This is a genomic window from Methylobacterium sp. P1-11, assembly GCF_008329595.1.
GTDB lineage: Bacteria > Pseudomonadota > Alphaproteobacteria > Rhizobiales > Beijerinckiaceae > Methylobacterium.
In genome coordinates this window covers 1-56,225 of sequence record NZ_NPKS01000023.1, presented here as the reverse complement: position 1 = coordinate 56,225, position 56,225 = coordinate 1, and the positions used below count along the sequence as shown (strand labels likewise).

Here is a 56,225-nt window from a genome sequence, read left to right as displayed (position 1 = left end):
AGGGCGTGTTGTAGCCCTTGCGGACCGCGGCCCAGTAGGACTCGCGCGTCAGGCCCGAACCGGTCAAGGCGGCGTCGATCATCGCCGTGGCATGCGCCGCGAAATCCGGCACATTCTCCGTGTTCAGCCAACTCTCGACAGGCATCCTGCGAACTCCGATCCACACGGCGAAGCTTGTAGCTGAGCGGACTTAGCCAGATGGTGAACGCGCGGGCGGGCCGAGGGTTGCAATGCACAATTTTGATGGGCGCTGTGGATGAGCGGGCGCCCGGCCTCCGGTCCGGGGAAAGCGCGCCGGGCCCGGAACCGGAATCGGCCCGACGGATCAGGCCGGGTTCCGAATTCGGCCGCCAGTCTCGGCCCCCGCGCTGTGAACCGACCAGGTCATGCCCCTACTCTGCCATCCGCCGGTCGCCGAGGGGGCGCGGCGGCTCAGCCCAGCCGCTCGATCCAGGCCTGCGCCTGCTGCCGGACATTGTCGGGCGCGGTGCCGCCGTAGCTGGTGCGGCTCGCCACCGAATTCCCGACGCCGAGCACCGCGTAGACCGCATCGGTGATCCGCGGCTCCGCTTCCTGCATCTCAGCGAGCGACAGCTCTTCCAGGCCCACCCCCTTGGCGGAGGCGGCGCCCACGAGCCGGCCGGTCACATGGTGGGCCTGCCGGAACGGCAGGCCGAGCTCGCGCACCAGCCAGTCGGCGAGGTCGGTGGCGGTGGCGTAGCCGGAGCCGGCGGCCCGGGCGAGCACCTCGGCGTTGGGCTCCAGATCCTGCACCATGCCGGTCATGGCGGCGAGGCACAGGGACAGGGCCTGGAGGGCGTCGAACGTGCCCTCCTTGTCCTCCTGCATGTCCTTCGAATAGGCGAGCGGGAGGCCCTTCATGACGATGAGCAGGCCGGTCAGCGCGCCGATAATCCGGCCGCTCTTGGCCCGCACCAGCTCGGCGGCGTCGGGGTTGCGCTTCTGCGGCATGATCGACGAGCCGGTGGTGAACCCGTCGGACAGGCGCACGAAATTGAACTGGGCCGAGGTCCAGACCACCAGCTCCTCGGCGAAGCGCGACAGGTGCACGGCGCAGATCGAGGCCGCCGCCAGCGCCTCCAGGGCGAAGTCGCGGTCAGCGACCGAATCAAGGGAGTTCGCGGTCGGCCGGTCGAAGCCGAGGGCCGCCGCAGTGGCGTGCCGGTCGATCGGGAAGGAGGTGCCGGCGAGCGCCGCGGCGCCGAGCGGGCACTCGTTGAGTCGCGCCCGGGCGTCGCGGAACCGGCCCCGGTCGCGAGCCAGCATCTCCACGTAGGCGAGGCAATGGTGGCCGAAGGTCACCGGCTGGGCCGATTGCAGATGGGTGAATCCCGGCATCACGGTGCCGGCGTGCTTGAGCGCCGTCCGGCTGAGCGCCCGCTGCAGGTCGGCGGCCTGCTGGTCGAGGGAATCGAGGGTGTCGCGCACCCAGAGCTTCATGTCGGTGGCGACCTGATCGTTGCGCGAGCGCGCCGTGTGCAGGCGCCCGGCGGCCGGGCCGACGATCTCGGTCAGCCGGCTCTCCACGGACATGTGGATGTCCTCGAGCTCGCGCTTGAACACGAAGGTGCCGGCCTCGATCTCGTCACGGACGGACTTGAGCCCAACCTCGATTGCGGCCACATCCTCCGCCGGCAGGATGCCGGCAGCGCCCAGCATCGCCACATGCGCCAGCGAGCCGCGGATATCCTGGGGCGCGAGGCGCTTGTCGAACCCGATGGAGGCGTTGATCTCCTCCATGATCTCCGCCGGGCCGCTCGCGAAGCGGCCGCCCCACATCCGGTTGCTCATGTCGATCCTTCCGCGCCCTGACCGTCCCGAGAGCCGAGCCTGATGCCCGGCCGCACGCCCATCCTGGCCGGCGCGGGCGTCGCCGCGCTCGCCGTCCTCGGCCTCGCCCTATACGGGAGCGGTCTCCTGCCCGGCAACACGGGCGGCGCCCTCCAGCCCTGCGCCGCCGCGAAGCCCGCGCTCGCCCGGGTCGACACCGCCGCGAGGGGCGAGGTCGCCGCCATGCAGGCCCTGCCGCAGGCCCGGCCCGCACCGGACATCCGGTTCAAGGGGCCGGACGGCGCCGAGACCGGCCTCGCCGACCTCAAGGGCCGGCTGCTCCTCGTGAATCTCTGGGCGACGTGGTGCGCGCCCTGCAAGGCCGAGATGCCGGCCCTAGACCGGCTCCAGGCGCAGCTCGGCGGGCCCGACTTCCAGGTCGTCGCCATCAACGTCGACACGCGCAATCTCGAGAAGCCGCCGGAATGGCTGAAGCAGGCGGGGATCCACGACCTCGCCTTCTATGCCGATCCCGGCGGCCGCGTGCTGCCGATCATCCAGCGCGACACCCAATCGCCCGGCCTGCCGACCACGATGCTGATCGACGCACAAGGCTGCACCATCGGGGTGATGAAGGGGCCAGCCGCGTGGTCCAGCCCGGACGGGCTGGCGCTGATCCGCGCGGCCCTGGGGCGGACGTCGTAACGGCGGCGACCCCGAGCTTGCACACGCCGCTGATGCGCGGCAAGGCCTGCCACGATGACGTCCCCCGCCCCCGACAGCGCTCCGCCGAGCGCGCGCGCGCGCCCCCTCTCGATCATCCGCACGCTGCTCGCCGGCGAGGCGGCAGGCGGGCTGATCCTGATGGCGGCGGCGGCCCTGGCGCTGGTCGTCGCCAACGGGCCGCTCGCCGAAACCTACGCGCACGGGCTCCACGCCGCCCTCGGGCCTATGAGCGTCCAGCACTGGATCAACGACGGCCTGATGGCCGGGTTCTTCCTGCTGGTCGGGCTCGAGATCAAGCGCGAGGCGCTCGACGGGCGGCTGCGCACCTGGCCCGACCGGGTTCTGCCCGGCTTCGCAGCGCTCGGCGGCATGGCGGTGCCGGCGCTGGTCTATGCTCTCGCCAATCTCGGCGCCGGCACCCTGCGCGGCTGGGCGATCCCGGCAGCCACCGACATCGCCTTCGCGCTGGGCGTCCTGGCGCTCCTCGGATCGCGCGTGCCGGTCTCGCTCAAGATCTTCCTCAGCGCCGTCGCCATCGTCGACGACCTCGGCGCCGTCGTGGTGATCGCCCTGTTCTACAGTTCCGGCCTCGACCTCACCATGCTGGGGCTTGCCGCCCTGGTGGTCGCCGGCCTCTACGGCCTCAACCGGGCGGGGATCGGGTGGCTTCCGGCCTACGGGCTCCTCGGAATCGTGCTCTGGGTCCTCGTGCTGCGCTCCGGGATCCACGCCACGATCGCGGGCGTGCTGCTCGCGCTCACCGTCCCGATCCGGGTGAGCCCCGGCCGGCCGGAGGACGCGCACTCGCCCCTGCACCGGCTGGAGCACGCCCTCGCGCCCTGGATCACCTACGGGGTGGTGCCGGTCTTCGGCTTCGCCAATGCGGGCGTGGATCTCTCCGGCTTCACCCCCGAGGCCCTGCTCCAGCCGGTGACGCTGGGCATCGCGGCCGGGCTGTTCCTGGGCAAGCAGGCCGGCGTGTTCGCGAGCCTGCGGCTGGCGGTGGTGCTGGGGCTGGCCAAGCGCCCCGCCGGGGCCGCCTGGGGGCAGGTCTACGGCGTCGCGGTGCTGTGCGGCATCGGCTTCACCATGAGCCTGTTCATCGGCGGCCTCGCCTTCCCGGATCCGGAGCACGAGACCGCCGTGAAGCTCGGCGTCCTCGCCGGCTCGGCCCTGTCGGGTCTCGCCGGCGCGGCGATCCTGCTGCTGGCCAAGCCGCGGATGGACAAGCCGCGGATGGACAAGCCGCGCGGGGTCAGGGCTTAGCGGCGCTTCTCGCACGTGCCGGGATCCGCTCGGCCCGAAAATGCGCTAGGCCGCGTCGGCATGCGCTTCTATCTCGGCCTCGCCACCACCTTCCACGACCCGGCCCTCGCCCTGGTCGGCCCCGACGGCACCCTGCTCTTCGCCGAGGCGGCGGAGCGCGCACTCCAGTACAAGCGCGCGCCGAACTGCGAGCCGGACGCCCCGGCCGTGATGGCGGCGCTGCTGAAGGACCATGTCCCGCCGGGCTCCGAACTCGTGATCGCCTCCACCTGGGGCCCGCAATTCACCGACTTCCTGCGGGGCCAAGCCGGCGCCGGCTCCTTCGACCTCCTGGCGCTTTCGGCCCACACCACGGCGCTCAACCGCTCCTTCGTGCCCGAGCAGGCCGAGCGGGTGTTCATTGCCGACCTCCACGGCGCGCAGGAGCGGGCCGGGCACGGCACCCTGCTGGCCCTGAACCAGGAGGCGCGGATCACCGGCGCGGCGCCCCGGGCGACGATCGCCGGGCAGCGGCGCTACCCGCACCACCTCTGCCACGCCGCCTACGGCCTCTGGGGCAGCCCCTTCGACACGGCCACCGCCCTGGTGGTCGACGGCATGGGCGAGACCGGCGCGGCGGCGATCTACCGCCTGGAGGGCGGCCGGATCACGGAGCTGCGTCGCCACCGCGGACGCGGCTCGCTGGGCTTCCTGTACGGGCTGATCACGGATCTCGCCGGCTTCGACCAGGTGAAGGGCGAGGAGTGGAAGATCATGGGGCTCGCCCCCTACGGCCAGCCCGATCCGGACCTCACCGCGCTGCTCGGCCGGCTCTGTACGGTGGAGGGTCACCGCCTGCGCTATGCGGATGCGGAGACGATCCGCGCGGTCGCCGCGGAGATCCGCGCGCGCCGTCCCGCCGACGCCCTGGAGAGCGGCTGGGCCGACCTCGCCCGCTGCGGCCAGGATCTTTTTGGGACCCTTATGGACGCACTGGTGGCCGAGGCCTACGCGCTGGCACCGTCCGAGAACCTCGTGATCGCCGGCGGCTGCGGGCTGAATTCCTCCTATAACGGCCGGGTGCTCGGCCGGTCCGGCTTCAGCCGGCTGCATGTTCCCTCCGCGCCGGCGGACGATGGCAACGCGGTCGGCGCCGCGTGGCTCGCCTACGCGGAGGATCATCCGGGCTGGACCGGGCCGCCGCCCGCGCAGCGCCCGCTGACGCCCTATCTGGGCTCCCGAGTCTCGACCGGCGCGATGGAGCGGCTCGCCGAGCAGGAACCCCGCGCCCGGCGCGTCGGCCACGCAGCGGCGACAAGCGCGGCGGCGCGGATCCTGGCCGAGGGCGGCCTCGTCGGCTGGGTGCAGGGCCGGGCGGAGTTCGGGCCGCGGGCGCTCGGCAACCGGTCGATCCTGGCCGATCCGCGGCCAGAGGGCGCCAAGGACGCCCTCAACGCCAAGGTGAAGTACCGGGAGGCGTTTCGGCCGTTCGCACCGTCGATCCTGGCGGAGGCCGGGCCGGACTGGTTCAGGGATTACGCCGACAGCCCCTACATGGAGCGCACCCTGGTCTGGCGCGAGGCGGTCCGCGCCCGCGTGCCGGCGGTGGTCCACGCGGATGGCACCGGCCGGCTCCAGAGCGTCACGGCTTCGCGCAACCCGGCCTACGCGGCCCTGATCGGCGCCTTCGCGGCGATCACCGGCGTGCCGATCCTGCTCAACACGAGCTTCAACGTGATGGGCAAGCCGATCCTCCACAGCGCGGAGGACGCGATCCTGATGTTCTACACCAGCGGCCTCGACGCCCTCGTGGTCGAGGATTGGCTGGTGGTGAAATGAGACGCGCCGCGCCCCAAAGGGGACGCGGCGCCGATCGCGCGGGCGCGACGGTGACGGAGCGGTGACTTACTCGCAGACCTCGACGCGGCGGTAGGTGAACTCGCCGTCGCCGAGCCACTCCTTGCGGCGCTCGTAGTGGCAGATCGGGCCGCGGCGCTCGCGCACCACGATGGTCTCGGGCTCCTCGACCACGACGCGGCGCGGGCGGTACTCCGGCGGCGGCGGGTTCGCACCGTTGACGAGGGCGCTGCCGACCATGCCGCCGACGACGCCGGCCGCGAGGCCGCCGACGATGGCACCGGTCTGGTCGCGGGCGGTAGCCGGGGCGACCGCCCCGAGCACCAGGGTCGCGGCGAGGGCTGCGGCCCCAGCGCGGATCGTCGTGAAGGAACCGTTCAAGGACACGCGCAACATCTCCCGTTCGTGTTGAGGATGATCCAACACCGGGAGGATTAAGAATCCCCGAAACGGGCCAATTGAATTGTGTGCCGGATATGGCGGCGCGAGATCGCCACGGGCTGCTGCAAGGCGCTCCCCGTCCTTGCGAACACCGACGCGGCGACCCGCGCGACGTCACTGGTCCTCGGATCGGGGAGGCTGAGCGGGCAGCCCGTCAGAGCAGCCCGTCGAGGGACTGGACCACCACGGTAGGCGCCAGATCCGTGTACTCGTCGGGCAGGCCCTTGCGGTTGACCCAGGCGGTCCGGAATCCGAAGGCCGCCGCCCCCGCCACGTCCCAGCGGTTGGACGAGCAGAACAGCACGCCCCCCTGCCCGACCGCCAGCCGGGTCAGGGCGATGCGGTAGGCGTCGGGATGGGTCTTGAACACCTGCGCGTCGTCCACCGAGAGGACCGCATCGAGGTGGTCGGCGAGCCCCGCCGAGGCCACCGCCCGGTCGACCATGGCGGCATTGCCGTTGGTGAGGACGGCGGTGCGGATCCCGCGCTTGCGCAGGGCCCCCAGCACGCCCGGGACCTCCGGATAGGCCTCGAGGTCGCGGTAGGCGTCGAGGAGCCGCTCGCGCAGGGCGGGATCGACGTTCGGGTGGACCGCCAAGGCGTAGTCGAGGGCCCGAACGGTGAGGTCCCAGAAGGCGGCATACCGGCCCATCAGCGACAGGGTCCAGCTGTATTCGAGCTGCTTGTTGCGCCAGACCTCGGAGAGGTGGGCGGCGTCCGGCCCCACCGCCTCGGCGTAGCGCTGGACCGCGGCGTTCACGTCGAACAGCGTGCCGTAGGCGTCGAACACCGCGGCCTTCACGCCCGCGAGGGGTCCTGGTGCGTCGGTCATGGCGTTCCTCACTGGGTGCTCTCGCCCGATCTGGGGCCGGACCCGCGCGGCGGCGAGCCCGGCCGGGTCATTCAGGCCCGGCGCAGGCGCAGGCCGAACAGGTGCAGCAGGCCCGCCAGCAGGCCGCCATAGACCAGCGCGCCGGCGAGCCCCAGCACCGCCAGGACGACGAGGTCGCGCCCGTGCGGGAGGGCCGGCACCAGCGCCTGGACGAGATCCTGGCCGTAGACGGCGACCGCCGCCAGCCCGAGGCAGGCCAGCGCCACCCCCGCGACAGTGAGCCCGAGGGTGCGCCCCGGCGCCGTCCAGTTCCGGCGCTTGGCCAGGACGACGAGCAGAAGCAGGTTGACCCACTGGGCGACCGCGGTGGCGAGCGCCAGGCCGGTGACGCCGTAGGGGCCGGTGAGCCACAGCTTCAGGGCGACGTTGACGCCGATCGCGGTCAGGGAGGCCCAGAGCGGCGTCTTCGTGTCCTGGCGGGCGTAGAAGCTCGCCACGGCGCTGCGCACCAGCACGACGGCCGGCAGCGCAAAGCCGTAGGCCGCCAGCACCGAGGCCGCCCGCGCCGTATCCTCGGCGCTGAAGGCGCCGCGCTGAAACAGGGCCGCCATGATCAGGCCCGGGATGGTCAGGAACGCCACGGTGAACGGCGCCGAGAGGGCCAGGGAGAAGCCCGCGGCCCGGTTCTGTGCCGTATGCGCACCGGCGACGTCCCCGGCGGCGATCCGGCGGCTCATTTCCGGCAGCAGCACGGTCCCGGCCGCGATCGCGATGACCCCGAAGGGGAGCTGGTAGAGCCGGTCGGCGTAATAGAGCGCCGAGACTGCCCCGGTGGGCAGCCAGCTCGCGATGATCGTGTCGGCGAAGGTGGCGATCTGGAAGCCGGCCGCGCCGATCACCGCGGGCCCGAGCACCGTGAAGAAGCGTTTCAGCGCCGGATCGAGGCGCGGGACGGCGAGGTCCGGCATCACGCGGGCCCGGCGGCAGCCCCACCACAGCAAGCCGAACTGAAGCACGCCCGAGACGGCGACGCCCCAGGCGGCGGCGTAGGCCGCGTTCGGGAACAGGAAGCTCAATCCTAAGGCCGCCAGCATGGCGAGGTTGAGCAGGACCGGGGCGCCCGCCGCCACGGCGAAGTGCCGGTGGGCGTTCAGGATGCCCGACAGCAGCGTCACCAGCGTCATGAACAGGAGGTACGGGAAGGTGATGCGGGTCAGCGCCACGGCGAGCTGGAAGCGCTCGCCGTCCTCGGCGAATCCCGGCGCCAGGGCGTGGACCACCCAGGGCATGGCCGGCAGGGCGAGGTTGAGCAGCACCAGCTGCACGATCAGCATCAGGGTGAAGACGCGGTCGGCGAAACGGTGCGCCTCGCCGGGGGAGCCGGCCTCCGCGAGCCCGGCATAGGCGGGCACGAAGGCCGTGTTGAACGCCCCCTCGCCGAAGATCGCGCGGAAATGGTTCGGCAGCCGGAAGGCGACCACGAAGGCGTCGGCCATGGGCCCGGCGCCCATGATTGCGGCCATCACCACGTCGCGGGCGAAGCCGGTGACGCGTGAGACCAGGGTCCAGCCGCCGACGGACAGGATGGAGCGGATCATGGGTGGGGCCGTTGACCGGAGGTCCGCTCCGGCCATTTCGGGCGCGCAGTTTCGGACAACGAGGCCGGCCGCCCGGATGCGAGACGGAGCGCGCGCCCCCGCTCCCGTGTGGGAGCGGGGGCGCGTCGCGCCTTGCACGGACTGAAGCGCGGAGGCGCCTGTCTCTGCGGAGATGGGCGTGCGGCGCGCGGTGTCGCGGTAGCGCAGTGAAACGAAATGGCCGGCCCCTTCTGCACCGGGTCATCCGGCGTCGGGCGCATCAAGAGCCGGTTTCGTGCGCCACCTCAAGGGTGCCGCGGACACAGGATCCGCGGCACCGGCGGAGAGGCCTCAGGCGGTCGCCTCGGCGTACATCTTCTCCACGTGCTCCCAGTTCACGAGGTTCTCGATGAATGCCTTGAGGTAGTCGGGCCGGCGGTTGCGATAGTCGATGTAGTAGGAGTGCTCCCACACGTCGACGCCGAGGATCGGCTTGGCGCCGTGGACCAGCGGGTTCTCGCCGTTGGGGGTCTTCATGATCGCGAGCTTGCCGTCCTTGACGGCGAGCCAGGCCCAGCCCGAGCCGAACTGGCCGACGCCCGCCTGGATGAAGTCCGCCTTGAACTTCTCGGCGCCGCCGAGATCCTCGTCGATCTTCTTGGCGAGCGCGCCCGGGATCGCACCGCCGCCATTCGGCTTCATCCACTGCCAGAAGTGGATGTGGTTGTAGTGCTGGCCGGCATTGTTGAAGAGCGGCTGATTGGTGTTGTAGGCGGCCTTGACGATCTCCTCGACGCTCTTGCCCTGGAGATCCGTGCCCTCAAGCAGCTTGTTGCCCGTATCGACATAGGCCTTGTGGTGCTTGTCGTGGTGGAATTCGAGGGTTTCCTTCGACATGTACGGCCCCAGCGCGTCGTAGGCGTAGGGCAGTTCCGGCAGGGTGAAGGTCATCGCGTCTATCTCCGCTTAGCAGGGGGCGGCCTCGTCCCCGGCGGGGGATCCCGAGTCGAGAGCCCGCTAGGTAAGTCGGTGGCCGCAAGACGGCAACGCCGTTCCGCCGCGGCGGCGCGGGAAGTTCCGGGATCGCGGACGTGCGGCGGCGGGCCAGCCGTCTCGGAGATAGCCGGGCGAGATCCGAACTATTCGGGTTTCCCGAACATCTCGCCACCGCGTTTTGCAATATGCCGGCTAGGCCTTACTGTGCGACACGCCTTGAGCGCCGGCCGTCAGCCGGCCCGTGTCAGAGAGAATCATGATCGCTGCGCTGTTCGCGCTCGCCGCCGCCATGATCATCGGGGGCTGCGCCGCCGTGATCCAGGGCTTCCCGTACGTGCGTCTGGAGAGCGGGCTCGCGATGGTGATCGCGGGGTCCGTCGCGGCCTCGTCGGGTGCGGTGCTCCTCGGCCTCGGCGTCGTAGCGCTCGGTTTCCGGCGGGTCGAGCGGGCGATCGGGCGTGTCCCGACGGCCGGCGAGCGGCATGCCGCTCCGGCCGCCGCTCCGGCTTCCGCCGACGCGGACCGGAGCCGGCTGCCGCCGCTCCTGCCGGCGGCGCCCGCCTTCATCGTCCCGTCGGTGGTCGAGCCCGCCTTCGATCCCGAGCGTCCCCGGATGGAGCCCAGCCTGGAGCTCCGGGCCGACGAGGCTCGCACGGCCGTTCCGGAGGCCGCTGCGGTCGAGGCCGCGAAGCCGGCCCCGGTCGAGCCCGAGCCGGTGCATGCGGTTCCGCCTGTCCTGGCGCCGGAGCCGAGCCTACGGCTCGAGACCGGAGCTCCGAAGGCCCAGAGCGCGATCGCTCCCGAGGACGATCTGTTCGCCGCGCCCGAGCCGCCTCCGGAACCCCGGGAAGAGGTTCGGGAAGAAGTTCGGGAAGAGGTTCTGGAAGAGATCCGAGCGGAGTCGCCATCCCTGCGCCCGAGCCTCGACACGGCCCCCGAGCCCGAGCCGGCCCCGAAGCTCGCCGCGCGGACCGTGGTCGGGCGCTACGCCTCGGGCGGCAACACCTACGTGATGTTCGAGGACGGCTCGATCGAGGCGGAGACGCCGCAGGGCCGCTTCACCTTCGCGTCGCTCGACGAGCTGAAGGCCTTCGTGGATGGCGGCGGCGAATCCGGGACCCGCGGCGCGGCCTGAGCCTCCGTCAGGGCGGAGACGGCGTCACACCAGCGGGTTGAGGCTGTCGTTGCGCGGCGGGATCGGAGCCCGCATGGTCAGGGAGAAGCCGCCGGGGGCGTAGTCGGTCGTCACTTCGGCCTGGACCTGGGTGATCAGGACGCGCTGCAGCAGGCGCGAGCCGAAGCCCTGGCGGCTCGGCGGGGCGACCGGAGGGCCACCGGTCTCGCGCCAGGAGAACCGCAGGATCCCTGCCGGCCCACCGGACTCCATGGACCATTCCACCGCCACCCGCCCGGTGCGGTTCGACAGCGCCCCATACTTCGCGGCGTTGGTGGTGAGTTCGTGGATCGCCATGCCGATCGGCACCGCGATTTCGGAGGGCAGATCGATCGCCGGCCCGTCCAGGCTGATGCGGCCCTCGGCGCCGCCATCCGGCGCCACCTCCGCATAGGGCTTGAGTTCGTTGCACAGGAGGTTGGCCAGAGACGCCGTCTGCCATGTGTCCTCGGTGAGGACCGAGTGCGTGTGCGCCAGGGATTTGATCCGTCCGACGAACGCCTCGTAGAAGCTCTCGATGTTCGACGCCGTCCGCGCGGTGGAGCCCACGATCGCCTGGACGGTGGCCAGGGTGTTCTTCACCCGGTGATGCAGCTCGCGGATCAGCAGGCTCTGGCGCTCCTCCGCGACCCGGCGGTCGGTCACGTCGGCGACGACGCCGATCAGGCGGCGCGGCAGGCGGCCGGGAGCATCGCGCTCGAACCGGCCGGCCATGTCGATCGTGCGCCACGCACCGTCGGACTTGCGCCGGATCCGGCCGCTGATGTGCAGATCTCCGTCCTCCCGCAGCGCGTTGGAGATCGCCCGTCGGACCGCGGGGCGGTCGTCGGGGTGGAGGATGTCGTTGAGAAACTCGGTCTTGCCGATCGTCCCGTCCTCGGGCGCGTGCCCGAAGATCTCGTACATGTGCTCGTTCTCCCAGATCGCCTGATCCTCGAGCATGTGCCACTCGAAGATGCCGAGCTTGGCGACCGTGGTTGCAACCCGCAGGCGCTGGTCCCGGGACAGGATCTCGTCCCGGGCCTCGACCCGCGTGGTGATGTCCTGGAGGACGCCGACCATGCCGGCCAGCGCGCCATCGGGGCCTGGCACGGCCTGCCCCCGCACCCGCAGGATCACGGTCCGGCCGGTCACCGTCGTGGCCGTGTCGAACTGATACGGCTCGCCGGTTCCGTCCGCCTCGGCGATCAGCGCACGCAGGCGCGCGAGTTCCGGCTGAGACAGGCCGGCCTTCAGCTCCTCCCACGAGACGGAGCGGCCCGGCGGCCGCCCGAGGATGCGCGCGGCCCGGCGCGACAGGGTGAGAAGGCCGGTCGCCCGGTCCCAGCGCCATTCCCCAAGCCCGGCGGCCGCCAGCGCCTCGCGATTCGCCTCGGAATGGGCCGCCGCGTCCACGTCGACCGACTCGATCACCAGGGTCCGGCCGGTGCGCCGGACCCGCACGTCGAGGGGGGTGCCGTCCGCTCGGCGCCAGAATTGGAGACCGTCCCGGAGCCCCTCCGGTCCCTCGTTCAGGAGGTCGGCGGACTTTCGCCCGGACAGGGTGCCCGCCGGCCATCCGAGCAGATCGTGCAGGGCCCGGTTGGCGGCAACGATTCCGACATCGTCCGAAGACAGCACAACGAGGCCGATCGCGGCCTCGTCGAAGCCGGTGCGAAACGGGTCCACCGCCGCCGGGTCCTGCCCCACCCTCTCATTCACTCGGAAGAATCCTCGAACGTGCCGTGGCACGCTCCCGCCGGAGATGGGCCCCCTCCCCCGCGATCCGGAACCGCGATGGGCCCTCAGGATGGCGATCGAGCGTGACTGTGGCAAGGCGTTCCGGTCAGCCTGCGGCGACCGGGCACCCGCCCGGTGCGATCGGGACCGGGTTCAGCGGGGGCGGCGGGCAAATTCCAGGTAGGTGGGCCGGCGGCCGGCCTCCAGCGCCTTGGCCTCGTAGCGCGTGCCGGGCCAGCCCCGAAAGGGCTGCGTCCAGTCCCGCTCGCCCTGTGCCGTCCAGGTCAGGAGAGGACAGCGCGCGGCCCGGACCAGCGTCCAGCCGGCATAATCGTCGATGTCGCTGGCAAACCGAAACAGGCCCCCATCCTTCAAGACGCGGCCGATCTCGGCGAGGGAGGCATCGGAGACGAACCGGCGCTTGCGCTGCCGCCGCTTGGGCCAGGGATCGGGGTAGAGCAGATAGACCCGATCGAGGCAGGCATCCGGCAGCCGCGCCAGGAGGGCGGTCACGTCCTCGTCGCGGATACGGACGTTGCGCAGCCCGTGCGCCTCGATCGCCGCCAGCAGCTTGACCACGCCGTTGACGAATGGCTCGGCGCCGATGAAGCCGACGGTCGGCTGCGCGGCCGCCTGGGCGGCGAGGTGCTCGCCGCCGCCGAAACCGATCTCCAGCCAGAGCGCCTCGGGCGGCGCCGGCATGGCCGGGAACAGCGTACGTGGATCGAGGGGCCGGTCGTCCGGCGGCAGGTCGACCCGCAGGGCCGGCAGCAGCTCGGTGAGCCGGCGCTCCTGCTCGCCGCGCAGGCGCTTGCCCTTGCGCCGTCCGAAGAAGGCGCGCTCCGGCTCCTCAGCCACGTGGGAGGAGCGTCCAGTTGGGTCGGTGTCCACCGGCTCAAATCTACCTTGGAGAGGGGACGCGACCCGTTCCCGGGCACCTCGGGCGTCAGCGGAAGGTGGTCCGGGACCGGGCGCCCGACACGCCGCGAAGCGGCACCCTTTGACCGCGCGGCAGCCGCGAGCAACCTTCTCCAAGCCGGGCGCTTCGCGTCGTCCTGTTCCGGGTCCCGGATCGCACTTCGCTGACGCTTCATGCGCCCGGGAAAGGGGCCGCGCTGAACGCACCGCCCATCCCTGTTCATCCCGCCCCGGTGTGGCGCCGGTTTTCGGCCTGCGCGGGGATGATGCAGCGTGGAGCTCGCCCTCAGGCCAGCGCCGACTTCAGCTTGCCGGCGAGATCGGTACGCTCCCAGGAGAAGCCGCCATCGGCCTCCGGGGCGCGGCCGAAATGGCCGTAGGCCGAGGTGCGCGCGTAGATCGGCTTGTTGAGGCTGAGCGCCGTGCGGATGCCGCGGGGCGACAGGTCCATGGCGTCCATCAGCACGGCTTCGAGTTTGGCCTCGTCCACGTTCCCCGTGCCGTGCAGGTCCACGTAGATCGAGAGCGGCTTCGAGACGCCGATCGCGTAGGCGAGCTGGATCGTCGCGCGGCTGGCGAGACCGGCTGCAACCACGTTCTTGGCGAGGTAGCGCGCCGCGTAGGCCGCCGAGCGATCGACCTTGGTCGGATCCTTGCCGGAGAACGCGCCGCCGCCATGCGGTGCCGCGCCGCCGTAGGTGTCGACGATGATCTTGCGGCCGGTGAGGCCGGCATCTCCGTCCGGGCCGCCGATCACGAACTTGCCGGTCGGGTTCACGTGCCAGGCCGTGCCCTCGTTGACCCAGCCCTGCGGCAGGGCCTTGAGGATGTAGGGCTCGACGATGGCGCGCACGTCCGCCGAGTCGAGGGACTCGTCGAGGTGCTGCGTCGACAGGACGATCTGGGTGACCTCGACCGGGCGACCGTTCTCGTAGCGGACCGTGACCTGGCTCTTGGCGTCGGGGCCGAGCTTGGCGGCATCGCCCTGACCGGCCTTCCGGGCGTCGGCGAGATCCTTGAGGATCCTGTGGGCGTAGAAGATCGGCGCCGGCATCAGCTCGGGCGTCTCGTCGGCGGCGTAGCCGAACATGATGCCCTGGTCGCCCGCGCCCTCATCCTTGTTGCCCGCGGCGTCCACGCCCTGGGCGATGTCGGCCGACTGGGCGTGCAGGTAGATGGCGACGTCGTTGTTCTTCCAGTGGAAACCCGACTGCTCGTAGCCGATATCCTTCACGGCCTCGCGGGTCAGGGCCTCGAGGTCCTTGAACGTGACCGAATCGGGGCCGCGCACCTCGCCGGCGATGACGATGCGGTTGGTCGTGGCGAGCGTCTCGACTCCGAGCCGCGCCTCGGGCATCGCCGCGAGATAGGCATCGACCACCGTATCCGAGATTCTGTCGCAGACCTTGTCGGGGTGTCCCTCGGACACGGACTCGCTGGTGAACAGGTAGTTGGAACGCGGCATCGGACGGCCTCAGTTTCAGAGGTACGCCGTCGCGATCGCGGCGTTGACCCTTCATGGGGCCGGGGTTCTCGCACCCGACCGGAGCCCGGTCAAGACGGAGGAACGAACGGATCCGCTATAACGGACAAAGCGACCGAAAAAACGACCGGCCTCGCGCGATAGGCCGGCGGCCTCAGCCGCCGAGCTTGCTCTCGAGGGCCCGGATGGCGTCGGCCACGTCGCGGCGCGCCTCCTCGGAGAAATTCTCGGTGATGTGGCGGCCCACGACTTCCGCCAACCCCTTCAGCCCCCCCTCCGACAGGGCGGATTGCTCGCGCTCGCCGAAGCCCGGTGCGATGAAGTCGTCGTTGCGGGGCATGCCCTTGAAGAAGTAATCCATCGGCACGCCGGTCATCCGCGAGAAGATGTCGAGATGTACGGCGCTGATCCGGTTGGTGCCCTTCTCGTACTTCTGGAGCTGAGCTGCAGACATACCGAAGCTCTGCGCGACGCGGCGCTGTGTGAGCGACGCCTTCCGGCGCTGCTCGGCGATGCGTTGCCCGACATAGACGTCGCGCTGATCGGTCTTCTGGCCCGCCATGAAGTGCTCGTCCACCCCCGCCATGAATCCTGGCGGCAAAGCTTAGCGCGGCCCTCGGTACTTGTCACCGGCGGGCAGCCGACGTGGTGGACAAATTGCGCCCGGCTCTGCGGCCGGAGAGATCTGCAAGACGAGAAAACTTGGTGTCCCCGGCAGGGCTCGAACCTGCGACCCCAGGTTTCATACCACTTCGGCTTTCGCCGCCGCGTCCCGAAGGTCCGCGTTCGTGGCCTGGACTATCCCTTCACCGTGGACTGGACTGCATCCAGCCGTTAGGTGCCGCCCGTCTAGTCTCTACACCTTCCCGCAGGACGCCGGGGCGCCGCGCGGGCTTGGCTCGGGATTGGCAGAGCATCGGACGCCTGAGCGCCGATGCCGGAAGCGTTCCCCGACTTTGAGCGGATCCGTCGCGTGGTTTCCCGGCGCGACGCCCAATTGAACCTCTTTAGGAAACCTGTGCTCTGTCCAGCTGAGCTACGGAGACAACCGCGGGCTCCATAGCATTCTCCCCAGCCGAGGCCAACCGCGCTCGGTGGAGGGGCGGCGGTGTCGGGGCCCGCGATCGCGGGGGTGTTCGATGGGCAGGATCGGGGGTTCGGGCGGGCGGCGGCGGGCGGCGGCCTCGCGGGCGGTGCTCGCAGCCATGCTCGCGGCCGCGCTCGCCACGATTTCGCCGAGCCCGACACGGGCCGCGCCGCGGACCGGCCTCTCCGATTGTGCCACCGGGCCGGCCCGTGAGGAGGTCGTGGCGGGGATCGCGCCCCGGGGCGAGATCCGCCTGGCGTCGGGCCTCCGCGTGGTGCCTGATTCGCTGCGGTGGCCGGACGCACCGGAGGCCGCATCCGCGGCCCAGGCGTGGCTCGAGGACCGGCGGGGCGCCCGGGTCACGGTGATTCCACGCGGGCAGCCCGATCGGTGGGATCGGCTGCGGGCCGATCTGCTGATCCCCGGGGATGAGGGGGATCTGGCGGCCCGCCTCATCGAGGCGGGGCTCGCATTCGCGGACCCGAACGAGGCCGAGGCGCTCTGTCGGACCGCCCTGCGCCTCGTCGAGGCCGCCGCCCGCGCGCGCGGGCTCGGCCTCTGGGCCGCGGCGCTCCCGGCGGCGCAGGACGGCCCGGCGCTCCGGGCGAAGGCCGGGCACTTCGTGGTCGTGGAAGGCCGCGTCCGCCATGTCGGCGAGCGCGGCGCGCGCACCTATCTGGATTTTGCGGCCCGCGGCAGGGACGGGCTCACGGTGACCGTATCGAAACGCACTTGGCGAATGATGCGCGCCCGTGGTTTGAGTGCGGCCTCGCTCGAAGGCCGGCGCGTGCGGGTGCGCGGTCTCCTGGAGGTCCGGCGCAGCCCGACCCTGGAGGTCGCGACCGACGGGATCGAGCCTCTGGACGAGGCGGACCGGCCGGAGGCCGGTTCGGACGAGGAACGGGGATTGCGGCGCTGATCGCCATGGGCGGGATCACGGGGCACATCATGTTGGGGCGGCTCCTCGGGTCGGGCCGCCTCCCGCTCGGTGCTGCGGCACTCGGCGGCTTGGCTCTGCTGCTCGGCGCGTGCGTCGCCGACCAGACCGAGGCGACCGTGCGGCAGGCCGTGGTGCGGGTGCCCGCGGAGGCGCCGCGCACCACCGGACGCGAGCGCGCCGCGGATGCCGACCACCTCAAGCTCGTGGCCTCCTTCGGGGGCGAGGCGCGGGCACCCAACGTCACGCGGATGCTCACCGAGGTGACCGACCGCCTCGTGAAGGCGAGCGACCGGCCCGACCAGGCCTATACGGTGACGCTCCTCGACTCGCCCGCGGTCAACGCCTTCGCTCTGCCGAACGGGCGGCTCTACGTGACCCGCGGCCTCGTCGCTCTGGCGAGCGATACCTCCGAGGTTGCGGCCGTGCTGGCGCACGAGATGGCCCACGTGACTCTCAACCACGCCACGGCCCGCAGCGAACTCGAGTTGCGCTCGGCGCTCGTCAGCCGCGTCGTGGCCGACGTTCTGAACGATCCCGATACCGGGGCGCAGCTGCAGCACCAGTCGCGCTTCGCGCTGGCCCGGTTCTCCCGCGAGCAGGAACTGGAGGCGGACGCCACCGGTGTGCGCACCCTCGCGAAGGCCGGCTACGATCCGTTCGCGGCCGGGCGCTTCCTCACCGCGCTCAACCGCTCGACGGGGTTGAAGGCCGGCAGCGCCACGCAACCCGACATGCTGGCGACTCATCCGGGCACCGCCGAACGCATCACCCAGGTCACCCGGGCGGCCCGCCGCATCGGCGCGCCGGGCATCGGCACCGACGACCGCGCCGGCTACCTCGCGGCGGTGGATGGCCTCGCCTATGGCGACAATCCGCGCGACGGCGCGGTGCGCGGGCACCGCTTCATCCATCCCGGCCTCGGCATCGCCTTCGAGGTGCCGGAGGGCTTCACGCTGGAGAATACCCGTGCGGCGGTGCTCGGGACGACCCAGGACGGTAGCCGGCGCCTGCTGTTCGACCAGATCGAGGCCAAGGACGGCCAGCCCCTCGACGCGGTGCTGAAGGCGAGCTGGAACGACGCCTTCGACCCGGCCGGCTTCGAGACCCGGGAGGTTGCCGGCCACCCGGCGGCCTTCGCGCTGTCGCGGGGGAAGGAGTGGACCTTCCGCCTCGCGGCGATCCGGATCGGCGATTCGACCTACCGGATGATCATGGCCGCCAAGGGCGCCATCGATCCCGATCCGGCTTTCCGCCGCTGGATCGCGACCCTCGTGCCGGCATCGCCGGACGAGACGGTCCTGCATTCCCTGCGGCTGCAGGTGGTTCAGGCGACCTCGACCAATGCCGAGGATCTCGCCCACCGCATGGCGGTGCCCGACCGGGCGCTCGACCGGTTCCTCCTCCTCAACGGGCTGGAACGGGGGGCGCAGCTGGTCCCGGGCCGCAGCTACAAGATCGTGGCGGAATAGCCGCCCTGCGCGGCTGCGCCTTGTGCCGATCGCGGCCCCGGGGATCCTTCCGGGGTCGTTCAGGGAGAGCGCCGTGATTCGGTTTTTCTACAATCTCAGCCCCAACCCCATGAAGGTCGCCCTCTGCCTCGAGGAGATGGGGCTGCCCTACGAGCCGGTACCGGTCGATACCCGCAAGGGCGCGCAGTTCGATCCCGCTTACACGGCGGTCAATCCGAACGGGAAGGTGCCGGCAATCGTCGACGGCGACGTGACCGTGTTCGATTCGAACGCGATCCTGCTGTATCTGGCGGGCAAGACCGGCCAGTTCCTGCCGGAGGGCGAGCCCGTCCGCGGCGAGATGCTGTCCTGGCTGATGTTCGTGGCCACCGGCATCGGGCCGTTTTCGGGCCAGTGCGTGCATTTCCGCCACTTCGCGCAGGACGGCGGCGCCTATGCCACCGAGCGCTACACCTTCGAGGCGCGCCGGCACTGGGGCATCCTCGACCAGCGCCTCGCCGACCGCGCCTACGTGCTCGGCGACACCTACACGATCGTCGATATGGCGGTCTGGGGCTGGGCGCGGATGGTGCCCTTCATCCTCGGCGAGGGCGCCTTCGCGGACCTGCCCAACGTCAAGCGCCACCTCGACGCGCTCAACGCCCGGCCGGCCGCGCAGGCCGCCGAGGCGCTGAAGGGCCGCCACGCCTTCAAGGCGGAGATGGATGAAGAGGCGCGGCGCTTCATGTTCCGCGCCGTCCAGAGCGCCGCCTGACGGGCCGCCGGATCGGACCGCTCCCTTGCCTCAGGGCGCGGGGGCGGTCACCGTGAGCATCGGCAGGGTGACGGAGAGCGTGCCGGCCGGCGGGCGCTCGGTGCCGAGCGTCAGGCAGGCGCCGAGTCCGAGACAGAGAGCGAGACCGAGAAGCGAGGTCTCGAAGCCGCGATAAACCCATTCCATGTCGGTCCCCTTTCGCGAGGCAACCGCAGGATGCACGCGTCGCGTTAAGGGATCGGTGCGCCAGCGCGCATGCCCTCACCAGCCGGACGCGACGAGGGCGGCCCCGGCGGCGATCAGGCCGACACCGATCCAGGCGGCGAGGCTGAGGGTCTCGCCGAGGAAGGTGGCGCCGAGGATCGCCACCAGCACGACGCTGAGCTTGTCGATCGGCGCGACCCGGGCGGCCTCACCCAGCGACAGCGCCCGGAAGTAGCAGAGCCACGATGCCCCGGTGGCGAGCCCCGACAGGATGAGGAAGACGAGGCTGCGGCCGGAGATCTGCGCGAGGCCGCCCGACTGACCGGAGCCGACGACGATCGCCCCGGCGAAGATCAGGATCACGGCGGTCCGCACCAGGGTCGCGACATCCGACTGGACGCCGGAGACGCCGACCTTCGCGAGAATCGCGGTGAGCGCCGCGAAGCCCGCGGCAGCGAACGCCCAGAAGCGCCAGGATTGCAGCAGGTGGCTCACCGGGACCTCGTGCTGTTACTGTTCCGGGCGCACGCTCGTCTTTGCGAGCGGAGCGAAGCAATCCACGAGCGCCCTACCGGCCGAAGGCGCGCTTCCCCGGGTCGCTTCGCTCCGCTCGCGATGACGGAGACGCACACGGCGAAGCCGCCGGGCCTTGGGCGTGGCGGCTCGCGGGGCGCGAAGTCAGAGCAGCTTGTCGGGGGTGATCGGCAGGTGGCGCACCCGCTTGCCGGTGGCGTGGAACACGGCATTCGTGATCGCCGCCGCGACGCCGACGATGCCGATCTCGCCAAGCCCCTTCACGCCCAGCGGGTTCGCCTTGTCCTCCTCGTCCACGAAGATCACGTCGATGTCGTAGATGTCGGCGTTCACCGGCACGTGGTACTCGCCGAGATTGTGGTTCATGAACCGGCCGATGCGGTGGTCGAGCATCGACTCCTCCTCCAGGGCCGAGCCGATCCCCATCACCACGCCGCCTAGGATCTGGCTGCGCGCGGTCTTCGGGTTCAGCACCTTGCCGGCCGCGATCGCCGAGACGACCCGGGTCACCCGGACTTGACCCAGCTCCTCGTCGACCTTCACCTCCGCGAATATCGCCGAGTGCGTGTAGGCCTCGTATTTCTGATTGAAGTCCTTGTCGGGCCCGGCCTCCTCGACCGCCTCGATCTTGTCGACGCCGGCCGCCTGCAGGACATCGACCATCGCGACGCTGCGGCCCGGGTCGCCCGCCACCGCGATGCGCCCGTCCGCGAACACCGCCCGGTCGAAATCGACATTGGCGAGCGGCGAGTTCTCCATGGCGCGGGCGAGCTTGAACACCTGCGCGCCGACGTTGCGGCAGGCCTTCATCACCGCGGTCCCCGAGGAGGCCGCGGTCCAGGACCCGCCCGCGACCGGAGCCTCGGGAAGGCGGGTGTCGCCGAGCTTGGTCGTCACCGCGTCCATCGGCAGGCCGAGGGTGTCGGCGGCGATCTGGGTGAGGATCGTGTAGGTACCGGTGCCGATATCGCCGGTGGAATTGCCCACCGTGAGGCGGCCGTCCGGCGTCAGGGTCGCGATGGCGCTCGACTGCATCATCATCGATTCCCAGATGCCGGTGGCCACGCCCCAGCCGACCAGCTCCCGTCCCTCGCGGGTGGAGCGGGGCTCGGGGTTGCGCGTCGACCAGCCGAAGCGCTCGGCGCCGAGCTCGAAGCAGCGCCGCAGCTCCTTCGAGCCGAAGGGCTTGCCCTCGGCGGTGGCGTCGGATTCGGCGTAGTTCTTCAGCCGCAGGGCGATCGGGTCGAGCTTGGTCGCGTAGGCGAGCTCGTCCATGGCGGTCTCGATGGCGAAGACGCCGGTGACCGCGCCGGGGGCACGCATGTCGCCCGGGGTCGGCGTGTCGAGCTTCACCAGCCGGTAGCCCAGGGCGACGTTGTCGCAACGGTAGAGGACGCCCGACCAGTTGACGACGACCTCTTGGTAATCCTCGTACTGCGAGGTCCCCTGGACAGCGTCGTGCCGCAGAGCCGTCAGGGTCCCGTCCGGCGCGGCGCCCAGCGCGATCGTCTGCAGCGCCTCGGACCGGTAGGTGAAGCTCCACATCTGGTCGCGGGCCAGGGTCACCCGCACCGAGCGCTTCAGCTCCTGCGCGGCCAGCATCGCCAGGAACAGCTGGTATTGCGGGCGCAGGCCCGAGCCGAAGCCGCCGCCGAGATAGGGGTTGAGCACCCGCACCTGATCGGGCTTCAGGCCGAACACGTTGGTCAGATACTGATGGCTGTTCGAGACGCCCTGGATCTTGTCGTAGACCGTGTAGGTCCCGTCCTCCTCCACCACCACCGTGGAGGCGTGCGGCTCCATCGGATTGTGGTGCTCGTCGGCGAGGCTGTATTCGCCCTGCACGCGGATTGCCGCGCCGCCGAAGGCCGCGTCGGCGTCGCCCCAGGGCTCCGGCGGCGGCTTGATGCCCTGGCGGTTGTAGGGCGGGTCGTAGGCAGTGCCGCGCAAGGCCCTCAGATCGGTGCCCGGCTCCTGGGTCTCGTAGCTGACCCGGACCAGGGAGGCAGCGTAGCGCGCGGTCTCGAAATCCGCCGCCACCACCAGGGCAACCGGCTGGCCGCTGAACACGATCAGGTCGTCGTAGAGGGCGCGGAACGGCGAGCCGGGGGGCGCCACCTGATCCTGGAAGTTCTTGTCCCGCCACGCAGTGCGCGGCCGGTTCTCGTGGGTGAGCACCTTCAGGACTCCCGGCACCGCCTCGGCCTCGGCGGAGTCGATGGCGGTGATCCGGCCCTTGGCGATCGAACTCGACACGACATAGCCGTAGGCGAGATCGGGGGCGGCGAACTCGCCCGCGTATTTGGCGAGGCCGGTGACCTTGGCGGGTCCGTCGATGCGGCTGCGCGGGGTGCCGACAAAGGTGTCGCGGCCGGTGGAGCTGAAGGTCTGGGTCATGGCAGGACCTACTGGATGCGCTTGTCGCTGAGCGACTGGGGCGTGCCGGCGGCGGCCTGTTCGAGGCCGCGCACGATGGCCCGCCGGGCGAGATCGATCTTGAAGCCGTTCGTCGCCTGGGGCTTCGCCTCGGCGACGATGAGGTCGGCCGCCGCCTGGAAGGTTTCGCGAGCCGCGGGCTTGCCCTCCAGAAGGGCCTCGGCCTCGCGGTTGCGCCAGGGCTTGTGGGCGACGCCGCCGAGCGCGAGACGGGCGGTCTTCACCGTGTCGCCGTCGAGTTCGAGGGCCGCCGCCACCGAGACCAGCGCGAAGGCGTAGGACAGCCGGTCGCGCAGCTTCAGGTAGGTGAAGTGCTGCGGGAAGCGGCTCTCCGGCAGGTCGACCGAGACGATGATCTCGCCGGGGGCGAGGTTGGTATCCTGCTCCGGCGTGTCGCCCGGCAGGCGGTGGAACTCCGAGAACGGGATCGAGCGGTCGCCCTGCGGCCCGCTCACCTGCACTTTCGCCTCCAGGGCGGCGAGCGCGATGCACATGTCGGAGGGGTGGGTGGCGATGCAATGCTCGCTCGTGCCGAAGATCGCGTGGATGCGGGTCATCCCGCCGATCGCCGAGCATCCGGAGCCGGGCTCCCGCTTGTTGCAGGGCGTGGCCACGTCGTAGAAATAGTAGCAGCGGGTCCGCTGCAGCAGGTTGCCGCCCGTGGAGGCCGCGTTGCGCAGCTGCGCCGAGGCGCCGGCCAGGATGGCGTTGCGCAGCAGCGGGTAGCGCGCCGCGACCCGGTCGTCGTAGGCAACCTTGGCGTTGGTGGCGAGCGCGCCGATCCGCAGGCCGTCGGCATGGTCCTCGATCTGGTCGAGGGGCAACCGGGTGATGTCGATCAGCCGGCCGGGCTTCTCGACCTCGTACTTCATCAGGTCGATCAGGTTGGTGCCGCCGGCGATGAAGCGCGCCCCGGCCCTGAAGGCCTGCACCGCCTCCGCCACCGTGCCGGCGCGGACGTAATCAAAGCGGTTCATCGGGCGCCTCCCTGCATGACGTCCTCGATGGCGTCGACGATGTTGGTGTAGGCGCCGCAGCGGCAGATGTTGCCGCTCATCGCCTCGCGGATCTCATCGCGGGTGTGGGCGTGGCCCTCGTTCATCAGACCGACTGAGGAGCAGAGCTGGCCCGGCGTGCAGTAGCCGCACTGGAAGGCGTCGTGCTCGATGAAGGCCGCCTGGATCGGGTGGAGGGCGTTGCTACCGGTCCGGTCGCCGAGGCCGGCGAGGCCCTCGACCGTGGTGATCTCGGCCCCGTCCTTCATCACCGCGAGCGTCAGGCAGGAATTGACCCGGGTCCCGTTCACCAGGACCGTGCAGGCGCCGCACTGGCCGTGGTCGCAGCCCTTCTTGGTGCCGGTGAGGTCGAGCCGCTCGCGCAGCAGGTCGAGCAGCGTGGTCCACGGGGCGACCTGGAGTTCGCGCTGCTGCCCGTTGATCGTGAGCGTGATGCCGATGGGCGTGTCCGCCGAAACCGGCGGCTGTGTCTCGAGGCGCATGGTGTCGTCCACGGTCTGGGCCGGCCGGGGCCGGACGGGAAGCAGAGGGAGCGGCGACGGGGGCGGCGCGCGGGTGCCGGCCGGCCATTCGGTCGATAACAATTCCAATCTGTCCCTGTTCCGCTTGGGGCCTCCCGCAGCCCTCCGGCACCCCGGCGCCGCAGATCGGACATTGCCGCGCCGGCCGCGCCTCGGGTAACGCTCGTCCCCGCAGAGTCCACGCCGCACCCCGGAGCCCCCGATGGCCGCGCTCGACGCGATCCTCAACGACATCGACACGGATCTGGAGAACGCCCTGGAGCGGCTGTTCGCCTTCCTGCGGATCCCGTCGATCTCCACCGATCCGGCCTATGCCAGGCATTGCCGCGAGGCCGCCGCCTGGCTCGCCCAGGACCTGACCGCTCTGGGCTTCGAGACCTCCGTGGAGGAGACCTCGCTCCACCCGGTCGTGCTGGCCCACCGGCCGAAGCCCGGGGCGCCGCACGTCCTGTTCTACGGCCATTACGACGTGCAGCCGGTCGATCCGCTCGACCTGTGGAAGACGCCACCGTTCGAGCCGCACATCGCCGACGACGGGCAAGGTGGCAAGAAGATCGTCGGGCGCGGCGCCTCCGACGACAAGGGTCAGGTGATGACCTTCGTGGAGGCCTGCCGGGCCTATATCGCCATGCACGGCGAGCTGCCCTGCGGCGTCACGATCCTGATCGAGGGCGCCGAGGAGAGCGGCTCGCAGGGCCTGCCCGAATGGGTCGCGGCCAACCGCGACCGGCTCGGCTGCGACGTGGTGCTGGTCTGCGACACCGGCATGTGGGACCGGAAGACCCCGGCCATCACCTCGTCGCTGCGCGGCCTCGCCTATTTCGAGGTGAAAGTCACCTGCGCCGACCGCGATCTGCATTCGGGCTTCTTCGGCGGCGCCGCCCGCAACCCGATCCACGTCCTGTCGAAGATCATCGCCGACCTGCACGACGCCGACGGGCGGGTGACGATCCCGGGCTTCTACGAGGGCGTGCACGAGCGCCCGCCCGAGGTTCTGGAGCAGTGGCGCGGCCTCGGCCTGACGCCCGAGACGCTGCTGGGCCCGATCGGTCTCAAGGAGCCCGCGGGCGAGCGCGGCCGGATGCCGATCGAGCTGGTGCAGTCGCGCCCCTCCTGCGACGCCAACGGCATCATCGGCGGCTACACCGGCGAGGGCACCAAGACGGTGATCGCCTCCACCGCCTCCGCCAAGGTCTCGTTCCGCCTCGTGGACGACCAGGATCCGAAGCTCCTGGCCGAGCGGTTCGAGGCCTTCGTGCGGGCGCGCGTGCCGGCGGATTGCACGGTCGAGGTCATCACCTACAAGGGCTCGCGGGCGATCAGCCTGCCCTTCGACATGCCCCAGCTCGGGGCCGCCAAGGCGGCGCTGCAGGACGAGTGGGGCGTGCCGGCGGTGACCGTCGGGGCGGGCGGCTCGATCCCGATCGTCGGCGATTTCAAGCGGATCCTGGGGCGCGACACCCTGCTGATCGGCTTCGGCCTCGACGACGACCGCATCCACTCGCCCAACGAGAAGTACGACCTGACGAGCTTCCACAAGGGCACGCGCTCCTGGGCGCGGATCCTGGCGGCCCTCGGCCAAGGCTGATCTCGGCCAAGGCTGATCTCGGTCAGGGCTGATTTCGGCGGGCGGGGGCCGCCCGCATCTTCCCGTCGATCCAGGCCCAGAGTGACCGGACTTCCTCGGCAGCCTGGCTGCCGGGGGCGAATTCAGTGACGCCCAGGCCAGTTGCCAGGGCATCCTGGTGGTCGACCCGGTGGATGATGCCGGGCTCGGCCAGGACGCCCAGGGCCCGCAATTGCGCCGCGTAGGCGCTGGTGCGCGGCGAGGGCGGCGGCGGGCATTGGTTCAGCACCAGGGCCAGCCGCTCCCGCAGGCCGAGGCCGACGAGGGCCTGGAGCGTCGGCCGGGCAGCCACGATGTCGAGCCGGGAGGGACGGACCGGCATCAGGACGAAATCGGCATCCTTCAGGGCGGGCGCGAGGCCGGACGCGCTGCCGGCGGTGTCGAGGACGGCGAGCGTCGTGCCCTGATCGGCGAGGATGCCGAGGATCTCCGAGAGCTGGCCCATCTCCCAGGGCTGGACCCGGTCGACCGCCACCGATTCGCTGGTTCGCAGGGCGCCCCAGCCGGCCAGGGAGCCCTGCGGGTCGAGATCGAGCGCCGTCACGTGCTCGCCGGCCTCCGCGGCGGCGACAGCCAGGGAGGCCGCCAGGGTGGTCTTGCCCGTCCCGCCCTTCTGCACCGCCAGGGCGAGGACCCGCAGCGGCCCGGCGTTCCGAAGCGCGGTCTCCGGCACCGTTTCGGATCCTTCGGGATCCATGAATGTCTCACCTCTCCATAGCGCGAGCCCGGGGAGCGGCCCGTGCGGCGCCGAATCGAAGCCCTGCACGCCCGTGCTTAGCGTGATGCTGCGGGCCGGGGCCAGCGCTGCGCGCCCAGGCCTGTGGACCGCCCATAGGCGGCTTCCGATCGACGGACGCGCCAGATACGGGCCGCGACCCCGCAATGCGGGATCGTGCGTCGGACCTGCGCGTTGGGCCGGCATCCCCACAGGTTGAGCGGCGCGCCCAGGCTCGCGCCCCGACGATCGCCGCGACAGGATCCCCATGCGCCTCGACCGCCGCCGCCTGCTCGGAACGGGTCTCGTGGCCCTCGCCGCCCCCGCGGCGCGCGCCGCGACGCCGCCGCCGCCAACGAGCCGTCCGGTGGGGACGCTGGAACTGGCGATCGGCGCGGACGCGCCCTCGACCCCCACGGGCCTCGCCATCGCGCGGGGCGGGCGGATCTTCGTGATGATGCCGCGCTTCACCGGCGCGGAGGCGATTACCCTCGGCGAGGTGCTGCCCGACGGATCGGTGAAGCCCTACCCGGACGCGACGACCAACCGCCCGGATCCGCAGGCGCCGCAGACATCGCTGTTCCACGTCCCCAACGGCGTCTTCGACCGCGACGACACCCTCTGGGTGCTGGATGCCGGGCTGCCGGAGGGCAAGGGCCGGCCGGTGCCGGGCGGCGCCAAGATCCTGGCGATCGATATCGGCCGGAACAGCATCCGCCGGGCGATTCCTCTGGATGCGGGCGTGGTGCCGGATTCCTCGCTGAACGACCTGCGGGTCGATGTGCGTGACGGGCGGGCGCTGGCCTACGTCACCGACCAGGGCCAGGCGGGCGCGGGTGCGATCCTGGTGGTCGACCTCGACACCGGGCAGGTGCTGCGGCGCCTCGCGGACCATGCCAGCACGCGGTCGGAGGAGGGCTTGGTCAAGTTCGTGGAGCGGCGCCCCGTAATGGAGCGGAAGGGCGACGCGCCGGAGAAGAGCCCCAAGGGCGGCGCCAACGGCATCGCGATCAGCCCGGACGGCAGCCGCCTGTACTACGCGCCGCTGATGAGCCGGCGCCTCTACGCGGTCGAGACCGCGGCCCTGCGCGACCCGGACGTCCCGGACGCGGCCGTGGCGGCCGCGGTCCGGGACCTCGGCGAGAAGGGCATGACCGGCGGGCTGACCACCGATTCCAGGGACCGGATCTACCTCAGCTTGCAGGAGCACAACGCGGTCGGCCGGCGCCTGCCCGATGGCACCGTGGAGGTGCTGGCGGCGGATGATCGACTGGTCTGGGCCGACACCTTCTGGATCACCCCGGACAGATGGCTCTATATCTCGGCCGCCCAGGTCAACCGGCGGCCGGAATTCAACCGCGGCCGGGACCTGCAGCAGCCGCCCTACGCGATCCTGCGCATGCGCATCGACGCGGACCCAGTCCTGTAGCGGATCATGACGAATCTCTCGCACGACCCGGACTTCTTCGCCCTGCTCACCGGCAGCTACGCGCGGCGGCTCGGCGAAGCGCTGGTGCCGGCCGCTGCGGATGCGGACTGGCTCTACGCACAGGCCCCCTTCGCGGTCCTCGCCCATGACGGCGGCGCGGATCCGCGCTTCGTCTACGCCAACCGGACCGCCCAGGCCTGCTTCGGCTACGCGTGGGACGAACTCGTCGGCTTGCCTTCGCGGCTCTCGGCTGAAGCGCCCGAGCGGGCCGAACGACAGCGGCTCCTCGACGCGGTCACCCGGGACGGATTCAGCCGCGGCTATCGCGGCCTGCGGATCGCCAAGGACGGACGGCGGTTCTGGATCGATCAGGCGGTGGTCTGGCAGCTCGACCGGCACGGCACGACGGTGGGACAGGCCGCGACCTTCTCGGAGTGGCGGGACGCGTGAGCGATCAACCCCTCGCGTGGGGCCGATGACACGTACGGCCGTCCGCCCGTGAACCTCGGCGATCACGGACCATGGCGGGCTCCGCGACTGAAATCGTTGCAGGACATCACTCGCCTGCGGTTGATGTTTTTCCAAAAAAACGACTTGAGGTAGAATTAAGAGATCTGGTCGACGCTGCGATCACATTAGCTCGACATTTGACGCTGATATGGAAATTCGCTGCCATGCTCGACTGAACTTTAATCATCATGGCCCATCTCGGGGCAAAGTCCGATATATCCGCATGGACGCCGCTGGCGCTTGCGGGCTCGGAAGCCACCGCCCCGAGAGGCCACCCGACCACGATGACCATCAAACTGAGGCTGCTCGCACTCCTGGCCGTCATGGGCCTGCTCCTGCTCGGCTGCGCGACCATGGGCAATCTCGCGCTTCATTGGAGCCATCAGAGCTTCAAGACCGTGTTCGACGATCGCGTGATCTGTCTCCGGCAGTTCAGCATCATTCGCGACGCCTATGACGACCTGATCGACGTCTCGCGCCTGCTGCGCAGCAAGCAGATCGAACCGGTTCGGGCCAAGGAGAAGATCGAGCGGGATCTGTCGAACCTGCACGCGGAATGGTCGGCCTATCTGGCGACCTACCTGACCCCGGAGGAAGAAATCCTCGCCAAGGACCTAAAGGGGCGGATCGACCGGAATGACGCGATCGCCGCCGAGATCCTCAAGCGTCTCGCCGCCGGTGCCGCTTCGGATTTCGAGACGCCGCATGCGGATCTGCTGAAGAACATGCAGGCCACAACCGCGACGCTGAGCAACCTGACCACGTTGCAGGTCCGTGAAGCCGAGACGGAGTTCCATCGCTCCGAGACGACCGCGGGCTGGTCGCGTCTCGCGCTGCTCGCCGCCCTCGTCCTCGCGGCGCTCAGCATCGCCTACGGCGTCTACACGATCGTCGTGCAGGTCATCCGGCCGCTGGGCGGCATGACGGCGACGATGAGCCGCCTCGCCACCGGCGAGCTCGAGGCGCCCGTCACGGGGGCGGCGCGCGGGGACGAGATCGGCGGGATGGCCCGGGCCGTCGAGGTCTTCAAGGCAGCGATGATCGCCAAGCGGGACGCGGATGCCGCAGCCGCGATCGAGAATGCCGCGAAGATGCGGCGTGCCCAGGTACTGGACGATGCGACGCGCGCCTTCCAGACCCAGGTCACGCAGCTCACGCACAGCCTGTCCTCGGCGGCCACCGAGATGGAGGCGACCGCCCAGACGATGAGCCGCACGGCCGATCAGACGGCGGGGCAGTCCATGAACGTCGCCTCGGCCGCCGAGCAGACCTCCGCCAACGTCCAGACCGTGGCGGCGGCGAGCGAGGAGATGGCAGCCTCCATCGGCGAGATCGCCCAGCAGGTCGCCCGCTCCACCGCGATGGCCGAGCGGGCCGCCGCGGATGCCGCCCAGTCGAGCACGATCGTGCGCGGGCTGGCCGAGGGCGCCGAGAAGATCGGCGCGGTGGTCGGCCTGATTTCCGGGATCGCCGCGCAGACGAACCTGCTGGCCCTCAACGCCACGATCGAGGCCGCCCGCGCGGGCGAGGCGGGGCGCGGCTTCGCCGTCGTCGCCGGCGAGGTCAAGGAACTGGCCTCGCAGACGGCGCGGGCAACGGAAACCATCTCGGCTCAGGTCACCGCCATCCAGGGCGAGACACGCGAGGCCGTCGCGGCCATCCAGTCGATCGGCGCGACCATCACCGAACTGCGCGAGATCGCCGCCAGCGTCGCCGCCGCCATGGAGGAACAGGGCGCGGCGACCCAGGAGATCGTCCGCAACGTCACGCAGGCTGCCCAGGGCACCCAATCGGTCACCGCCAGCATCGGCGGCGTCACGCGGGCCGCCAGCGAGACCGGTGCCGCCTCGTCGCAGGTCCTCACCGCCGCCTCCGAGCTGTCGCGCCAGTCGGAGCAGCTCGGTTCCGAGGTGTCCGGCTTCCTCGCCACGGTCCGGGCGGCCTGACGTCCCTCCGGGAGACCGGGACGGACCGTTCGTCCCCGTCAGGCGGGATCGCCGCGCCCGGAGGATTGTCCGGGTGCAGGCCTGGTCAGGCTCGCCCCTCCTCGACGGCGTGGCAGGCGACGCCGTCGAGGAGGGGCGGCACCTCGGTCCGGCACCGGTCGTTGGCCAGCGGACAGCGCGGATTGAAGGTGCAGCCGGGCGGCGGGTCGATCGGGTTCGGGATCTCGCCGGAGACCGGCACCCGGGCGCGGCCGACATGGGCGAGGTCGGGCACCGCGTCGAGGAGCATCCGCGTGTAGGGGTGGCGGGGTGCGGCGAACAGGTCCCGCGCGGACGCGACCTCCACGAGGCGGCCGAGATACATCACTCCCACCCGGGTCGCCATGTGCCGGACCACGGCGAGGTTGTGGGAGATGAACAGGTAGGTGAGCCCCAGCCGGTCCTGCAGGTCGCGCATCAGGTTGAGGATCTGCGCCTGCACCGAGACATCCAGCGCCGAGGTCGGCTCGTCGCCGACCAGGAACTCGGCCTGGCTCGCCAGCGCCCGGGCGATCGCCACCCGCTGGCGCTGCCCGCCGGAGAATTCGTGCGGGTACTTTTTGGCGTCATCCGCGTGAAGGCCGACCAAGCCGAGCAGCTCGGCCACCCGGGCGCGGATCGCCGCCTCCCCCTGGATCAGGTTGAAGGCCCGGATCGGCTCGGCGATGATCTTGCCCACCCGCCAGCGCGGGTTCATCGAGGCGTAAGGGTCCTGGAAGATCATCTGGATGCGCGCTCGCAGGCGGCGGCGTGCCGCGGCCTGGCGCGGATCAGTCATCGAGACGCCGGTGATCGTCACCTCGCCGGCCGAGGGCGGCAGCAGGCCGACCACCATCCGGGCCACGGTCGATTTGCCGGAGCCGGACTCGCCGACGATCGCGAAGGTTTCGCCCTTCTCGATCGTGAAGCCGACCCGATCCACCGCCGTGAGGAATTTGCGCGGCTCGCGCTCGATCACCCGGTTGAGCCAGGGTTTCGAGACGTCGAACCGGCGGCGCAGGTCGGTGACTTCGACGTAGGCGCTCACGCTGCGCGCTCCGCTGCATCGTACAGGTGACAGGCGACCCGGCTCGCATCGACCGGGACCGGCTCCGGCCGCTCGACGCGGCAGCGGGCAAACACCTTCGGGCAGCGCGGGTTGAAGGCGCAGCCCTTCGGGATGGCGGTGAGCCGCGGCATCGATCCGGGGATCTGGCTGAGCCGGTCGGCCTCCTGCGACAGGGTCGGGATCGCCCCCATCAGGCCGACCGCGTAGGGGTGGTGGGGCTTGGCGATCACCGAGGCGACCGGGCCGATCTCGGCCACCCGCCCGGCATACATTACCGCGACCCGGTCGGCGGCCTCGGCGATCACGCCCATATCGTGGGTCACCAGCATCACCGCGGTACCGTGCTCGCGGCACAGGCGCTTCAGCAGCGTGATGATCTGGGCCTGGACCGAGACGTCGAGCGCCGTGGTCGGCTCGTCCGCGATGATCAGCTCGGGCTCGGCGGCGAGCGCGAGCGCGATCACCACCCGCTGGCGCATGCCGCCGGAGAATTCGTGCGGGTAGCCGTCGATGCGCCGCTCGGGTGCCGGGATGCCGACCTCGGCCAAGAGGTCGATGGCGCGGCTGCGGGCGGCCCGGCCCGACAGGTCGGTGTGGGTCCGCAGGGTCTCGACGATCTGGTCGCCGACCCGGAACAGCGGGTCGAGCGAGGTCAGCGGATCCTGGAAGATCATGCCGATGCGCTTGCCGCGCACCCGCCGCATCGCCTCGGGGGAGAGGTTGTCGATGCGCTCGCCGCGCAGGCGGATCTCGCCGCCGGCGATGCGGCCGGGCCGGTCGATCAGCCCGATCACCGCCGAGCCGGTCACCGACTTGCCGGCCCCGGACTCGCCGACGACTCCCAGGATCTCGCCGCGGCCGATGTCGAAGGAGACGCGGTCGATGGCGGTGAGCGGCCCGCGGCGGGTGTCGAAGGCGACCGTGAGGTCGCGCACGGAGAGGATGGTTTCGGTCATTGCAGCTTCGGATTGAGCGCGTCGCGCAGCCAATCCCCCAGGAGGTTGATGGCGATCACGAGCCCGGCGAGCGCCAGTCCGGGGAAGGCGACGATCCACCACTCGCCGGAGAACAGGAAGCGGTTGCCGGTGCGGATCAGCGTGCCGAGCGATGGCATGGTCTCGGGCAGGCCGGTGCCGAGGAACGACAGGGTCGCCTCGGTGATGATGGCGAGCGCCAGGTTGATCGTCGCGATGACGAAGACCGGGCCGGTGACGTTCGGCAGGACGTGGCGGACCAGGATCACCGGCGGCGACAGGCCGATCAGCCGCGCCGCCTGGACGTAGTCCTTGCCCTTCTCGACCATCACGGAGGAGCGCACGGTCCGGGCGTACTGCACCCAGAAGGACAGGCCGATCGAGACCACGATCAGCCCGATCAGCGGCCCGACATCGAGGGCGCTGCCGAAGCTCGCCTTGGCGACGCCGTCCACCACAAGGGCGATCAGGATCGCCGGGAAGGTCAGCTGCACGTCGGCGACCCGCATGATGAGCGTGTCGAGGAACCCGCCCGCGTAGCCGGCGATCAGGCCGAGCGCGATGCCGAGGATGCCGGAGGTCAGCACCCCGAGCACGCCGACGATCAGCGACAGGCGCAGGCCGTAGAGCACAGCCGAGAGCACGTCCCGGCCCTGGTCGTCGGTGCCGAGATAGTAGGGCGCCTGACCGTCGGCCTGCCAGATCGGCGGCAGGTTGGAGTTGATCAGGTCGAGCTGGGCCGGGTCGTACGGGTTCTGCGGGGCGACCAGGGGGGCCGCGAAGGCGAGTGCGACCATCAGGACCGTGGCGATCAGCGCCGCCACAGCGGTTTTCGAGCGCAAAAAGTTCGCCAGCAGGTCGGAGTCCCGCCAGCGCGCGAGCCGTGAGGGCTTCGCCTCCGGCAGCGGCACCGGCGGGGCATCGCCCGCGTCGAGATCGTATCCGCTCATCGCCGCGCCCTCACGCCGCCCGCCCGGTCGAGAGCCGCAGGCGCGGATCGACCACCGTGTAGAGGATGTCGACCACGAGATTGATGGTCACGAAGATCAGCGCGACGAGCAGCAGGTACGCGGACATGATCGGGATATCGACGTTCTGCACGGCCTGGACGAAGAGCAGGCCCATGCCGGGCCACTGGAACACCGTCTCGGTGATGATCGAGAAGGCGATGACCGAGCCGAGCTGCAGCCCCGCGATGGTGATCACCGGCACGAGGGTGTTCTTCAGGGCGTGCCGCAGGTGGACGGCGCGGGTGGTGAGCCCCCGCGCCCGGGCGAAGCGGATGTAGTCGGTGCGCAGCACCTCCAGCATCTCGGCGCGCACCAGGCGCATGATCAGCGTCATCTGGAACAGGCCCAGCGTCACCGAGGGCAGGATCAGCGCCTTGAGCCCGGAGGCGGTGAGGAAGCCGGTGGTCCACCAGCCGAGCCGCACCGTGTCGCCGCGCCCGTAGGAGGGCAGCCAGCCCAGCGTCACCGAGAACAGGTAGATCAGCAGGATGCCGATCAGGAAGGTCGGCAGGCTGATCCCGATCAGAGAGACCGCCTGGAACAGGCCGGCGATCCAGGAATCCCGCCGAAGCGCGCAGTACACGCCCATCAGGATCCCCACCACCAGGGCGAAGACCGTGGCGCAGAAGGCGAGTTCCAGCGTCGCCGGCATGCGCTCGGCGAGCAGCTGCGAGACCGGCTGCCGGAACTGGTACGAGATGCCGAACTGGCCCCGCACCACGTTGCCGGCATAGCGGGCGAACTGGACCAGGACCGGGTCGTCGAGACCGAGGTTCTTCCGGATCTCGGCCCGCTCGGCCACGGTGGTGTCGGGCCCGACGATCTGGTTCACGGGATCGCCCGCGAACCGGAACATCGCGAAGGCGATAAGCCCGACGACCGCGAGGACCGCGGCCGCCTGGATCACCCGGCGCAGCAGGAAGGCGAGCACGCCCGGCCCCTACTGCGGATCCTTCGACACCCAGTAGAGCAGGAGCAGGTTGTCGGCGCGCTGGGTCAGGTGGACCTTCTTGGAGACGCCCCAGGCCAAAGCCTGCTGGTGCAGCGGGATGTAGCCCCAGTCGGCGTTGAGGACGTCGAAGCCGTCCTTGATCAGGGCGTCGCGCTTGGTCTTGTCGGTCTCGGATTCGACCTTGTCGGCGATCTCGTCGATCTTCGGATCGCAGTAGCCCGCGAGGTTCCAACCGCCACGGCCCGACTTGTCGCCGGGCTTCCGGCAGCCGACGATCTCGTAGAGGATGTTGTGGCTGTCGAGCGAGGACGGGGTCCAGCCGAGCAGGTAGAACGAGGTGTCGTAGGCCGGCGCCAGAACCTTGGCGAAGTATTTGGCCTTCGGCTGGGCGTTCAGGTTCACCTTGACGTTGATGCGGGCCAGCATCGAGACCACCGCCTGACAGATCGCCTCGTCGTTGACGTAGCGGTCGTTGGGGCAATCCATGGTGAGCGAGAACCCGTCCGGGTAGCCGGCCTGGGCCATCAGCTCCTTGGCCTTCTTCAGGTCGGTGGCCGGGCGCTTGAACTCGGCGCCGCGGTCGTAGAGGGCCGGGGCGATCATGAGCGCGGAGGGCACCGCCTGCCCGCGCATGACGCGCTTGGCGATCGTGTCCTCGTCGATGGCGAGGTAGAAGGCCTCGCGCACCTTGATGTCCTTGAACGGGTTCTTGCCCTTGACGCTCGAATCCTTCAGCTCGTCCCGGTCCTGGTCCATGCCGAGGAAGATCGTGCGGAGTTCAGGGCCGGCCATCACGGTGGCGGTGCCGCTGGCATTGACCCGCTGCTGGTCCTGCAGCGGCACGGGGTCGATCCAGTCGACCTCGCCGGAGAGGAGCGCGGCGACGCGGGTCGCCGGATTGGCGATGGTGGTGAGCACCGCCTCGTCGAGGTTCGACTCGACCTTGCCCCAGTAGCCGTCGAACTTCTTGAAGACGGTCTTCACGCCGGGCTGGTGCTCGGCGATCACGAACGGGCCGGTGCCGTTCTCGTGCAGGGTGGCGTAGCTCGGGCTGGTGGCGCTGGGCGGCGTCGGCTGGACGACGCCGTTCTTCTCGGACCACGCCTTCGACATGATCACCCAGGTCGGGAACTGGGCGATGGCGATGGGGTTCGGCTTCTTCAGCACCATGTCGACGGTGTAGTCGTCGACCTTCACGAACTCGGCGTCGGCGGGCACGTTGGTGGTGAAGTTCGAGCCCGGGGCGCGGACCCGCTGGGCGGAGAAGATCACGTCGTCGGCCGTGAACGGCGTGCCGTCGTGGAACTTGACGTTCTTGCGCAGGTGGAAGCGCCAGCGGGTCGGCTCCGGCGTCTCCCAGGATTCGGCGAGCGCGGGCGCGAATTTCAGGTTCTTGTCGAGGGTGACGAGGGGCTCGTAGGCCGCCTCCTGCATCCCTTCCGTGAAGCTCTCCTTGAGGGAGTACGGATCGAGGGATTTCAGGTCACCCTGGAAGGCGAAGCGGAACACGTTGGCGGCCTGCGCGGGCAGCGCGGCGAACGCGAACGTCGCGACCGCGACCGCGGACACGCCGCGGGCGAGAATCTTCAGGGCTGAACGGGACAAGCGGATCTCCGGGACCGTGAATGCGCCACCGGCCGGCAGCCCCGGCGGTGTCCACCGCGGCGTCAGCAAGCTTCGGACCATCTGTATACAAGACGATGGCTGAGCCTGTCGCGGGTGAGTGACATGACGCGTGTTCCAAAACGCGTTTTCCCCGGCTCATCCCCGTTTCCGGTCGATGGCTTCGAGAGCTCCGGCCCAGGGGCCATGACAGCGATGCGGTCTTCCCAAAGCGAGGCGCGGGTCCCCTCTCCCGCACGGGAGAGGGTTGCGTCGGGCCTCGCAGGAACCGAAGCGCAAACGCTTCTGTTCACTCCGCCGCCACCCGCGCCGGCTCGTGCCGCGTCTCCGCCTCCGCCGCCTCGCCCTCCGCCACCGCCTTGCGCCGGAACAGGCGCATCACGACGACGAAGAAGACCGGCACGAAGAACACCGCCAGCACGGTCGCGGTGATCATCCCGCCCATCACGCCCGTGCCGATCGCCTGCTGGCTCTTCGAGGCGGCGCCGGTGGCGATGGCCAACGGCACCACGCCGAAGATGAAGGCGAGCGAGGTCATCACGATCGGCCGGAACCGGAGCGTGGCGGCCTCCACGGCCGCCCGCACCACGGAGGTGCCGGGCTTCCAGAGATCCTTGGCGAATTCGACGATCAGGATGGCGTTCTTGGCCGAGAGCCCGATGATCGTGATCAACCCGATCTTGAAGTAGACGTCGTTGGGCATGCCGCGCAGGTACACGGCCGCCACCGCGCCGATGACGCCGAGCGGGATCACCAGCATCACCGAGACCGGGATCGCCCAACTCTCGTAGAGCGCCGCGAGGCACAGGAACACGATCAGCACCGACAGCGCCAGCAGCAGGCTCGCCTGGCTGCCCGCCTGCTTCTCCTGATAGGACTGACCGGTCCAAGCGTAGCCGAAGCCCTTGGGCAGCTGGAGCATCAGCCGCTCCATCTCACTGATCGCGTCGCCCGACGTGTAGCCGGGGTTCGGCTCGCCGGTGAAGCGCACCGACTGGTAGCCGTTGAAGCCGACGATCTGGCTCGGCCCCATGCTCCATTTCAGCTCCGCGAAGGACGACATCGGCACCATGGTGTTGGTGGCGTTCTTCACCGCGTAGTTGAGGATGTCCGACGCGTTCATGCGCTGGAGCTGCTCGGCCTGGACGTAGACCCGCTGCATCTTGCCCCGGTTGGGGAAGTCGTTCGGGTAGACCGAGCCGAGGTTGAGCTGGATCGTGGCGTTGATGTCCTCGAACTTCACGCCGAGCGCTGCCGCCTTCTCGCGGTCGATGATCAGCTCCGCCTGCGGGGTCGGCGGCAGGCCCTCGATCTTCACCTTCTGGAGGATCGGGCTCTGCGAAGCGAGCTTCAGGAGCTGCTCCTGGGCCGAGAGCAGGGCCGCGTAGCCGCGATTGGCCCGGTCCTGCAGGCGGAACGAGAAGCCCGCCGCGTTGCCGAGATTGTCGACCGGCGGCGGCTCCTGGGCGTCCACGGTGGCGTCGCGGTAGGTGCTGAGCGCCGCGTTCGTGTTGGCGACGAGGGCGGCAGCCGAGTTCTTGGCATCGCGCTCGCTCCAGGGCTTCAGGGTCACGAAGGCCTGGCTGGTGCTCGGGGCCTGGCCGGAGAACGAGAAGCCGTTGAGCATGGTCACGGTGGCGACGCCTGCTTGAGCCAGCAGGTGCTCCTCGACCTTGCGGACCGCCTCCTGCGTGCGGTTGTAGGAGGCCCCCGGCGGCGTCTGGATGTCGACCGTGAAGAAGCCCTGGTCCTCCACCGGGAGGAAGCCTTCCGGCAGGTTGACGAAGGCGTAGGCCGTGCCGGCCACGAGCGCGACGTAGACCAGCATCACCCGGCCGGATTTCCGGATGAACGCCGCGGTGCCGCGGCCGTAGCGGGCGGTCTCCCGGTCGACGAACCGGTTGAACAGCCCGAACACGCCGCCCTTGGCGTGGCCGTGCCCCTTCTCGATCGGCTTCAGGAAGGTCGCGCAGAGCGCCGGCGTCAGCGACAGGGCGAGCAGCGCCGAGAAGGCGATGGAGGTCACCATCGCGATCGAGAACTGCCGGTAGATGATGCCCACCGAGCCGGGGAAGAACGCCATCGGGATGAACACGGCGATCAGCACCAGGGTGATGCCGATGATCGCCCCGGTGATCTGCCCCATGGCCTTCTTGGTGGCCTCCTTCGGCGGCAGCCCCTCCTCGTTCATGATCCGCTCGACGTTCTCCACCACCACGATGGCGTCGTCGACCAGGATGCCGATGGCCAGCACCATGCCGAACATGGTGAGCACATTCACCGAGAAGCCCGAGATCCACATCACCGTGACGGTGCCCATGAGGGCGATCGGCACCACGATGGTGGGGATCAGGGTGTAGCGGATGTTCTGCAGGAACAGGAACATCACGAGGAAGACCAGCACCACCGCCTCGACGAGCGTGTGCAGCACCTTCTCGATCGAGGCCTCCACCGCCGGGGTGATGTCGTAGGGGATGTCCCACTTCAGGTCCGGCGGGAAGAACTGGGACAGCTCCACCATCTTGGCGCGGATCGCGCGTGCCGTCTCGAGCGCGTTGCCGTCGGGGGCGAGCGTCACCGAGATGCCGGCGGCCGGGCCGCCGTTGAGGCGCGTGGAGAACTGGTAGGCGTCGCCGCCGAGCTCGATCCGGGCGACGTCGCGCAGGCGCACGTTCGAGCCGTCGGGATTGGCCCGCAGCACGATGGCGCCGAACTCCTCGATCGTGCCGAGCTGGCCCTTCACGATGATCGGCACGGTGAGCGACTGCCGGGTCGGGCTCGGCTGCGCGCCGACCGAGCCGGAGGCGACCTGGACGTTCTGGTTGCGGATCGCGTCGGTCACGTCCGAGGCGCTGAGCGAGAGGCCGCGCAGCTTGTCGGGATCGACCCAGACGCGCAGCGACCGCTCCGTGGAGTAGAGCGTCGCGCGCCCGACGCCGGGGATGCGGCGGATCTCGTTGATGACGTTGCGGATCAGGAAGTCGCCGAGGCCGACCTCGTCCATCGACCCGTCCTTGGAGACGAGGGTGATGATGTTGAGGGTCGCGGCCGAAGCCTCCTCCACGAGGATGCCCTGCTGGCGGACCTCCGCGGGCAGGCGCGCCTCGACGCGCTTCAACCGGTTCTGCACCTCGACCGAGGCGAGCGACGGGTCGGTGCCCGGCTGGAAGGTGGCGGTGATGTTGACCGAGCCGAACGAGTCGGTGGTCGACTCGAAGCTCATGATGTTGGCCGCACCATTCAGCTCATCCTCGATGAGCCGGGTCGTGCCGATGTAGAGGCTCTCCACCGAGGCTCCCGGATAAGCCGTGGACAGGGCGATGGAGGGCGGGGCGATCACCGGGTACTGCGCCACCGGCAGGTTCGGGATGGCGAGCGCACCGCCGAGGCAGATGAACAACGCCACCACCCAGGCGAAGACCGGGCGGTCGATGAAGAAGCGGGCCATTGTCGCGCTCTCCCCGGCTCAGCGGCGGTGCTGGACGGCGGCGGCCCGCGGCGCGGCCTCCGTCTTGTCGCCCGAAGCCTTGTCGCCCGAAGCCTTGTCGCCGGAAGTCTTGTCGCCGGAAGTCTGATCGCCTGCCGCGTCGGGGGCCTCGTCGGCATCGTGCTTCGGACCGGTCTCGCCATGGACCGGACTCTGGTCGAGGGGCTTCACCTTGGCGCCCACGGTGATCTTCTGGAAGCCGTCGGTCACGACGCGCTCGCCGGCCTTGAGGCCCGAGCGGATCAGCCAGTTCTGCCCGACCACCGGGCCGACCTCGACGGGCTGGCGCATGACGGTCTCGTCGGCGCGCACCACCCAGACCTCGGCGCGGCCGTCGTCGGTGCGCTGGATCGCCTGCTGCGGCACCGCGATCGCGTCGGAATCGATGCCCTGCTTGATCCGCGCCCGCACGTACATGCCGGGGAACAGCTCGTCGTGCGGATTCGGGAACTGCACCCGCAGCGTCACCTGGCCGGTGCTCGGATCGGCGGTGACGTCCGAGAAGAGCAGCCGGCCGGCCAGCGGGTAGAGGGAGCCGTCGTCCATGATCAGGTGGACGTTGGCGGTGTTGTCCTCCAGCCGCGCCAGCTCGCCGCTGGCGAGGTCCCGGCGCAGGCGGTTCAGCTCGCCCACCGACTGGGTGATGTCGACGTAGATCGGGTCGAGCTGCTGGATCGTGGCGAGCGCCCCCATGGCGCCGGGTTCGATCAGGGTGCCCTCCGTGAGCAGCGCCCGGCCGATGCGGCCGGTGATCGGCGCGCGCACGTCGGTCCAGTCGAGGTTGAGCTGCGCCTTCTGGCGGCTCGCCTTGGCGCCGGCCACCTCGGCCTCGGCCTGCTTCTTGGCCGCGAAGGCCGCGTCGTACTGGGCCTGGCTCGCCGTGGCGCGGGAGAGCAGCTGTTCCAGCCGGTCGGCCTGCTGGCGGGCGAGCACCAGGGCCGCCTCCTGGCGGGCCAGCGACGCCTCGGCGCTGGCGAGCTCGACCTCGTAGGGCGCCGGGTCGATCTTGTAGAGGATGTCGCCTTCCTTGACCTGGCTGCCCTGCTCGAAGAGCCGCTTCACCACGAGCCCGGAGACGCGGGAGCGGACCTCGGCGATGCGCATCGGCGCGACGCGGCCCGGCAGGTCGCGCAGGTAGGGGATCGCCTGCGGCTCCACCTTGACGAAGCCGACCTCGGGCACAGGCGGCGTCGGTGCGGCGACCTGCTTCGGGTTGCAGGCCGCGACACCGAGCAGGAGCAGGGAAGCGGGCAGGAGGGCGGTCGCCCGGGCCGAGGCGCGGAACGAGGACAGGGTTCTGGCGGACAGAGTGCGGGTCACGATTACCGACGCTCCTGAAAGCATGCGTCTGCTGAGGCTGGCGCGGAACAGGAGCCCGCGCATCGTCGAGGCAGATCTCGGGACCGGGTACGAAGCCGGTCGGGCGAAGATCAAAACAGGCGCGCTCGCGCCGGCCAGAGGGCCGGGGCGCGCGTCAGGCCAAGCGTGGAGGCCGGAGCGGCGAACCGTCCGGGGCGGACGCCGGAACGCTGTCGGACCTGTAATCGAACGATGCGGAGACCGTATGGCGGGGCCGCGGCGTCTCGACGGCCGGGCGCGGCAGCCCCAATTCGGTGAGGATCTCGCAATCGGCGGCGCAGAGATCGGTGCGGCCGAAGACGGACCGCTTGGCCTCGGGCTGCGCGTCCGGCGTTCCCGACAGTACCGACAGGCGCGGGCTCGCGACGGCGCAGGCCGGCCCCTCCGCCCGCACGGCCTCGGCCCGCGTGGGCGCGGCGACCAGCGCGGCCGCCCCCAGGACGAACAGCGCCAGCACGACGAGGCCCCGGGCGAGGCGGTCCGGCAGGCCCGCGACGCGGCGGGCCAGAGAGGCGGCGGATCGGATCACGGCTCTGAGATAAGCATGGCCGTCGCCAGGCGCAATCACCCACGGCGTCGCGCCGCCGGCAGGGTGTTGCGCACAGCACACAGCCACGCCTGGAAGTGCGCAGCCTGACGGACCGGCCTCAACCTTGCCGCGAAGTCCGGGCCGGCTCGCCCGACGCGCGCAGGGCCACCGCGAAGGCCCGCGCCACGACGGACGGAGGATGGAGACCATGTCGAGACGGATCGCGCTATTCGGGCTCGCGGCCCTGCTGCTCGGGAGCGCCCCGGCGGCGGCCGCCAACCCGCTGGACAGGGGTCCGATCGCGGATTTCCTCAACATCTTCCGCAGCCAGGCGATCCCGCGCGAGACCGTGGCGTGGTCCGGCAAGGAGAAGCCCGGGACCATCGTGGTCTCGACCCGCCAGCGCCGGCTCTACTACGTGCTCGGCGGCGGCGCGGCGGTCCGCTACGGCGTGGGCGTCGGGCGGCAGGGCTTCTCGTGGTCCGGTACCAAGACGGTCACCATGAAGAAGGAATGGCCGGATTGGCGCCCGCCGCAGCAGATGCTGGCCCGCCGCCCCGACCTGCCGCGCTACATGGCCGGCGGCCAGGACAACCCGCTGGGCGCCCGCGCCCTCTATCTCGGCTCGTCGCTCTACCGCATCCACGGCTCGAACGAGCCGGAGACGATGGGCGCGGCGGTCTCCTCCGGCTGCATCCGCATGACCAACAAGGACGTGGTCGACCTCTACGACCGGGTCCGCGTCGGCACCAAGGTCGTCGTGCACGACTGACCGGGCGGATGGCGGCGGTTCGTGCCGCCGCCATCGTCCCTGCGCCGCCGAGCGGCCTCAGGCGGCGAGCTGCCCGACCGCGTCGCGCGCCGACGCCAGGGCCTGCGCCTTGTTGTGCTCGCCGGCCGCCAGCCCCTCGGCCAGCACCAGCTCGGGCACGATGCCCATGAAGCCGAACACCGTGCGCAGGTAGTGTTCGGCGTGCTCCGCCGAGACGGACGCCGTGCCGGGCCCGTAGAAGCCGCCGCGGGCAAGGGCCAGGATCACGCGCTTGCCGCCCATCAGCCCTTCCGGACCGCCGGCGCCGTAGCGGAAGGTCGTGCCCGGCACGAGCAGGCGGTCGATCCAGGCCTTGAGCTGCGACGGGATCGTGAAATTGTACATCGGCACGCCGATGACGACCATGTCGGCGGCGACGAACTCCGCCAGCATCCGGTCGCTGGCGTCCCGGAGGGCCTGCCCGGCAGCGTCGAGGGTTCCGGCCATGGCCGAGGCCGGGTGGGCGCTCGGCAGGGTCGCAGGGGTCAGGTGCGGCGGATCCTCGGCGACGAGGTCCCGGTAGGTCACGGCGGCCGGCGCGTCCCCGGTGAGGCGCCCGACGATCAGCGCGGACAGATCCCGCGAGACCGAGCCGGTGCCCAGGATGCTGGCGTCGAGATGCAGGAGTTTCATAGCGTAACCCGGTTCCTCTTTGTGACCGGATCAGGATACGGTCGGGTCTCGACCGCGCAAGAACGCACAGCGTTGATACCGAGGTTACATGGATGTGACTGAGCCGGGTGCCGGGCACAGACCCGAATGCGAGAAGGTCTCGCGCGTCCTGTCGCGCATCGGCGACAAGTGGAGCGTCCTCGTCATCATGCTCCTGCGCGAGCGCGCGCAGCGATTCAACGAACTGAAGCGCGGTATCGGCAACATCTCGCAGCGGATGCTGACGCTGACCTTGCGGAACCTGGAGCGCGACGGGCTGGTGACCCGGACCGTGACGCCCTCGATCCCGCCACGGGTCGACTATGCGCTGACGGAACTCGGCCACTCGCTGGCGGAACCGGTTCAGGCGCTGGGCGCCTGGGCCTTCCGGCACCTGGACCACATCGACGCGGCGCAGCACCGCTACGACACCCGTGCCGACCCATGAGGCACCGCGCGGTGGACGCGCCCGCGTCGACAGGCGCGGCGAGCCGGTGATAGGAGCCGCGCCGTCGGGCAGAGCCGGATCGCCCGACCGCCACGAGGGACAGCATGAACGAGCGCATCATCCTGCGGGCCGGGGAGGCCCTGGTTGCGGGCGGGCCGCCCAACACCGCCTCCGAGCCCGAGGTCATCATCGGCGAACTCGACGGGCCGGTCGGCACCGCCCTGGCCACGCTGACCGGCGATCAGGTCGTCGGCCACAGCCGCGTCTTCGCCCTGCTCAACACCGACATCATGGTCCGCCCGGTCACGCTGTGCGTCTCCAAGGTCAGCGTGACCGAGAGCAAGTACACGTCGATCCTGATGGGCACGGTGCAGTTCGCCATCGCCAACGGCGTGCTCGACGCCGTGCGAGCGGGCTACATCCCCAAGCACAAGGCCAACGACCTCGGCATCATCTGCTCGGTCTGGCTCAGCCCCGGCGTCATCGAGGCCCAGCACGTCGACCACAAGGCGCTGTTCGATATCCAGCGCAAGGGCATGACCGAAGCCATCCGCAAGGCCATGACCAACGAGCCCTCGATCGACTGGCTCCTTGAGAACCAGGACAAGATCACACACAAATACTACCAGATGGGCCTCGACGGAAAAATCTGAGCCCCCGTCGGCGACGGGCCGCGGGGCGGGCGCGACGCACGATCCCGCGGGTGGCCACGGCCAAGCCTGTCGCGGTCCGATGCCTTCGGCTAGGATGGCGGCATGAGCAGACGCGCTGATTCCCGTCCGTTCCGCCGCCTCGCGGCCGGTCTCGTGCTCGGGACCTGCTGCCTCCCGGCAGGCCCCGCCGCCGCCCAGGCGCTGGTCTGGCCATCCATCGGCTTCGCGCCGCTGCCCTCCTTCGCCTGGCCGCAGATGCCCGAGGACGCGTATGGCCGCTGGACCGGCTCCTACGCCCGCCTCTCGACCGGCTACGCGGTCAGCACGTCCCGGCATTTCGGTAGCTATTCGGGGCCGACCATCGGGTTCGAGGGCGGCCGGATGTGGCAGGAGGGCCCGATCCTCTACGGCATCAGCGGCGGGTTCGATTATCTGGCCGGGCTCGGCGGCAACCTCACGCCGGGCTACGGGCGCCTCGCCTATACCAACGACTTCGCCGGGTCCCTGGAGGTGAAGGTCGGCACCCTCGTCGCGCCGGACGTGCTGGTCTACGCCAAGACCGGCGCCCTGGCCCTGCACCAGACGCTGCGCGTCGGGCCGACCCCGGGATCGCTGCCGTTCACGCGCCAGGACATTGCGGTCCGGCCGGTCGCGGGCGTGGGCGTCGAATGGGCGGTCACGGACCGCCTGTCGCTCGCGGTCGAGGCGGGCGTGGTCGGCGGCGGGATCCGCTGAGACGCGCCCCCGCCGACTTCGCCGCGCGGCGGGGCCGGCGGGCCGGGGCACGGCCGCCTATTTCGGCACGAACGCCCAATAGTCGAGGTCGAGGATCACCGCCGGGTCGTATCCGTCGCCGGCGCGGTCCGGGAAGGCGCCGCAGGGCTGGTTCTTGGTGGCGACCGTCCGCAGGCGCAGGAGCCCGACATCGGCGCGGCCGACATCGGCGGTCGCCAGCACCTCGCTCCAGGCATAGACCGTGTCGCCGGAAAACAGCGGCGCCACGTGGCGGCCGGCATTGATGCCCGCGAGGGCGAAGGCGTTGCCGAGCCCGTTGAAGCTCAGCGCCCGGGCGAGCGAGATCACGTGGCCGCCGTAGATCAGGCGCCGGCCGAAGCGGGTGTCCTTGGCGGCCAGCCCGTCGAAATGCACCTTGGCGGTGTTCTGGAACAGGCGCGTGGCGATCTGGTGCTCGGCCTCCTCGACGGTCATGCCGTCGACGTGGTCGATCTTCTCAGCCACCGCGTAATCCGCGAAGCGGTGCGGGCTGCCGGCGAGGTCGGTGTCGTAGGCGGCGGCCGAGAGCGTCGGCAGCGCGCCCGCGAGGTCCTGCGGGTCGACCACCTTGGCGAGGCTCGGCACGTGCTCCTCAGCGATGGCGGCCTCGGGGTCGCGCTTGCGCACGAGCACCCAGCGGCAATAGCTCAGCACGGTCTCGCCGTGCTCGTCGGAGCCGACCGAGCGGACATAGACCACGCCGGTCTGCCGGTTCGAACTCTCCTTGAGGCCGATCACCTCCGACACCGTGGAGACCGTCTCGCCCGGATAGACCGGCCGCCGGAACCCGCCCTCGGCGTAGCCGAGATTGGCCAGCGCGTTGAGGGAGACGTCCGGCACGGTCTTGCCGAACACCATGTGGAAGGTGAGCAGGTCGTCGAGCGGGCTCTTCGGGTAGCCGATCGCCCGGGCGAAGGCGTCCGACGACTGCACGGCGAAGCGCGGCCCGTAGAGGCCCGTGTAGAGCGCCACGTCGCCCACCGTCACGGTGCGCGGGGTGGCGTGGCGAATGGTCTCGCCGAGGCGGAAATCCTCGAAGAAGCGGCCGGGATTCGTCTTCACGGGCGGTCGGTCCTACTGCGCGTAAACGTAGGTGGCGGGCACGGCGTACTCGTGCAGCAGGCGGCTGATGAACAGCAGCAGCAGGATCAGGATGATCGGCGAGATGTCGACGCCGCCGAGATTGGGCAGCAGGTTGCGGATCGGCCGCAGCACCGGCTCGGTCAGCCGGTAGAGCACCTCGCCGATCTGCGCGACGATCGGATTGCGCACGTTCACCACGTTGAACGCCACCAGCCAGCTGAGAACCGCGCTTGCGATGAGGACATAGATGAAAAGCTGGACGACCGTGTCGAAGAGCCAGATCAGGGCGTTCATGCGGGTTCGCGCGCTATCCTCGGGGCGCCCGCAACCCAGCGCCGGAGCGGCGCGCGGCGGGCGACGTTGAAACAGGAATTGACAGGCTGAGCCGCCCGCGCCTACAAGGCCGGCGCCTCGACGGGGCTGTAGCTCAGATGGGAGAGCGCCGCAATCGCACTGCGGAGGTCAGGGGTTCGAATCCCCTCAGCTCCACCACTTATTTTTCGCGTCAGGAAAGTAAGTGGTGGCAATGGGTTACGAGAAAGCGTCCCAGTTTTTCTCCCCATGCCTCCCCATCCAGGGGACGTTCTTCTCCCCATACCGAAGCACGCAGCGCTAGTCCGTTCCTTCGTTCGGCTCCTTCTTCGACGTGACGTCCCAACGCATTGGGGGCAAGCCATCGAACAAGACGCCCTGCCTCGGAGCACCTGAGATTCTGGCATGCGCCGAAGGAGAGGGCGGCATGCGCCGGCCCAGGAGGCGGCGCTTCGACGCGGCCAGACCTTCGAACGTCCATGACATCAGCCTCCGTGCCGGATCCCCGACATCGAGCGGGCTGGCTCGGGCGGCCCCATCGCGATCTTGATTCGGGACGTGGGCACCATCGGAATCGAGCCGCCGGTGTCGCGACGCGGAAGCCGCAGTGCTGCAACGTGGGAAGCAGCGACAAAAAAAGGACCTTGCGATGCGCCTATGAGGTCGTCTTCGGGAGATCGGGCGGGTCGAGGAACTCCCGCAGCCTCCGATCGGCCGCGGCCGCACCGTCGGTCGACTCAAGTGGTGCATGACGCGGCAGGAACGGACGATTCGCCGGAATCTTCAACGCTCGGTTCCCGGCCCATTCCTTTCCACCGCACACCGCCGCGGTTCACCTCCCCCTTCCTGGGCTTTGAGATCTACGGGGACGCGGTGGCCCGCCTCGCTCGTTTCGGCATCGCCCCGCGGCCGGGCGCATCGTCGCCGTGGCGCGGGGGCGGACAGAGTTCGGGCATAGCGCGCTCGGCGCTCGCTCCATCCTGGCCGACCCGCGCGAGGCCGCCATGCGCGACCGCATCAAAGCCTCGGTCAAGTTCCGGGAGGAGTTCCGGCCCCTCGCCTCGAGCATCCTGCACGAGCACGACCCGGACCACTTCGAGGACCACGCGGCGAGCCCGTACATGGAGCGGGTCCTGCGCTGGCGGCTCGGCCGCGCATCCAAGGGCGTGCGCAACCGCGACGGTACGGGCTGCCTACAGAGCGTGGGTCGTGGTCCGACCCCTTGCTCCGAGCCGTCATCCGGTCGTTCCACGTGGCCACCACCGTGCCTATGGTCCTCAACACGAGCTTCAACGTCATGGGCAGGCCGATGGTGCATGACGTCGAGGACATCGATGTCGGCGTTTTCCTGACCTCCGACATCGATGTCCTCGATCTGGAGGATGCGCTGTTCCGCGAGGAGGCCGACCGCCCCGGCGTCCGCTGACGCACGAGCAGGTCGGGCGTACGGAACACCACTGCGGAGGTCTGGGCCTGCGCGCTCTTGCCTTGGACGAACCGCATCGTTGGCCGCAGCGCCGCCTCGCGAGAAGCGCCTCAGCGTCGGCCATGTCGTTCTTCTGCCGCTTCACGAACGGCTTCACGTAGGCTGGTGGGATGAGCCGCGTTTCGCAGCCCACCAAGGCTATCTCACGTGCCCAGTAAGGAGCGCTGGCGCATGCTTCCATAGCGACCACGCAACGCGGAAGTGTCGAGAAGAACGTCAGCACGTGATTACGCCGCAGCTTCTTGCGGAAAACGACGGCGCCGCTCGTATCCGAGCCGTGAACCTGGAAAACCGATTTAGCCAAATCAATCCCGACTGTGCTAACCTCACCCGTGGACGCCTCCTGCAGTGGTGTTGCAACACCCCCACTCTGGCACATCGATGCCGTCAGGGGGGCGTCCACCCCTACGCTTCCCAGAAGTGCCGAGGGCGGTCCGGATGGCTGGGGTGGGCGCACAGCCGAACGTCCGGTCTTGCGCGCTCAGGCGATCCGGCATGACGCAGTCTGGCCGGAAGCGGCCGGTCCGCTTCAGAGCCGAACGGCCAGGAAAGCGGACCCGTTCTCGCCGACGCAGGCCGGGCGACGTCCGCCTCGAGCCGAGGCTCCGCAGCGGCAGGCGTGATTGGAATTCCGAGCAACTAATTGCTGTCCGATCGATCGTGCCTCGGCTTCTCTGACGACGTCATCAGAGGAGGAGCGTATGGCAGACCAGACGACCGGGCTTCCGAACCCGCCTCCGTTCGATCCGGAAGCGATCCCTGAGGCCGCCACTCTTTCGCGCGGCGGGCTCTCCCTTCGCCTCGAATGGCGTGACGGCCGCGCCGCGACGCTGCCCGCCGATCGCCTTCGGCTGCGCTGCCGCTGCGCGTGGTGCACGCGCGACCGCGTCGAGAACCGTTTCCCCGAGGCCTTTGGTGGCATCGCCGTCACGAAGGTCGAGCCGATGGGCGGCTACGCCGTGCACATCGCCTTCAGCGATGGCCATGCCCGCGGGATCTTCCCCTGGTCCTACCTGCGCGCCCTCGCAGCCGAGGTGCCCCCCGTCGCGCTCGAAGCTCCAGAACGTCAAGCCGCCTGACCCCCGATCCGACCGCTCCGCGACCGCGCGAGCGCCGCCACCCCGTTGACGCGAGACCGTGCCATGAGCGCCTTCGAATCCGCGACGAAGACCGAGATCATCGAGACCGACATCCTGGTGATTGGCGGCGGCACCGGCGGCCCGATGGCTGCCATCAAGGCCAAGGAGGCCGACCCCAAGCTCCGCGTCGTCCTGATGGAGAAGGCGAACGTCAAGCGCTCCGGCGCGATCAGCATGGGTATGGATGGGCTGAACAACGCGGTCGTTCCAGGCTACGCGACTCCTGAGCAGTACGTGAAGGAGATCACCGTCGCCAACGACGGCATCGTCAATCAAAGGGCGGTGATGGCCTACGCGCAGGGGTCATTCCCGATGATCCAGTACCTCGACAAGCTCGGCGTCAAGTTCGAGAAGGATGGTTCGGGCGAATACAACATGCGTAAGGTCCATCACATGGGGACCTACGTGCTGCCGATGCCAGAAGGTCACAACGTCAAGAAGGTCCTCTACCGACAGCTGCGTCGCCTGCAGGTTGGCGTCACCAACCGGTACATGGCGACCCGCCTCCTGAAGGGCGCTGACGGGCGCATCGCCGGGGCGATCGGCGTCAATACCCGCACCTCCGAGTTCCTCGTGGTCAAGGCCAAGGCGGTGATCCTCGCCTGCGGTGCCGCCGGGCGGCTGGGGCTTCCCGCCTCCGGCTACATGTTCGGCACCTATGAGAATGCGGCCAATTGCGGCGACGGCTACGCGATGGCCTACCATGCGGGGGCGCAACTCGCGAACCTCGAATGCTACCAGATCAACCCGCTCATCAAGGATTATAACGGCCCGTCCTGTGCCTACGTCACCGGCCCATTCGGGGGATACACCGCCAATAATCGCGGGGAGCGGTTCATCGAGTGTGATTATTGGTCTGGACAGATGATGTTGGAGTTCTGGCGTGAATTGCAGGGCGGAAACGGCCCAGTCTTTCTTAAAATGGATCACCTGCGCGAGGAGACGATCTCCGAGATCGAGACCATTCTGCACTCGAACGAGCGGCCCTCGCGCGGGCGCTTCCACGAGCGCCGAGGTACCAACTACCGCAAGCGCCCGGTTGAGATGCACATCTCCGAAATCGGCTTCTGCTCCGGCCACTCGGCCTCGGGCGTGTTCGTGGACGAGTTCGCCCGCACGACGGTGCCCGGCCTCTACGCCGTCGGCGACATGGCGAGCGTGCCCCACAATTATATGCTCGGCGCCTTCGTGAACGGTGGCATCGCCGGGGCGGACGCAGCGGCCTACTGCGCCGCAACGAGCTCCACCGGTTACGATGACGGTGACCTCTCCGCCGAGCAGGCCCGCGTCCTCGCCCCGACCCGCCGGACCGACGGGCTCACGCCGCACGAGATGGAATTCAAGACCCGCCGCCTTGTGAACGACTATCTTGAGCCGCCGAAGGTCACGGCCAAGATGGAGCTCGGCCAGCGTCGCTTTGCCGAGATCCGCGAGGACCTCGATCTGCTCTGCGCCCGCGACCCGCACGAGCTGCACCGGGCGCTGGAGATGCAGACGATCCTCGACTGCGCCGACATGGCGGCCGCGGCCTCGCTCTACCGCACCGAGAGCCGCTGGGGCTTCTATCACCTCCGCGTCGATCACCCCGCGACCGACGACGCGAACTGGAACTGCCACACCGTGCTGTTCAAGGACGCGCGGGGCCAGATGGCCCACGCCAAGCGCGCGGTCGATCCGTTTATCGTCCCGGTCGCCGCCGAGGAGATGAGCGCGTACCACCAGCTCCGCATCAAGACTCCGGCTGCAGCCGAGTAAACCTCCCACGAACCGGAGATCGATCAATGCCGATCATCAATCAGGCCAGCAGCGCCGCGGTCGTCATCGACGACGAGAAGTGCATCGCCGAGAAGGGCTGCCGCGTCTGCGTCGACGTCTGCCCACTCGACATCCTCGCGATCGATGAGACCCGGCAGAAAGCCTACATGAAGTACGACGAGTGCTGGTACTGCATGCCGTGCGAGGTCGATTGCCCGACGAACGCGGTCAAGGTCAACATCCCGTACCTGCTGCGCTGAGGCCGACCATGAGTCCCGTATTCGATTCCTTCGACGACGACCTCGACGACTTGGCCGAGCGTTGCGCCAGCGCCGACGCGGGCGTCCGGCGCGTCGCGATGATGGAGCTCGCCGAGGCCGTAGGCCCCGAGGCAAAGGTCCTGCTCCTGAAGGGTCTCGGCGACCCGGACGCCACCGTACGTGCGGCCGCCGCTAAGGCCCTGGACGAGCACGACGGCGCGGACGTCGTCGAGGGGCTGGTGCGCTCCCTGGAGGATGCCGACGAGGCCGTGCGCCGCACCGCCGCCGATACACTCGCCGAGAAGAAGGAACCGGCATGCGGTCCGCTCCTGATCGAGCGCGCCGAGCACGCGGATCCCTTCGTGAAGGCCTCCGCCCTGCGGGCCTTGCGCGAACTCGTCCTGCCTGACGCCCTATCCGCAGCGCTGAAGGCCCTGCAGAGTCCGCATCCGGAAGTCCGCCGCGAGGGCTTGGGTGTCATCGGTTACCTGAAGGCCGAGGAGGCTCTGCCGGCCCTGATCGCCACGGCGAGCGATCCCGACCCGACCGTCCGCCGCGCGACGATGGCGGCTCTGGTGTTCCTGCGCCCCGGTGGGCCCGGCGTTTCGACGCTGATCGCCGGGTTGTCCGACAAGCATTGGCAGGTGCGCGAGGAGGCGGCGGTCTCTTGTGCCAAGATCCGGCTGCCCGAGGCGACAGCGCCACTCATCACGACGATGGAGGATCCCGTCTGGCAGGTCTGCACGAAGGCGGCCAACGCGCTCGGCCGGATCAAGGCCCCTGCCGCGGTCGATGTTCTGGGCTGGGCGCTCGGCTCCGACATCAGCAATCTGCGCAAGGAGGCCGCCGCCGCCCTCGGCGAGATCGCGGACCCGAGTGCCCTCGCTGCTCTGGAAGCCTCCGCGAACGATCCCGATCCCGATGTTCGCAAGCTGATCCACTGGGCGATCGGGCGCTGCCAGGGCCGCCCCTGACCGACTCTCCGTCATGGCTTCGCTTGAATGGCCATGACGGGACGATCCCGGATGAGATCAGGCTTTCCTCCGCCCGGCGGAGGGGGCTCGTCATCTCCTGCTAGGTCCCTGATGCGCAGATCTTTCCAAAGGTTGGTCGCCGCGTCCGGATGAGCGGAACGCGCTTGAATTTAGAATTGGTACACGGTTTGCTGCGCTGCCGCATATGACGCGCAGGAGCCGACCATGCAGTCCATGGGGCCACTTCGCCTATCCCCGCCGAGGCTGCCCGCACAAGCGAGCGCCCTGCTGCTCCCCGAGGCCGCCCCGCAATCAAACAGCGGACAGCGCCCGCTACTCGATGGGCTGGCCGAGCGCGAGGTCGCTCTCATCATGGAGAAGGGGCGGCGTCGGGTGCTCTATCGCGGCGCGACCCTGTTCACGCAGGAGACGCCGAACGACGGGATCTGGATCGTCGAGAGCGGTCGCATCCGGGTCTTCTACGCGGCGCCCTCCGGCCGTGAGATCACCCTGGCGTACTGGTATCCGGGCAATTTCGTGGGTGGCCCCGACGTGTTCGGCACCGGCCTGCACAAATGGTCCGGCATGGCGGCGAGCAACTCCTCGGTGCTGCATCTGCCGGGCAAGGCCCTCCGGCAGCTCGTGACCCAGGTCCCCGCCCTCGCAATCGGAGTGATCGAGGGGCTGACCTTCAAGGGGCGCTGCTACTCGACCCTTGCCCAGATGCTTGGCACCCGCTCCATCACCGAGCGGTTGGCCCACCTGCTCCTGCATCTCGGTGACCTCTACGGCGTGCCGGGAGAGGACGGGACGGTAATCGCGGCGACCTTCACCCATGCCGACCTCGCTCACATGGTCGGCGCGACCCGGCAATGGGTAACGATCAGCCTGAAGCGACTCTCGGAGCAGGGCGTCGTCGCCACGCGGCGCACGCAGATCGTCATCCTGCGCCCCGAAATCCTCGCTCAGATGCGCGGCGGCGAGGAATGCGCCTAATCGAGAAGCTTTCCGCACAATCGCGCAGCACATCCGGTGACGCCTCGCCATTTTACGCAACTAATCGACGCTCACCGTCCCTCTGCAATTGAACGCCATCACCGAAGAGTCCGACTGTGCACTCGATGTCGGTGCGACATCGGATCGAAACGATGGAGCGGGCGATGGCAAGACGGTTTCCCGGACTCGGATCAGTTTCCGCCCTCGCACTTCTCGCGCTGACCGGCATCGGGTCCGGCGCCCCGGCTCGCGCAGAAACCCTTACGGTCGGCATCGGTACGCAGGACACGACGACCAACACCGCCACCGTTGGCGTGGTGATCCGCCAGCTGAAGCTTCTCGAGAAGTATCTGCCGAAGACCGGCCGATACGCCGGCAAGACCATCCAGCTCGATTGGCAGAACTTCACCTCCGGCCCGCCCGTGACGAACGGGATGATGGCCGGCAAGCTCCAATTCGGCGCGATGGGCGACTATCCGCTCGTCGTCAACGGTGCCACGTTCCAGAACAATCCCGAGAGCCAGTCGCAGCTCATCGCGGTCGCCGCCTACAATATCTACGGCTCCGGCAACGGCATCGTCGTCAACAAGGAGTCCGACTACTTCTCCTTCGAGGACCTCAAGGGGAAGGTGGTGAGCGTGCCGTTCGGCTCGGCGGCCCATGGGATGGTCCTGAAGGCTCTACAGGACAAGGGCTACCCGGCGACCTATTTCCGCCTCGTCAGCCAGAGCCCGGAGGTCGGCTCCACCAATCTGCAAGAGAAGAAGATCGACGCCCACGCCGATTTCGTGCCCTTCGCCGAGTTGCTGCCGTTCCGCGGCTTCGCCCGCAAGGTGTTCGACGGCGTCGAGACCAAACTCCCGACATGGCACGGCGTTGTCGTGCGCACCGATTTCGCCAGGCAATACCCGGAGATCGTGGAAGCCTACATCAAAGCGGTTCTGGATGCCGATGCCTGGGTCAAAGCGGATCCGAAACGCGCCGCCGAGCAGATCGCCTCCTGGACCGGCACTGACAAGGAAGTGGTCTACATCTTCCTCGGTCCCGGCGGGATTATGACGATCGATCCCACGATCAAGCCGCCGCTGATCGACGCCGCCCGCGAGGACGTGAAGGTTCTTCAGAAGCTCGACCGGATCAAGGAATTCGACGTCGGCCCCTGGGTCAACGACACGTATCTGCGCAACGTCTTCGCCGAACGCAGCCTCGATTACGAAAAGCAGCGCGCGAGCACCGCTAATTACGAGGTGAGCGGCGAGGACACGTTCTGCAGGAAGCCGATCACCGAGCCGCGCAAAGCGGGTGAGATCTGGGTGAAGGGCGGGGACATCAAGCCCTATTCCAGTGCCGCCTGCGCGCTCGGCGCGTTGAACGAGATGAAGGCCAAGGGGCAGGCCGCCGATGTCGCCTACGTGTTCGACACGGCACGCGGCATCAAGCTCTTCGCCCGGGAAGCGTTCTACGTCGTCGACGGCAAGGGCGGGATCGCGCCCTTCCTCCTGAAGCAGGATGCCGAGGCTGCCGCCAGGGACGGCGGCAAGGTGATGCCCTTCGACGAGGCCCTCAAGGCCGCCGTGACGGGAGGCTAATCCGATGGAAGCTGTCGCCCTCCGGCCCGCCCCCGAAGCCGAACCCGAGCGAACGGTTCTCTCCCCGCCTGCGGTTCCGGCCAAGCATGCCGGGGGCCGTGCCCGTCGCTGGCTTCGCCTGCACGGGGCCGGTTTCCGCGCCGCCTTGATCGGGCTCGTCTCGCTCGTCCTATTCGTCGCGCTCTGGCAATATCTGACCGCGAACCGCGTCGCGCTCTACGTGCGGTTCCTCAACATCCCGACCCCGATGGACGTGCTCGGCCGTGCGGTCATCGCCCTGCGCAGCCCCGTCTTCGGCGATCACGTCCTCATATCGTGCCGCCGGATTCTGTTCGGCTTCCTCCTGGCCGGAGCAATCGCGGTGCCGCTCGGGCTGTTGATGGGCCGCTACCGCCTGCTGCGGGAGATCGCCTTCCCGATCTGCGAGGTGCTGCGGCCAATCCCGGCCATCGCCTGGGTGCCGATGGCGATCATGCTCTGGCCGACGAACGAGGGCTCGATCGTCTTCATCACCTTCCTCGGATCGTTCTTCCCCGTCCTGATCAACACGTTGCAGGGCATGGCGCAGGTCGATCCGGTGCTGGTGCGCGCCGCCCGTTGCCTGGGCGCCACCGAGCCGGCGATCTTCCGCGAGGTCTACCTGCCCGCATCGCTGCCGCAGATCTTCACCGGGCTGACCGTCGGCATGGGCGTCGCCTGGGTCTCACTGATCGCCGCCGAGATGATCTCAGGCCAGTTCGGCATCGGCTACTTTACCTGGGAAGCTTATTCCCTGGTCCAGTACCCGGACATCGCCCTCGGCATGCTCACGATCGGCCTGCTCGGTCTCGGGTCCAGCTTCGCGATTCGCCTCGTCGGACGCCTCGTCATGCCCTGGGCCGCCGCCCGCTGAGCTGAACGCCGTCATCGCATAGCATCGAGTGAGGAGCCTGCCATGGCTGAATCGAGCCGGGGCCTGATCGAGGTCCGCGACTTTTGCCTGCGATACGAGACGATGGAAGGCTCCGTAGAGGCCGTCTCGAACGCCTCGCTCACGGTGCGGCCCGGCGAGTTCATCTCGATCATCGGTCCTTCGGGCTGCGGGAAGTCGACCCTGCTCAACGCGCTCGCCGGGTTCCTCAAGCCGTCCTCGGGACAGGTCACGGTTGACGGCGAGGCAATCGCGGGGCCGAGCGCCGAGCGCGGCATGATCTTCCAGCAATACTCGCTGTTCCCATGGAAGACTGTCCGTGAGAACGTCGAGTTCGGCCTGAAGATGAAGGGCCTCAGGCGTAGCGAGCGCGAGCGGCAGGCTCGCACGCTCCTCGGCCTCGCGGGCCTCACTGCCTTCGAAAATTACTATCCCGACCGGTTGTCGGGCGGAATGAAGCAGCGAGTCGGCATCGTGCGCGCCCTCGCCACCGGCCCGCGCATCCTCTTGCTCGACGAGCCGTTCGGAGCCCTCGACGCACAGACCCGGCTGATCATGCAGCAGATCCTCACCAACATGTGGCAGCGCCTGAAGATCTCGGTGCTGTTCGTGACTCACGACATCGACGAGGCGATCTTCCTCTCCGACCGCGTCTACGTGATGACCGCCCGTCCCGGGACCATCAAGGCCGAGATCGTGGTGCCGCTGCCCCGCCCGCGGCAACCAGCCCTGACCCTGTCCTCCGAGTTCCTCGGTCTGCGCCGGGGGCTGATGTCGCTGATCCGCGAGGAGAGCATCCGCGCCATGGGCGGAGAGGTCAGCGCAGAGGCGATGAAGGGCCTGGCCATCGATCTCGAAGGCCAGGATCTCGCTGCGCTGCTCTGAGCTCCGCGCCAACGGGGAAAGCCATGACCTACGTCGTCACCGAGAACTGCATCCACTGCAAGTACACCGACTGCGTCGAGGTCTGTCCGGTCGACTGCTTCTACGTCGGTGACACCATGCTGGTGATCAACCCGGACGAGTGCATCGACTGCGGCGTTTGCGAGCCGGAGTGCCCGGCCGATGCAATCAAGGCCGATACGGAGCCGGGAATGGCAGGCTGGAAGGCCTTCAACGCCAAGTACGCCGACCTCTGGCCCAACATCACCGAGAAGACCGAGCCTGCCGACGACGCGGCGGCGTGGGACGGCCGCGACGGCAAGCTGCTCGAAGCGTTCGGGAATGCGGATCCGGCGGTCGCCTGAGCAAGGAAGACAGAGCCATGAGCAAGTTTCACGAGGCGCGCGTTCTGTCGGTCCATCACTGGACCGACAGCCTGTTCTCGTTCCGCACCACCCGCGATCCGGCATTCCGCTTCCGCAACGGCGAATTCACCATGATCGGCCTGGAGGTCGAGGGCCGGCCGCTTCTGCG

At 69.6% G+C, this 56,225-nt stretch carries 52 protein-coding genes, 1 tRNA gene and 2 pseudogenes (1 of these 55 running past the window's edge); 27 read left to right on the top strand and 28 right to left on the bottom strand.

Annotated elements, in window-relative coordinates; all coding sequences use genetic code 11:
- Positions 1-145, bottom strand: partial view of a hypothetical protein gene (locus tag CIW48_RS21780; protein ID WP_149312634.1) — the 5' portion only. 137 nt of this gene lie to the left of the window's left edge; 145 of the gene's 282 nt are visible here — the first part of the coding sequence; it begins with the start codon at positions 143-145; its stop codon lies beyond the left edge, outside the window.
- A 287-nt stretch (positions 146-432) separates the two neighbouring features.
- Positions 433-1,812, bottom strand: coding sequence for an argininosuccinate lyase (gene argH, locus CIW48_RS21775; protein ID WP_149312633.1), 1,380 nt, complete (start codon positions 1,810-1,812; stop codon positions 433-435).
- Between the two features lie 42 nt (positions 1,813-1,854).
- On the opposite strand from argH, the gene CIW48_RS21770 reads away from it, so the two are divergent.
- From CIW48_RS21770 to CIW48_RS21760, 3 genes are read left to right on the top strand one after another with little or no spacing between them, the layout of a single operon-like run.
- Positions 1,855-2,496 (top strand): TlpA disulfide reductase family protein, encoded by a 642-nt coding sequence (locus CIW48_RS21770; protein WP_149312632.1) that lies wholly within the window; start codon positions 1,855-1,857, stop codon positions 2,494-2,496.
- 54 nt (positions 2,497-2,550) lie between these two features.
- Positions 2,551-3,783: a Na+/H+ antiporter NhaA gene (gene nhaA / locus CIW48_RS21765; RefSeq protein WP_149312631.1), complete on the top strand. Its 1,233-nt coding sequence runs from the start codon at positions 2,551-2,553 to the stop codon at positions 3,781-3,783.
- Positions 3,784-3,843: 60 nt separating this feature from the next.
- Complete coding sequence (locus tag CIW48_RS21760) at positions 3,844-5,601, top strand: carbamoyltransferase C-terminal domain-containing protein (RefSeq protein WP_149312630.1); 1,758 nt, start codon at positions 3,844-3,846, stop codon at positions 5,599-5,601.
- Positions 5,602-5,667: 66 nt separating this feature from the next.
- On the opposite strand, the gene CIW48_RS21755 is transcribed toward CIW48_RS21760, so the two are convergent.
- From CIW48_RS21755 to CIW48_RS21740, 4 genes are all read right to left on the bottom strand, one after another.
- Positions 5,668-6,006, bottom strand: coding sequence for a hypothetical protein (locus tag CIW48_RS21755; protein WP_246695361.1), 339 nt, complete (start codon positions 6,004-6,006; stop codon positions 5,668-5,670).
- A gap of 208 nt (positions 6,007-6,214) precedes the next feature.
- The gene (locus CIW48_RS21750) at positions 6,215-6,892 is read right to left on the bottom strand and encodes a haloacid dehalogenase type II (protein ID WP_149312628.1); all 678 of its coding nucleotides are present in this window, start codon (positions 6,890-6,892) and stop codon (positions 6,215-6,217) included.
- A 71-nt stretch (positions 6,893-6,963) separates the two neighbouring features.
- Positions 6,964-8,490 (bottom strand): murein biosynthesis integral membrane protein MurJ, encoded by a 1,527-nt coding sequence (gene murJ / locus CIW48_RS21745; RefSeq protein ID WP_091785076.1) that lies wholly within the window; start codon positions 8,488-8,490, stop codon positions 6,964-6,966.
- A 330-nt stretch (positions 8,491-8,820) separates the two neighbouring features.
- On the bottom strand, positions 8,821-9,420 hold the full coding sequence (locus CIW48_RS21740; RefSeq protein ID WP_091718287.1) for a superoxide dismutase: 600 nt from the start codon (positions 9,418-9,420) through the stop codon (positions 8,821-8,823).
- Between the two features lie 301 nt (positions 9,421-9,721).
- Between CIW48_RS21740 and CIW48_RS21735 the strand changes: the two genes are divergently transcribed.
- A complete protein-coding gene (locus CIW48_RS21735) occupies positions 9,722-10,600 on the top strand; it encodes a hypothetical protein (RefSeq protein ID WP_149312627.1) in 879 nt (292 codons plus the stop codon).
- A 24-nt stretch (positions 10,601-10,624) separates the two neighbouring features.
- Here CIW48_RS21735 and CIW48_RS21730 read toward each other — a convergent pair whose 3' ends face one another.
- From CIW48_RS21730 to CIW48_RS21715, 4 genes are all read right to left on the bottom strand, one after another.
- Positions 10,625-12,340, bottom strand: a complete 1,716-nt coding sequence (locus CIW48_RS21730) for an HWE histidine kinase domain-containing protein (RefSeq protein ID WP_149312626.1) — start codon at positions 12,338-12,340, stop codon at positions 10,625-10,627.
- A gap of 171 nt (positions 12,341-12,511) precedes the next feature.
- Positions 12,512-13,249, bottom strand: coding sequence for a tRNA (guanine(46)-N(7))-methyltransferase TrmB (locus CIW48_RS21725; protein WP_149312625.1), 738 nt, complete (start codon positions 13,247-13,249; stop codon positions 12,512-12,514).
- A gap of 313 nt (positions 13,250-13,562) precedes the next feature.
- A complete protein-coding gene (metK, locus tag CIW48_RS21720) occupies positions 13,563-14,741 on the bottom strand; it encodes a methionine adenosyltransferase (protein WP_091785093.1) in 1,179 nt (392 codons plus the stop codon).
- A gap of 172 nt (positions 14,742-14,913) precedes the next feature.
- On the bottom strand, positions 14,914-15,321 hold the full coding sequence (locus CIW48_RS21715; protein WP_091785208.1) for a helix-turn-helix transcriptional regulator: 408 nt from the start codon (positions 15,319-15,321) through the stop codon (positions 14,914-14,916).
- 577 nt (positions 15,322-15,898) lie between these two features.
- Between CIW48_RS21715 and CIW48_RS21710 the strand changes: the two genes are divergently transcribed.
- From CIW48_RS21710 to CIW48_RS21700, 3 genes are all read left to right on the top strand, one after another.
- Complete coding sequence (locus CIW48_RS21710; RefSeq protein WP_149312624.1) at positions 15,899-16,765, top strand: thermonuclease family protein; 867 nt, start codon at positions 15,899-15,901, stop codon at positions 16,763-16,765.
- Between the two features lie 5 nt (positions 16,766-16,770).
- Positions 16,771-18,255: a M48 family metalloprotease gene (locus tag CIW48_RS21705; protein WP_149312623.1), complete on the top strand. Its 1,485-nt coding sequence runs from the start codon at positions 16,771-16,773 to the stop codon at positions 18,253-18,255.
- A gap of 73 nt (positions 18,256-18,328) precedes the next feature.
- Positions 18,329-19,009, top strand: coding sequence for a glutathione S-transferase family protein (locus CIW48_RS21700; protein WP_149312622.1), 681 nt, complete (start codon positions 18,329-18,331; stop codon positions 19,007-19,009).
- Between the two features lie 30 nt (positions 19,010-19,039).
- Here CIW48_RS21700 and CIW48_RS33405 read toward each other — a convergent pair whose 3' ends face one another.
- The 5 genes from CIW48_RS33405 to CIW48_RS21680 all read right to left on the bottom strand — a co-directional run bounded on the left by CIW48_RS33405 (position 19,040) and on the right by CIW48_RS21680 (position 23,681).
- Positions 19,040-19,195, bottom strand: a complete 156-nt coding sequence (locus tag CIW48_RS33405; protein ID WP_173009347.1) for a hypothetical protein — start codon at positions 19,193-19,195, stop codon at positions 19,040-19,042.
- A gap of 75 nt (positions 19,196-19,270) precedes the next feature.
- Positions 19,271-19,708 (bottom strand): EamA family transporter, encoded by a 438-nt coding sequence (locus CIW48_RS21695; RefSeq protein ID WP_091785102.1) that lies wholly within the window; start codon positions 19,706-19,708, stop codon positions 19,271-19,273.
- 183 nt (positions 19,709-19,891) lie between these two features.
- Positions 19,892-22,144, bottom strand: coding sequence for a xanthine dehydrogenase family protein molybdopterin-binding subunit (locus CIW48_RS21690; RefSeq protein WP_149312621.1), 2,253 nt, complete (start codon positions 22,142-22,144; stop codon positions 19,892-19,894).
- A gap of 8 nt (positions 22,145-22,152) precedes the next feature.
- Entirely contained in the window at positions 22,153-23,160 is a 1,008-nt protein-coding gene (locus tag CIW48_RS21685; RefSeq protein ID WP_149312620.1) for a xanthine dehydrogenase family protein subunit M, read from the bottom strand.
- Positions 23,157-23,681, bottom strand: a complete 525-nt coding sequence (locus CIW48_RS21680; protein WP_149312619.1) for a (2Fe-2S)-binding protein — start codon at positions 23,679-23,681, stop codon at positions 23,157-23,159. Before CIW48_RS21680 ends, CIW48_RS21685 begins: the two co-directional genes overlap by 4 nt.
- Before the next feature lie 241 nt (positions 23,682-23,922).
- Here CIW48_RS21680 and CIW48_RS21675 point away from each other — a divergent pair, with 241 nt between their 5' ends.
- Positions 23,923-25,308 carry a M20/M25/M40 family metallo-hydrolase gene (locus tag CIW48_RS21675; RefSeq protein ID WP_149312618.1) on the top strand — a complete coding sequence of 462 codons (1,386 nt, stop codon included), beginning with the start codon at positions 23,923-23,925 and terminating at the stop codon, positions 25,306-25,308.
- Positions 25,309-25,330: 22 nt separating this feature from the next.
- On the opposite strand, the gene CIW48_RS21670 is transcribed toward CIW48_RS21675, so the two are convergent.
- A complete protein-coding gene (locus CIW48_RS21670; protein WP_149312617.1) occupies positions 25,331-26,044 on the bottom strand; it encodes a ParA family protein in 714 nt (237 codons plus the stop codon).
- A gap of 286 nt (positions 26,045-26,330) precedes the next feature.
- On the opposite strand from CIW48_RS21670, the gene CIW48_RS21665 reads away from it, so the two are divergent.
- From CIW48_RS21665 to CIW48_RS21655, 3 genes are all read left to right on the top strand, one after another.
- On the top strand, positions 26,331-27,491 hold the full coding sequence (locus CIW48_RS21665) for an L-dopachrome tautomerase-related protein (RefSeq protein ID WP_149312616.1): 1,161 nt from the start codon (positions 26,331-26,333) through the stop codon (positions 27,489-27,491).
- Between the two features lie 6 nt (positions 27,492-27,497).
- Positions 27,498-27,941 (top strand): MEKHLA domain-containing protein, encoded by a 444-nt coding sequence (locus CIW48_RS21660; RefSeq protein WP_149312615.1) that lies wholly within the window; start codon positions 27,498-27,500, stop codon positions 27,939-27,941.
- A 344-nt stretch (positions 27,942-28,285) separates the two neighbouring features.
- A complete protein-coding gene (locus CIW48_RS21655) occupies positions 28,286-29,947 on the top strand; it encodes a methyl-accepting chemotaxis protein (protein WP_149312614.1) in 1,662 nt (553 codons plus the stop codon).
- Positions 29,948-30,032: 85 nt separating this feature from the next.
- Here the strand turns inward: CIW48_RS21655 and CIW48_RS21650 are convergent, their stop codons facing one another.
- The 8 genes from CIW48_RS21650 to CIW48_RS21615 all read right to left on the bottom strand — a co-directional run bounded on the left by CIW48_RS21650 (position 30,033) and on the right by CIW48_RS21615 (position 40,968).
- Positions 30,033-31,013, bottom strand: coding sequence for an oligopeptide/dipeptide ABC transporter ATP-binding protein (locus CIW48_RS21650; protein WP_149312613.1), 981 nt, complete (start codon positions 31,011-31,013; stop codon positions 30,033-30,035).
- Positions 31,010-31,990, bottom strand: a complete 981-nt coding sequence (locus tag CIW48_RS21645) for an ABC transporter ATP-binding protein (RefSeq protein ID WP_149312612.1) — start codon at positions 31,988-31,990, stop codon at positions 31,010-31,012. Before CIW48_RS21645 ends, CIW48_RS21650 begins: the two co-directional genes overlap by 4 nt.
- Positions 31,987-32,958 carry an ABC transporter permease gene (locus CIW48_RS21640; RefSeq protein ID WP_149312611.1) on the bottom strand — a complete coding sequence of 324 codons (972 nt, stop codon included), beginning with the start codon at positions 32,956-32,958 and terminating at the stop codon, positions 31,987-31,989. The genes CIW48_RS21645 and CIW48_RS21640 overlap by 4 nt, the downstream gene beginning before the upstream one ends.
- Before the next feature lie 10 nt (positions 32,959-32,968).
- The gene (locus tag CIW48_RS21635; protein WP_149312610.1) at positions 32,969-33,949 is read right to left on the bottom strand and encodes an ABC transporter permease; all 981 of its coding nucleotides are present in this window, start codon (positions 33,947-33,949) and stop codon (positions 32,969-32,971) included.
- A 9-nt stretch (positions 33,950-33,958) separates the two neighbouring features.
- Positions 33,959-35,554, bottom strand: coding sequence for an ABC transporter substrate-binding protein (locus CIW48_RS21630; protein WP_348645138.1), 1,596 nt, complete (start codon positions 35,552-35,554; stop codon positions 33,959-33,961).
- 328 nt (positions 35,555-35,882) lie between these two features.
- Positions 35,883-39,041 (bottom strand): multidrug efflux RND transporter permease subunit, encoded by a 3,159-nt coding sequence (locus CIW48_RS21625; RefSeq protein WP_149312608.1) that lies wholly within the window; start codon positions 39,039-39,041, stop codon positions 35,883-35,885.
- Between the two features lie 18 nt (positions 39,042-39,059).
- Complete coding sequence (locus CIW48_RS21620; RefSeq protein WP_149312607.1) at positions 39,060-40,400, bottom strand: efflux RND transporter periplasmic adaptor subunit; 1,341 nt, start codon at positions 40,398-40,400, stop codon at positions 39,060-39,062.
- A 154-nt stretch (positions 40,401-40,554) separates the two neighbouring features.
- A complete protein-coding gene (locus CIW48_RS21615) occupies positions 40,555-40,968 on the bottom strand; it encodes a hypothetical protein (protein ID WP_149312606.1) in 414 nt (137 codons plus the stop codon).
- 208 nt (positions 40,969-41,176) lie between these two features.
- On the opposite strand from CIW48_RS21615, the gene CIW48_RS21610 reads away from it, so the two are divergent.
- Positions 41,177-41,740, top strand: coding sequence for a L,D-transpeptidase (locus CIW48_RS21610; RefSeq protein ID WP_091785219.1), 564 nt, complete (start codon positions 41,177-41,179; stop codon positions 41,738-41,740).
- A gap of 57 nt (positions 41,741-41,797) precedes the next feature.
- On the opposite strand, the gene CIW48_RS21605 is transcribed toward CIW48_RS21610, so the two are convergent.
- Positions 41,798-42,412: an NAD(P)H-dependent oxidoreductase gene (locus CIW48_RS21605; RefSeq protein WP_149312605.1), complete on the bottom strand. Its 615-nt coding sequence runs from the start codon at positions 42,410-42,412 to the stop codon at positions 41,798-41,800.
- 88 nt (positions 42,413-42,500) lie between these two features.
- On the opposite strand from CIW48_RS21605, the gene CIW48_RS21600 reads away from it, so the two are divergent.
- The 3 genes from CIW48_RS21600 to CIW48_RS21590 all read left to right on the top strand — a co-directional run bounded on the left by CIW48_RS21600 (position 42,501) and on the right by CIW48_RS21590 (position 44,266).
- A complete protein-coding gene (locus CIW48_RS21600) occupies positions 42,501-42,878 on the top strand; it encodes a helix-turn-helix domain-containing protein (RefSeq protein ID WP_149312604.1) in 378 nt (125 codons plus the stop codon).
- A 104-nt stretch (positions 42,879-42,982) separates the two neighbouring features.
- On the top strand, positions 42,983-43,531 hold the full coding sequence (locus CIW48_RS21595; RefSeq protein WP_091785158.1) for a formaldehyde-activating enzyme: 549 nt from the start codon (positions 42,983-42,985) through the stop codon (positions 43,529-43,531).
- Between the two features lie 102 nt (positions 43,532-43,633).
- Positions 43,634-44,266 carry a hypothetical protein gene (locus CIW48_RS21590; RefSeq protein WP_149312603.1) on the top strand — a complete coding sequence of 211 codons (633 nt, stop codon included), beginning with the start codon at positions 43,634-43,636 and terminating at the stop codon, positions 44,264-44,266.
- 57 nt (positions 44,267-44,323) lie between these two features.
- Here the strand turns inward: CIW48_RS21590 and CIW48_RS21585 are convergent, their stop codons facing one another.
- Positions 44,324-45,367 carry a MaoC family dehydratase gene (locus CIW48_RS21585; RefSeq protein WP_149312602.1) on the bottom strand — a complete coding sequence of 348 codons (1,044 nt, stop codon included), beginning with the start codon at positions 45,365-45,367 and terminating at the stop codon, positions 44,324-44,326.
- A 12-nt stretch (positions 45,368-45,379) separates the two neighbouring features.
- Positions 45,380-45,682 (bottom strand): YggT family protein, encoded by a 303-nt coding sequence (locus CIW48_RS21580; RefSeq protein WP_010684838.1) that lies wholly within the window; start codon positions 45,680-45,682, stop codon positions 45,380-45,382.
- 122 nt (positions 45,683-45,804) lie between these two features.
- On the opposite strand from CIW48_RS21580, the gene CIW48_RS21575 reads away from it, so the two are divergent.
- Together CIW48_RS21575 and CIW48_RS34595 are read left to right on the top strand one after the other, a co-directional pair.
- A tRNA-Ala gene (locus CIW48_RS21575) sits at positions 45,805-45,880 on the top strand.
- Between the two features lie 1,042 nt (positions 45,881-46,922).
- Positions 46,923-47,126: a carbamoyltransferase C-terminal domain-containing protein gene (locus CIW48_RS34595; RefSeq protein WP_281407375.1), complete on the top strand. Its 204-nt coding sequence runs from the start codon at positions 46,923-46,925 to the stop codon at positions 47,124-47,126.
- Here the strand turns inward: CIW48_RS34595 and CIW48_RS21560 are convergent.
- Positions 47,117-47,565, bottom strand: a pseudogene (locus tag CIW48_RS21560) (transposase); the annotation flags it as partial. The gene CIW48_RS34595 and the pseudogene CIW48_RS21560 overlap by 10 nt on opposite strands.
- Positions 47,566-47,887: 322 nt before the next feature.
- On the opposite strand from CIW48_RS21560, the gene CIW48_RS21555 reads away from it, so the two are divergent.
- The 10 genes and pseudogenes from CIW48_RS21555 to CIW48_RS21510 form a co-directional block, all read left to right on the top strand.
- Entirely contained in the window at positions 47,888-48,265 is a 378-nt protein-coding gene (locus CIW48_RS21555) for a DUF971 domain-containing protein (RefSeq protein ID WP_149312601.1), read from the top strand.
- Between the two features lie 63 nt (positions 48,266-48,328).
- Complete coding sequence (locus CIW48_RS21550) at positions 48,329-50,080, top strand: fumarate reductase/succinate dehydrogenase flavoprotein subunit (RefSeq protein ID WP_149312600.1); 1,752 nt, start codon at positions 48,329-48,331, stop codon at positions 50,078-50,080.
- Between the two features lie 26 nt (positions 50,081-50,106).
- Entirely contained in the window at positions 50,107-50,340 is a 234-nt protein-coding gene (locus tag CIW48_RS21545) for a ferredoxin family protein (protein WP_149312599.1), read from the top strand.
- 8 nt (positions 50,341-50,348) lie between these two features.
- Positions 50,349-51,314, top strand: coding sequence for a HEAT repeat domain-containing protein (locus CIW48_RS21540; RefSeq protein WP_149312598.1), 966 nt, complete (start codon positions 50,349-50,351; stop codon positions 51,312-51,314).
- A 225-nt stretch (positions 51,315-51,539) separates the two neighbouring features.
- The gene (locus tag CIW48_RS21535) at positions 51,540-52,310 is read left to right on the top strand and encodes a Crp/Fnr family transcriptional regulator (RefSeq protein ID WP_149312597.1); all 771 of its coding nucleotides are present in this window, start codon (positions 51,540-51,542) and stop codon (positions 52,308-52,310) included.
- Between the two features lie 164 nt (positions 52,311-52,474).
- On the top strand, positions 52,475-53,899 hold the full coding sequence (locus tag CIW48_RS21530) for an ABC transporter substrate-binding protein (RefSeq protein ID WP_149312596.1): 1,425 nt from the start codon (positions 52,475-52,477) through the stop codon (positions 53,897-53,899).
- Between the two features lie 4 nt (positions 53,900-53,903).
- On the top strand, positions 53,904-54,791 hold the full coding sequence (locus tag CIW48_RS21525) for an ABC transporter permease (RefSeq protein ID WP_149312595.1): 888 nt from the start codon (positions 53,904-53,906) through the stop codon (positions 54,789-54,791).
- A gap of 42 nt (positions 54,792-54,833) precedes the next feature.
- Positions 54,834-55,694 carry an ABC transporter ATP-binding protein gene (locus CIW48_RS21520; protein WP_149312594.1) on the top strand — a complete coding sequence of 287 codons (861 nt, stop codon included), beginning with the start codon at positions 54,834-54,836 and terminating at the stop codon, positions 55,692-55,694.
- 23 nt (positions 55,695-55,717) lie between these two features.
- On the top strand, positions 55,718-56,056 hold the full coding sequence (fdxA, locus tag CIW48_RS21515; RefSeq protein ID WP_149312593.1) for a ferredoxin FdxA: 339 nt from the start codon (positions 55,718-55,720) through the stop codon (positions 56,054-56,056).
- A gap of 17 nt (positions 56,057-56,073) precedes the next feature.
- Positions 56,074-56,225 (top strand): annotated as a pseudogene (locus CIW48_RS21510) (ferredoxin--NADP reductase); the annotation flags it as partial.

What these genes read in the sequence shown, in the direction of transcription:
- CIW48_RS21685 (WP_149312620.1), bottom strand. Translation starts at nt 23,160, where the DNA reads ATGAACCGCTTTGATTACGTCCGCGCCGGCACGGTGGCGGAGGCGGTG.
- CIW48_RS21610 (WP_091785219.1), top strand. Translation starts at nt 41,177, where the DNA reads ATGTCGAGACGGATCGCGCTATTCGGGCTCGCGGCCCTGCTGCTCGGG.
- CIW48_RS21520 (WP_149312594.1), top strand. Translation starts at nt 54,834, where the DNA reads ATGGCTGAATCGAGCCGGGGCCTGATCGAGGTCCGCGACTTTTGCCTG.
- CIW48_RS21770 (WP_149312632.1), top strand. Translation starts at nt 1,855, where the DNA reads ATGCCCGGCCGCACGCCCATCCTGGCCGGCGCGGGCGTCGCCGCGCTC.
- CIW48_RS21680 (WP_149312619.1), bottom strand. Translation starts at nt 23,681, where the DNA reads ATGCGCCTCGAGACACAGCCGCCGGTTTCGGCGGACACGCCCATCGGC.
- CIW48_RS21580 (WP_010684838.1), bottom strand. Translation starts at nt 45,682, where the DNA reads ATGAACGCCCTGATCTGGCTCTTCGACACGGTCGTCCAGCTTTTCATC.
- CIW48_RS21750 (WP_149312628.1), bottom strand. Translation starts at nt 6,892, where the DNA reads ATGACCGACGCACCAGGACCCCTCGCGGGCGTGAAGGCCGCGGTGTTC.
- nhaA (WP_149312631.1), top strand. Translation starts at nt 2,551, where the DNA reads ATGACGTCCCCCGCCCCCGACAGCGCTCCGCCGAGCGCGCGCGCGCGC.
- CIW48_RS21640 (WP_149312611.1), bottom strand. Translation starts at nt 32,958, where the DNA reads ATGAGCGGATACGATCTCGACGCGGGCGATGCCCCGCCGGTGCCGCTG.
- CIW48_RS21670 (WP_149312617.1), bottom strand. Translation starts at nt 26,044, where the DNA reads ATGGATCCCGAAGGATCCGAAACGGTGCCGGAGACCGCGCTTCGGAAC.
- CIW48_RS21710 (WP_149312624.1), top strand. Translation starts at nt 15,899, where the DNA reads ATGGGCAGGATCGGGGGTTCGGGCGGGCGGCGGCGGGCGGCGGCCTCG.
- CIW48_RS33405 (WP_173009347.1), bottom strand. Translation starts at nt 19,195, where the DNA reads ATGGAATGGGTTTATCGCGGCTTCGAGACCTCGCTTCTCGGTCTCGCT.
- CIW48_RS21660 (WP_149312615.1), top strand. Translation starts at nt 27,498, where the DNA reads ATGACGAATCTCTCGCACGACCCGGACTTCTTCGCCCTGCTCACCGGC.
- CIW48_RS21535 (WP_149312597.1), top strand. Translation starts at nt 51,540, where the DNA reads ATGCAGTCCATGGGGCCACTTCGCCTATCCCCGCCGAGGCTGCCCGCA.
- CIW48_RS21555 (WP_149312601.1), top strand. Translation starts at nt 47,888, where the DNA reads ATGGCAGACCAGACGACCGGGCTTCCGAACCCGCCTCCGTTCGATCCG.
- CIW48_RS21540 (WP_149312598.1), top strand. Translation starts at nt 50,349, where the DNA reads ATGAGTCCCGTATTCGATTCCTTCGACGACGACCTCGACGACTTGGCC.
- CIW48_RS21760 (WP_149312630.1), top strand. Translation starts at nt 3,844, where the DNA reads ATGCGCTTCTATCTCGGCCTCGCCACCACCTTCCACGACCCGGCCCTC.
- CIW48_RS21595 (WP_091785158.1), top strand. Translation starts at nt 42,983, where the DNA reads ATGAACGAGCGCATCATCCTGCGGGCCGGGGAGGCCCTGGTTGCGGGC.
- CIW48_RS21665 (WP_149312616.1), top strand. Translation starts at nt 26,331, where the DNA reads ATGCGCCTCGACCGCCGCCGCCTGCTCGGAACGGGTCTCGTGGCCCTC.
- argH (WP_149312633.1), bottom strand. Translation starts at nt 1,812, where the DNA reads ATGAGCAACCGGATGTGGGGCGGCCGCTTCGCGAGCGGCCCGGCGGAG.
- CIW48_RS21625 (WP_149312608.1), bottom strand. Translation starts at nt 39,041, where the DNA reads ATGGCCCGCTTCTTCATCGACCGCCCGGTCTTCGCCTGGGTGGTGGCG.
- CIW48_RS21690 (WP_149312621.1), bottom strand. Translation starts at nt 22,144, where the DNA reads ATGACCCAGACCTTCAGCTCCACCGGCCGCGACACCTTTGTCGGCACC.
- CIW48_RS21675 (WP_149312618.1), top strand. Translation starts at nt 23,923, where the DNA reads ATGGCCGCGCTCGACGCGATCCTCAACGACATCGACACGGATCTGGAG.
- CIW48_RS21645 (WP_149312612.1), bottom strand. Translation starts at nt 31,990, where the DNA reads ATGACCGAAACCATCCTCTCCGTGCGCGACCTCACGGTCGCCTTCGAC.
- fdxA (WP_149312593.1), top strand. Translation starts at nt 55,718, where the DNA reads ATGACCTACGTCGTCACCGAGAACTGCATCCACTGCAAGTACACCGAC.
- CIW48_RS21600 (WP_149312604.1), top strand. Translation starts at nt 42,501, where the DNA reads ATGGATGTGACTGAGCCGGGTGCCGGGCACAGACCCGAATGCGAGAAG.
- CIW48_RS21525 (WP_149312595.1), top strand. Translation starts at nt 53,904, where the DNA reads ATGGAAGCTGTCGCCCTCCGGCCCGCCCCCGAAGCCGAACCCGAGCGA.
- CIW48_RS21545 (WP_149312599.1), top strand. Translation starts at nt 50,107, where the DNA reads ATGCCGATCATCAATCAGGCCAGCAGCGCCGCGGTCGTCATCGACGAC.
- CIW48_RS21715 (WP_091785208.1), bottom strand. Translation starts at nt 15,321, where the DNA reads ATGGCGGGCCAGAAGACCGATCAGCGCGACGTCTATGTCGGGCAACGC.
- CIW48_RS21735 (WP_149312627.1), top strand. Translation starts at nt 9,722, where the DNA reads ATGATCGCTGCGCTGTTCGCGCTCGCCGCCGCCATGATCATCGGGGGC.
- CIW48_RS21605 (WP_149312605.1), bottom strand. Translation starts at nt 42,412, where the DNA reads ATGAAACTCCTGCATCTCGACGCCAGCATCCTGGGCACCGGCTCGGTC.
- CIW48_RS21740 (WP_091718287.1), bottom strand. Translation starts at nt 9,420, where the DNA reads ATGACCTTCACCCTGCCGGAACTGCCCTACGCCTACGACGCGCTGGGG.
- murJ (WP_091785076.1), bottom strand. Translation starts at nt 8,490, where the DNA reads ATGATCCGCTCCATCCTGTCCGTCGGCGGCTGGACCCTGGTCTCACGC.
- CIW48_RS21655 (WP_149312614.1), top strand. Translation starts at nt 28,286, where the DNA reads ATGACCATCAAACTGAGGCTGCTCGCACTCCTGGCCGTCATGGGCCTG.
- CIW48_RS21705 (WP_149312623.1), top strand. Translation starts at nt 16,771, where the DNA reads ATGGGCGGGATCACGGGGCACATCATGTTGGGGCGGCTCCTCGGGTCG.
- CIW48_RS21550 (WP_149312600.1), top strand. Translation starts at nt 48,329, where the DNA reads ATGAGCGCCTTCGAATCCGCGACGAAGACCGAGATCATCGAGACCGAC.
- CIW48_RS21530 (WP_149312596.1), top strand. Translation starts at nt 52,475, where the DNA reads ATGGCAAGACGGTTTCCCGGACTCGGATCAGTTTCCGCCCTCGCACTT.
- CIW48_RS21590 (WP_149312603.1), top strand. Translation starts at nt 43,634, where the DNA reads ATGAGCAGACGCGCTGATTCCCGTCCGTTCCGCCGCCTCGCGGCCGGT.
- metK (WP_091785093.1), bottom strand. Translation starts at nt 14,741, where the DNA reads ATGCCGCGTTCCAACTACCTGTTCACCAGCGAGTCCGTGTCCGAGGGA.